We start from the raw sequence: 57671 nt of genomic DNA, 5'->3' as shown, positions 1-57671 counted from the left end.
CACATCCACGCCGTTTTCGTCATACACATCCAGAATAGGCTTCCAGCGGGTAGCCAGCTCTTTGAATGCTGTCTCGACCAATCCGGCAGGGCGCTGAGGCCATGGGTAAAGGAAAGGCCATGCCAATGCACCGGAGAATGTCGCAGAAGCTTTCAAGCCCAATCTGCGGCTGGCTTGCGCCACATATTTCAGATGCTGCGTCGCCCATTCCGCCCGCGCTTTCGGATTCTTCCGAACCTCCGGCACCGCAAAACCATCGTACATTTCATCATAAACCGGGTGCGAAGCCACCAGCTGACCGATAATATGCGAGGCCAATTCGGTGATTTCGAGTCCTTTGTCTGCGAGTTTGCCTTTCAGCTCATCCGCATAAGTCTGCGACTCGGCAGCCTGCTTTACATCGATCACACGCGGGTCCCAGGTAGGGAGCTGCAAACCTTTATAGCCAAGGTCGGCCATGTAATCGGCAATGGTATCTAATGAGTTGAACGGAGCCTCATCGCCCAAAAACTGAGCAAGGAAGATGCCGGGTCCTTTTATGGTTTTCATATTTTAATGATTGAAGGACTGAATGACTGAATGACTGAATGACTGAATGATTGAATGATTGAATGATTGAATAGGCAAATGATTGAATGATGAGTTGATTGTGTTAACGCACGGTTTTTCGAGCTTTGGATAGAATTTTGATAAGTTCTTCCGCTTCGGTCATCAGTGCGTTCAGTTTTCCGGACGGGAGGATACCCGCTTCTGACATGATTTCCATCCAAAAGAGCGATTCATCTGCCTCTTCGACTGTGATGCTGATCTTGGAAAAGAACTCATTCTGACTCCTCGCCCGACACACGGCTCTATAATTGGCTCCAACAGACGATGCAGATCGCAGAAATTGCTTTCCAATAACCCGAGCTTCCTCCGTTGGTGGTAATGCTTTAAAAACTTTGATGCTCCTTAGTACAAACTGCTTGGTGCGAATCTGCAACTGAGAAACGAAGTCATTTTTATCATCAGCCATAATTATAGTGTGTTAACAAAAAGGTACAGACGCCCTATTCAATCATTCAGTCATTCAATCATTCAAAATTAAATTTTAACCCAAGCCTCAGCTTTATTGCTTTCCAGGATTCTCTCGCAAATCAATAGTTCACGATACCCATCGGCAAACGTCGGGAAGGTCGGATTCTCAGGTTGCTTGCCTTCTGCGATGGCGGCGTAAACTTCCTTGAACATTTGTTTCGAAGTATCCGGGAAGCCTTCGTTGTGGCCGCCTGGGAAGGTGATGGTCGAGCGAACGTCTTCGTTCACGAGCGATGGGTCGCGGAGAAGGACTTCGTTCGCCTTGTCGCGGTTACCGATCCACATTTCGTTCGGAGATTCGGAGCACCAGCTGAATGTCTTTTTAGAGCCGGAGATTTCCAACGACATACGGTTTTTACGACCGGCTGAAACCTGCGAAACGGTGATTACCCCTTTGTTTCCATTGTCGAAACGAAGTAACACGTTCGCGTGGTCTTCTGTATTAATAGGTACATCGGCGTAGTCTTCCGGTTGCAGCAGCTTGCCCGAATAAGTCTCGACAGCTTTCAAAGGCTTCTTGCGGGTTTTGTGAACGGTGTTGAAATCCGCCAGAACAGCAACGGTTTTCAGGCCGGTTATGTATTCCAGGATGTCCATCAGGTGGGAACCGATGTCCGCGATTGCGCGTGAGTCGCCGGATTTGTCCGGTTCGAGGCGCCAGTTATAGTCGGTATTGTAGAACAGCCAGTCTTGCAGGTAAGAGCCGATGAACGAATAAATCTCGCCCAGTTCGCCTTTTTCGCGCATCGATTTCATCTGACGCGCCAATGGATAATAACGCAGGTTGAAGTGGACCGCATTTACCAGCCCGGTTTTCGCTGCCAGTTCCACAAGCTCTTCCGCTTCTGCGAGGTCTTTTGCCAATGGTTTTTCACAAATCACGTGTTTACCGGCCAGCAAAGCGGCTTTCGACTGCGAGTAGTGCAAAAAGTTAGGTGTACAAATGTGGACAGCCTGAATGTCATCCTGTTTCAACAGTTCATCGAACGTGTAGGAACGTGCAATGCCAAGCGCGTCAGCTTTTTCCTTGGCCAGTTCTGCGGTCACTTCGCAAAGTGCGGCAACTTCTACATTAGGAAGACGTCTCAGTGCTTCAATGTGTGCGGGGCCAATGAAGCCTGTTCCGACAACGCCAACTTTGATTTTGTTCATAAATGGGTATGGAATGATTGGTGAAAAACAGTCCGCTCTCGCGGGTTAAATTGAGATGTACAGTAAATAAAATTGAGTATTAAGGTCGGAAATCGGTCCATTTCGTCTCCGTCTTGTTCGAAGCGATGACGGTATCGATGAACTTCATGCCCCTCAAACCATCCTGGGCTGTGGGGAAGTCGTACACGGGATCGGCCTGTTTGCCTTCCCAGAACGCTCTCACGTGAATGGCGAAGTTGCGGTAGAGATTGGCGAAGGCTTCGAAATAGCCCTCGGGGTGGCCTGCGGGGATGCGGGTATGCACCTGCGCGGCTTTGGACAGGTTACCCACGCCCGTACGGATCATGCGTGTGCCCTGGTTGGTTTTGTGAATCAATGTGTTAGGCTCCATTTGCTTCCATTGCAGGCCGCCCGTTTCGCCGTATACGCGGATATTGAGGTCGTTTTCTTCCCCGTTGGCGATCTGGCTGTTTTGGAGGATGCCTTTTGCCCCATTGTTGAAGCGGAGCAGAACATGTGCGTCATCATCCAGCAAACGGCCTTCCACAAATATTGTAAGGTCTGCACAAACCTGGGTGATTTTGAGTCCGGTGATGTATTCGGCGAGGTTTTCGGCGTGGGTACCGATGTCGCCCAGGCCTCCTGCTGCTCCCGAGCGCTTCGGATCGGTGCGCCATGCGGCCTGTTTGTTACCGGTTACTTCCACCAAAGTAGCGAGCCAACCCTGCGGATATTCCACAATTACCTTTCTAACCTCTCCAATGGCACCAGAAGCGATCATCTGGCGGGCCTCCTTTACCATAGGGTACCCGGTGTAGTTGTGGGTGAGGCAGAACAAGAGGCCTGTTTTTTCAACCACCGACACGATTTCTTCTGCTTCTTCGGTATTCAGTGTAATCGGTTTATCGCATACCACGTGGAAGCCGTTTTCCAGGGCGAGCTTCGTAGGTGCGGCGTGTACGTGGTTAGGTGTAACGATGGCAACAAAATCCATGCGTTCGCCCTCGGGTAGCTGCTTTTCTTTCAGGATCATCTCCTCAAAGTCGTTATAAACCCTGTTTTCAGGCAGATATAAGGCTTTTCCGGTTTCCTTAGATTTGGCTGGATCGGAGCTGAATACTCCGCAAACCAGCTCAATTTCTCCATCCATGATCGCTGCACGGCGATGGACCCCACCAATAAATGCATCCAGGGAGCCGCCTACCATGCCCATTCTGATCTTTCTTGACATTCCAGTTGGTTTAAGGTTTTTGAAATAGATTATACAAATAAGAAAGAGCCGTGCAAATGACTCTTACTTCTACAAATATAAATTTAAGACATAAAAAACATTGCTTAGGAATAGTGAAAAGCAGTAGAATTCCCCGGAGTTTGTTTTTTTTGTGAAATCTTTGAATAAAAATAGTATCCCGAAATCAATCATCTAATTCAAATAATCAAACCCATTTAATCACATGTCCCAATCAGTTAACAGCGGAAGACTCTTCAATGCAAGTTGTTTTGCGCTCATAACCACTGCATTCTCATTCAGTATCCGTGCAGGGATTCTGCCCCAGCTGGGCACTGAGTTTAATCTCACCGCCGAGCAACTGGGCTTTATCAACTCGATGTGGTTCTTCGGGTTTCCCCTCGCGATGATCATCGGCGGGCTCGTGTATCACACCATCGGGCCGAAAACCATTATGCAGGTTGCGTTCGTATGTCATGCGATTGGTATCATTATGACGATTTATTCGGGTGGTTATACAGGTCTGCTGATCTCCACATTCCTCATCGGGGTGGGTAACGGCTGTACCGAGGCTGCTTGTAACCCAATGATCGCGGATTCTTACGAAGGTCTGCAAATGAGTAAAATGCTTAACCGCTTCCACATGTGGTTTCCCGGTGGTATCGTAGTAGGTTCTTTGGTCTCTAAATTCATGACCGACGCCAGCCTTGGCTGGCAGGCGCAAATCTGGGTAATCCTGATCCCGACTTTGATCTATGCATATCTTTTCTGGGGACAAGCATTCCCTAAGCCGCACGTAGCCGGAGTAACTTCCATTGGTGAGAACGTGAAAGCGATGTTTACGCCGCTGTTCATCTTCATCTTCGTTTGTATGGCATTCACCGCGATCAGCGAGTTCGGTCCGCAGCAATGGACAGGCCTTATCATGAGCAAAAGCGGTGCAAGCCCGATGCTGATCCTTGCATTGGTAACCGGTCTGATGGCTATCACGCGCTTCTTCGCGCACCCGATCGTGGCTGCATTGGGGCAAACCGGTATTCTTTGGGGCTCGTCGATCCTCGCGGCAGCCGGTATCTACCTGTTCAGCACGGTAACTGGTCCTGCGGCTTATGCAGCGGCTGTGATCTTCGCAATGGGTGTGGCGTTGTTCTGGCCTACGATGATTGGTTTCGTTGCTCAGAACGTGCCTTTGAGCGGTGCATTGGGTATGTCGATCGTAGGAGGTGTCGGAATGTTCTCGACGGCTATCTGGCAGCCGGTAATCGGTAAGTGGCTGGATGATGCCAAAGCTGAGAAACTAGCGGCGGGCCTTACCGGCGACGAAATGGAACTGGCGGCCGGGCAAGCGACACTGAGCACGATGGTCATGTTCCCCGCATTGCTGATCGTCGCATTCGCTATTCTCTATTTCTGGATGAAAGGACGTAAAACGGTGCCTGCTTCTACTGCGGCGGTTCACTGATAACCTGATATAACAAAACAGAAAGGGCGCTGATGAGGCGCCCTTTTTGCATTAATGCGTATTTCAAAAGCATTACTTCAACTTCACGATCGTCACGCCTGAACCGCCGCGATCCGCGTGCTCGTCGTACATGCCAGCTACCTGGCTGTACCCGCGCAGGTGGTTGCGTACGAGCGTGCGCAGAATGCCGTCGCCTTTGCCGTGTACAATGCGCAACTCGTCGTAGCCAAGCATAATAGCATTGTCCATAAACTGGTCCACGAGCCCGAGCGCTTCCTCACCGCGTTTGCCGCGCATATCGAGGTTGAAGCTGAAATTGAGCATTCGCTCATTCATGTCCACACCTTTGGAAGTCGTTTTCAACCCTTTTTCACCAGTGGCGGCGCGGTAGGTTTTACGCGACACTTTTTCCAGTCGGTTCAGTTTGATGGTCGATTTGAGATCTCCGATGCGGATTTCAGCGTCTTTACCTTTCACGGAAAGTACTTCGCCAATGGCAGTCTGCCCGCTGATTTTAACATAACTTCCTGCGATAATCTCGCCGCCTTCCGGTTCGTAAACGTCTTCTGCCGGCTGTGTTTCGACAACCTCAGCCAATGCCAGGTTTTTCTTGCCAAAATTTTCGAGGTTAGTCCTTACCGTTTTGGTCTTTTCCTTTTCGGCCTTATTTTCCTTAATCTCCCTGATCGTATTCTCAATGAGCTGATTCGCATCGGCAAGCAGGTTTTTGGCCTTCTGCTTGGCTTCATTGACGATCTTCTTCTCGTTGTTGTCCAGCTTCTCCTTCAATGCGGTATAATCGGCCACCTGCTTGGTCAGCTTGCGCTCCTTAATGCCGATCTCGATATTCTTCTCGGCAAACACCCGCCGTTCGATATCGAGCTCTTTCAGCAGTTTTTCAAAATTCACCTGCTGGGTACCCAATTTTTCCTTCGCACGGTTTACTACGGCTATGGGCAAGCCTATTTTGGAAGCAATTTCAAATGCAAACGAACTGCCCGGACGACCAATTTCCAGCTGATAAAGCGGTTCCAGATGCTCGCCATCGAAGCGCATTGCCCCATTCACCAGTCCTTCTGTCTTATCAGCAAGCACTTTCAAATTGGTATAATGCGTGTTGATCATCCCGAATGCGCCCGATTTCGTCAGGTTTTCGAGAATGGCTTCCGCAATGGCACCGCCGAGGCCCGGCTCGGTGCCGGTCCCGAATTCGTCGATGAGGAACAGCGTCCTTTTGTTCGCCATGGAAAGGAAATGGCGCATATTGGTCAAATGCGAACTGTAAGTACTCAGGTCATTTTCCAATGATTGTTCGTCCCCGATATCGATGAAGATATTCTGGAAAAAGCCCATCGAAGAGCCTTCGAGCATGGGTACGAGCAATCCGCATTGAAACATATACTGAATCAGTCCGACTGTTTTCAATGCTACGGACTTACCACCGGCATTAGGCCCCGAAACGATCAGAATGCGTTGCTTTTCCCGCAATTCGATATTCAGCGGGATTACTTTCTTGCCCTGCTTCTGGAACGATAAATGCAACAACGGGTGCCGCGCCTCACGCCAGTCGATAAACTGCCGGTTTTCAAACGGCGGATTAATAGCGCCCATTTCGCCCGCGAGTCTTGCTTTCGCGCGCAGGAAGTCCATTAAACCGAGGAAGCCGTAAGCTTTCTGTAAATCAGGTACGAATGGCCGGACATATGCAGTCAGTTCGAGCAGAATGCGGTTAATCTCCCGGCGTTCTTCATATTCCAGCTCCCGGATTTCATTGTTGGATTCAAAAACATCTGTCGGTTCGATGAAAACAGTCTGGCCTGTCGCCGATTCGTCGTGGATAAACCCGCGTAGTTTACGCTTATGCTCTGCGGCGACGGGAATTACCATACGGCCATTGCGGACGGTCAACGACACATCGTCGCTGATCCAGCCGTTGCTTCTGGCGGATTTCAGAATGGTATCCAGTTTTTTGCGAATACCTGCCTGTTCGGAAATCAACCGCTTGCGGATGCGCGACAGTTCGGGCGAAGCCGAATCCCGAATTTGCCCGCGATCGTCGATAATGCGGTCAATAGCGTCGGTCACGGCCTTTTCGACTTTGATCGTTTTGGCATATTCCCCCAGAATGGGGAATGCATCGGCCTCCTGGCTTTCGAAAAAGCGCAAACAAAGGCGGATCGTCAGCAGCGACACTTTCAAATCCGAAAATTCGGGCTGTGTCAGCAGCATACCTTCAATGGAAGCCCGCTTCAAATAGGGCGTCGCGTCGATGTAATTCTGGGAAGGGAAATTCTCGCCCAGTTCGAGAATACGCTGCATTTCGGCGGTCTGGCTCACCAGCTTCTCGACCATGCCGAAATTCTCGGAAAACCGTATTTTTTCGACAAAGCCCTGTCCCAAAGAGCTGATGCAAAGCTCCTTCAATCGTTCCCTTAGCTTGTCGAATCCCAGTTTTTGTTCTAATGTATTGGGGTAAAGCATTTTGTTATGTTAGTTGCCGTCAAATGGTTGGTTGCCGGGCTTGAATATTGTTGATGTTAGTTTTTGGTCGTGGACGATGGACCATCGACCATCGTTTGTATCCGGCCAGCACCACCGATCAAAATGGTGTATTGGTCCATGGCCTATCGTCAACCCGCAGGCCTAAAAAACATTCCGTATCTCCTCCTTTAAAACTTTCAACGCATGCGTCGACGGTTGAATTTCCTTTTCGATCACGTGTGAAAAAACTTTCTTCGCCAGGTCCGCTGCCGGGGCTTCGGCGCTTACTTCTGCCGCAGCCTGGTTCACAATCGCCACAGTTTCGTTCATTGCATTCACGATTTGCTCCCACGCGTGCGTACTCACATAGAGCTGTTGCGCAACATTGTGGTTGTATTCTTCCCGGATTTCGTGCAGAATGATCGTCTGAAGTTCCAAAGATGTGATAGCCGAAGGTACCAATCGAAGTAACAGGTTATTAGGGGTAATACGTTCCAGAAACAGACACATGCGCTCGTACGCCTGCAAGCGCAGGGGCAATGTGATTTCAATGTTTTTGCTGCGGATATCCCAGCGCTGTTTCTCAAATATCTTGTTGGCGACGGTCGTAATGGTGAGGTAAATACCGAATGTCACGATGACGCCGAGTATCAGAATTGTCAATATCCAAATATATTCCATGGTGTGAACTTGTAATTTTATGCCAAAATGAGGCACAAAATTAAAGGATTAGCTGCATTTGGCAGATATTTATTTCAAAACACGAATGGAACGACGGCAGATTGCGTTAACTGGTTTATCGCAATCAAGAATAATGAGCAGGATGGATAACCCGATTCAATTGACCGAAGCAGCAAGACTGGAAATCAGGACGACACTGGAAGCCAATAAAATTCCCGATACCTACGGACTACGGGTAGGATTAAGAGGGGGTGCGTGCAGCGGATCTTTTCTGCTGGGGTTCGACACAGCCACAGAGCATGACCAGACATACCTCATCGAAGGAATTAAGGTATTGATAGACAAGCGCCATCTCATGTACGTGATCGGCGTGTCGGTAGACTTTGAAGAGGGTGCGAACGGCAGCGGTTATACGGTTTCCGCCGCTGAAAAACTCAAATAAGTATTTGGATTAATCTTCAACGGTTACATGCTTCCAGTTCTCTCCTGAACGGATCCGGTTGAGCTGGGTATGCGTGATTCCGAATTGCTTCGCGATCATTTTCAAACGGTTATTATCGTTTTTCAAAAGCTTCTTAATAATCCGCACTTTGCTTTCGGTCAGCTTGTAATTTTTGGTACGGCGCGGAATAACCCGGTTGATGAAAGCAGGGTTTTCCCGGTTATGGTCGATCATTTCCGCTTTTGTAACCCATTTCAGGTTTTCGTAATGATTGTTCTGTTTGTCGAAATCCAGGTGGATTACAAAGTTATGATCGGCGTCGGGCCTTTCCGCGAAATGCTCGGCTACCAGTTTATGCACGTAGCGGTTGATGGTTTTACCACCAGCCACACGAATATTCAATGATCTATAACCTTGAATGACAGATCCTTTGATCACAACGCCTTCCTTAGGGTTGTTCTGGAAACTCTTCAATCTGCCATAGTTGGACACTTCGTAATGGGGAGCGTTCTCGATCTCGTCGAATAAAATTTTTGCCCACTTTTCGTTCCAGAAGCTCCGGCTTACATTTGATTCATTCATTTTTATAAAGCTATTATTACAGGTTCTTAACGTTGTACAGTTGTTCGTGCCTCGCCCGCAGGGGAATCGGGAACGATCTTTTGGTGTTTCAAAAGTGTGTGAGGCACCGTAGCAAATACCGCGCGGAGGCCTTTTTGTTTACTAAATTGATTTGGCATGAAACGTACACTCATCATAGGAGCGACCCACAATCCATCCAGATACGCTTATCTGGCCGCACAGAAACTCAGGCACTATGGTCATCCCATTCTACTCATCGGACGCAGGAAAGGTTTTGCATTAGGAGAGGAAATCAACACAGACAAAACTGACTGGAAAGACGTAGATACCGTCACTTTGTATATCAATCCGAGCCACCAACCTGAATACTACGATTACATCGTTTCTCTAAATCCTAAACGCGTTATCTTTAACCCTGGTACAGAGAATCCTGAATTTAAGGATATTTTAATCGATAAAAATATCATACCAATAGAAGGGTGTACTTTGGTGATGCTGTCGACCGGACAATTCTAGCCGGGCAGCTTACCACCTGATCAGCGCCGACGCCCACGTAAACCCGCTTCCGAATGCCGCAAGGCAAACCAGGTCACCCTCTTTCACTTTCCCCGTCTCCCAAGCTTCGTTCAAAGCGATCGGAATGGAAGCGGCTGTTGTGTTTCCAAAACGCTGTAAGTTGTTGATAACCTGCGATTCAGAGAGGCCTAGCTGCTGGCGGACGTAGTCGCTGATCCGGATGTTCGCCTGGTGTGGAACAAGCAGATCAATGTCGCTGGCGGCATAGCCGTTGGCTTCCAATGCCTCCTGGATCACCTCTCCGAAACGCACGATCGCGTGTTTGAAAACGGCATTACCGTTCATATACACGTTATGCCCACCACCGTCAATTACCTCCTGGCTCACCGGGCGTCCTTCGCGGCTGCTGCCGGGATCTTTTACAAAAAGCTCTTCTGCAAACCTGCCGTCGGCATGGAGGTGTGTAGATAATATACAATGTTGTGGATCGTCCGTTGCGGAAACTACCGCAGCGCCCGCCCCATCCCCGAATATCACCGCCGTATTGCGCCCCGCCGTGCTTTTGTCGATCCACGAAGACTGTATTTCCGAGCCGACCACCAATGCCGTTTTGTACATCCCTGATTTGATGAACTGATCGGCGATCGAGAGCGCATACACGAAACCCGAGCATTGTTCGCGGATATCGATCACAGGCTTGCCGTCCATTCCCAGTTCACGCTGCATCAGGAACGCCGAGCCAGGGAAAAAATAATCGGGCGTGATGGTAGCGTATACAATCACATCGATATCGTTCGGCGTAAGCCCGGCCCTTTCCAGCGCCTGTCGCGATGCTGCGGCGGCCATGCTGTAATTGGTATCTTTCCCGTATTCGAAATACCGACGCTCCTGAATACCGGTCCGCTCGCGGATCCATTCATCGGACGTTTCCATCCACTGGGTAAGGTCGTTGTTGGTAATGATATTGTCGGGAACGTAAAAGCCTAAGCCTGTAATGCGGGAGAATGCCATGCTAGTGGGGCCGGTTCGAAGCTGCTGAGGGTTAAAGGCAGAGTAGAACAGGATTTAATGCTAAAATGATAATAATAAGCAACATACTTTGCCCGAAAGATTGCAAAAATGCAAAAAAAAGTCTTGGGTACCAATTCAGGCTTGCTTTTTCATGAGGTTCGCGCCCACGGACAGAAGGACGTACACGATCAGTATGGCGGGGACGGCGAGGAATTTCAAAGTTGCGAGCAACACCACCGTCACGCCGATCAGAATGAAACGTGCTTCATTGCCTTTCCAACCAAAGCTCTTGAATTTGAGTGCGATCAGCGGCAGTTCCATTACCAGTGCATAGGACATGATCACGCTTAATATCAGCAGGTTATTGGTGTTGATAATAATATTCTTCCAAAACTCGCCCTCCGTGTGGACGATCAATGGGAGAGAGGCGATCAGCATCGCGTTCGCGGGGGTGGGTACGCCTATGAAGGAATCGGATTGCCGTGGGTCGTTGTTGAACTTCGCCAGGCGGATCGCCGAGAAAATTGCTACAATGAATGCGGGATAGGCCTTCCAGATACCGAACAAATCCGGAATGCTTTGCATCAGTAATTGATACAGGATGATGGCGGGCAATAGGCCGAAAGTCACCATGTCGGCCAGGGAATCGAGGTCGCGGCCGATGGGGGAGGTAACTTTCAGCAAACGGGCGATAAAGCCGTCCAGAAAATCGAATATCAACGCGATGCCGATGAGCACGCAGGAGAGCAGCAGGTTATTGAGGAATGCCTCCACCACGCCAATGCAGCCACAAAGCAAATTTCCGCAGGTGAGCGCATTGGGAATGTTGCGACGGATCATAGGGCGCTATTTAAAGAAGGGATTGTTTCTTTTCTCAAAACCAATGGTGGTAGGTTCCATGTGGCCGGCGTAAACGGTGTAATCTTCGGGCAATGTAAACATTTGCTCGCGGATGCTTCGCAGCAATGTGCCATGGTCGCCGCCGGGAAGGTCGGTGCGGCCGATGCTCATACGGAACAGCACATCCCCGCCGATCACGAATTTATCCGCATCGTTCACAAACGCTACATGTCCGGGCGCGTGGCCGGGGACGAAGATGATTTTCAGGGAAGTATTACCAAATTCAATCGTTGCGCCTTCTTGAATAAACCCGTCGATCTCCGGTTCTTCAAATGCGGAAAAGCCGTAATTGGAAGCATAGGTTTTGACGGCCTTCAAAAGTGGCTCGTCCAGCTTGTGCAGCACAAACGGAATGCCGTATTTTCTTTTCAGCGCCGCCACGCCGAGCACATGGTCGATATGGGCATGCGTGTTTACGATCCGTACGGGTTTCAAACCGTGTTTTTCAATGAAACCGGCCAGTTCGTTCACCTCCGAGCGGTCATAACAGCCCGGATCGATGATGATCGCCTCGCCCGTCTCGTCGTATAGCAAATAGGTGTTTTCGGAAAATGGATTAAAAACAAATGTCTGGACCTGTACCATTCCGGTAGGGATATCTGGGTTAATGGATGGGCGCGAATTTACAAAACACTTTACAGTTCTTTGAATCGGGCGATAATGCGGTCGAAGTAAAATATGGTCGTATCCTTGTAATCCGAATCGGTTCCGGCATAAAACCATAGCTCGCCATTGTTGTTGGTGGTTACAGTAACGGGCTGTCCGTCATTGGAATACCTTAATAATGTATAATAGCGCGTATCCTGGTTGGTACTGGCAATACTGCCCGAGAGAAGGACTTCTTTGCCGGGCTGGGCCACGGTACCTTTATCGAGATTGAATGTGTAGGTCCCCGAAACCAATGTTGTCAGAGGCTCTTTTGTGGACACGCCTGCTTTAAATGCGACCTTGTCAACCACCGTACTTGCCACATATTTCGTCGCCAGATCGACCTGAAGTGTCATTTCATAAGCCTTGTTAGGCGTGAAGCCCGTTACCCTCTTTTTAAGGTAACTGAACATATTTCCTTTGGAATACCTCGACAGTATCCGGAAGCCGTATTGTGTGGTATCAAGTCCGCGCGGAAGCAGTGCCGTAGTCGCGACGGTATCCAGCTGGGTAGAATCTGCCGTTGCCGCATACCCGGCGAATCCCTCGGCCCAGCCGTTTTTGTTCCCGCTCTGGAAATTGGAATCTACGGTAATGCTCGCATCGAGACTGTCTTCATTACAGCTCCACAACCCGGTCGCGGCCAGAATGGCTATCAGAATATATTTTTTCAAAGTGAATAGCAGTTTGCAAAAAGAACGAAAGACCGACCCATATCTTTCTGCGTTGTAACTGGTAAAATTAAGCAGCGTTCGTGAAAAGTCTATCCGATCAGGAAAATCGTGGGGATTTTGTGCAGATCCGGCCTTTGGGTCTTCCATTTCCTGACCGGCATTGTTTTGATCAGCTCATCGGGCGCGGTCACGTTAGCGGCAATGCATAATGCGAGGTCGGGCGAGCAGGCTTCTATCACCGCTTCGAGCAGCTGGTTGTTGCGGAAAGGTGTTTCCATGAAAATCTGTGTCTGCTGAAATTGCCGTGCGTTCCGTTCGAGGTTTTGCAATGCCTTTTTACGCTGCAACTTATCAATCGGCAGGTAACCGTGGAACGCGAACGACTGCCCGCTCATACCCGAGGCCATCAGCGCCAGCAGGATGGACGACGGCCCTACCAGCGGCACCACGCGCATGCCCAACTCGTGAGCAATGCGTACCGCCACCGCGCCAGGGTCGGCCACGCCAGGGCAACCGGCTTCCGATATAATGCCGGCACTTTTTGACAGGATTCTCAGCGATGCAACTGTTTCCGGTTCGGGGGTATCCTTATTCAGTTCGATGAATGTCAGCTCGTCGATGACCTTGCCGAGTTTCAGGCTACTGATGAAGCGCCTGGCGGTGCGGACGTTTTCCACGAAGAAAACATCCAGGTGCTGCACTGCCTCCCTGATCTGCGGGGAAAGGACGTCGTTTTGGGTGCCTTCCGCCAATATTGTAGGGATTAAGTACAGGGAAATCCCGGAATCGTTCATAGGTGTCTCATTTTTTAATTTCTTTCCAACCAATAGGCCTGATTGTGAATCTTCGGAGTAAATAAAATTATTTAATAAGTATGAAAAGACTATTATACATACCCCTGGTCCTGGTGTGGTTATTGTCTTGTAAAAAGGATAGTATCAGTGACATGTCTCCCAACGCTATGTTTACAACGGTGTCGGGTCCCTGGCATTCCATTGAAGTCGAGCGGTCGTCGCTGGACAATAAAAGTATCTGGGAACCCATCGCGGCTGCCAAAACCGATACGCTCATTTTTCGGGGCGACGGCGTGGTACTCAATGCCGACGGCACGCCCCGCTGCTGCGCACCGGCAACCATGATCATCAACGGTACGCTGCTCGACGTAAAACCGCAAACCGCGTTGCCCAACAACCCGCAATGCGAACTGTTGAACTGCATTACCTGCCCAACATGGGAAGTGTCGATGAGCGACGACCAGTTGATTATCGGCACCTGCAATGCTCCCCGAATGAAATACGTCAGATAGCGGTATTCAGAAATTCCAGCAGGGTGCTGACAAATGCCTTCGGTTGCTCAGCTTGCACCCAGTGCCCTGCTCCCTCGATTGTTTTCAGTTGTGCATTCGGAAACAGGTCGAGAATGCCTTCCAGGTCTTCATCCAATACATAATTTGAATCGGCCCCGCGCATGAACAGTGTCGGGGTTTCAACCGGTGCGTCGGATTTGATCTGCGCGCCCACATTGGCCATATCGGTCGTGAGCAGCGGCAGGTTGAAGCGCCATGCGAACCCGCCCTCTTCTTTTCTATAAAGGTTTTTCAGCAAAAATTGCCGCACGCCGAGCAGCGGCTCGTATTCCTGCAGGGTCTCGTCGGCCTGGTTGCGGTTTTCGATCTGGTCGATCGGGATCGCATTCAGTCCTTTGAGGATTTTGGTGTGATGGATAGGGTAGGCCTTGGGGCCGATGTCGACAACCACGAGCGCTTCGAAGGTGCCCGGGTAGGTCACGGCATATTCCATCACCGTTTTTCCACCCATGGAATGTCCGATCAGGATCGGGGATTCGATATTCTGCTGGTCTAGAAATTCCTTCAAATCAGCGGCGAGTGTCGGGAAATTTAGCGGGGCCTCGTGCGGAGAACGCCCGTGGTTGCGCTGGTCGACCAGGTATACCCGGTAACCTTGCTCCGACAGGGTTTTCCCGATGGTAAGCCAGTTGTCGAGGAAGCCGAAAACACCGTGGAGGATGATCAGGGGCTTGCCTGTTTCGCCTATTTGTTTGAAATTGAGTTGCATGTTTGTTTTGGATTGTAATGTATTGACGGCGGTCAGTACTTTAACATCGCAAAGGTTGTAAGGAATTCCGGGAAGGAAAAAATCCGGCGTTTCTAAAATTTAATAATTTGTTAAATAGCGGTTACGTGCTGGTACAGTAATTGCTGGCTAAACAGATAAAAAATCTTTTTTTCTCCCTCAAATCCTCCCTCCCAAAGCCTCCGGCCCTTCTCGTGATTTGTTAATGATTTGATAAAATGAAAAATATTGAAGTATTGGTGTACGAATCTGCATTATTTCAATAGATCAGCTAGTTACGAAGATTAGTATTGCATTTTAGTAGGATTTAGTCTTTTGTTTGTAAATGTAAAAAGCTATTATTTTGCATCAATTATTCATCCTCCTTGAATGAATCCGCTAGTATTCTTACAAACCAAATCACCAAATTTATGAACGGGAAAAGTTTACTCTTCCGGGCGGTGTGCCTCGCGGTTACCGCATTTTTATTCTCTCTATTTGGACCGGCGGCGCAAGCCCAGGTTACTTCATCAGCGATTACGGGACGTGTTGCGGACGGCAAAGGCGAGGTGCTACCCGGCGCCACGGTCGTAGCGATACACGAACCGTCCGGCACAAAATACGGCTCGGTAACCAACGAGCAAGGCCTTTACACGATCCCCGCCGTGCGCGTGGGTGGTCCTTACAAAGTGACAGTGACTTTCGTAGGATTCAATGAGCAGTCGCAAGGAAACATTTTCGCTAACCTCGGTACTGCTGCAAACGTCAACTTCGAACTGAAAGACGGTTCGACCGAGCTTGCGGAAGTGATCGTCACGGGCGCCGGAAGCGACATTTTCAGCTCGGACCGTACCGGTGCAGCTACTACATTCAACAAAGGGCTTATCACAAGCCTGCCTACGCTCGGGCGTACGCTGAACGACATTACCAAATACAATGCGTACAGCAACGGCCGCTCTTTCGGCGGGCAGGACAGCCGTTACAACAACTTCACCATCGACGGTTCCGTGTTTAACAACGGTTTCGGTCTCGGTAATGAAGCACAGGCGGGTGGTCGTACCGGTTCTACGGCGATTTCCCTGGATGCGATCGAAGAGGTTCAGATCAACATCGCTCCTTACGATGTACGCCAATCGGGCTTCGCGGGTGCGGGTATCAACGCGGTAACGCGCTCGGGTACAAATGAATTCTCGGGTTCGGCGTTCCATTTCTTCAAGAACAAGAGCCTGGCAGGAAAGAAAATCGACGGCAGCGACATTACGGTTGCCGAATTCAATGAAAAAACAACCGGTTTCCGTCTCGGCGGTCCGATCATCAAGAACAAATTGTTCTTCTTTGTAAATGGTGAATTCGTAAAACGTTCAAGCCCGGCGCTCGACTTCGTGCTAAACCGCGGCCAGTCGGGCAGCAACGTGTCGCGTACGACGCTCGCGGACATGCAGGATTTGTCTTCGTTCATGAAGGACAAATTCGGTTATGATGTGGGTGCATTGGATGGCTTTAACAACGAAAACACCAGCAAGAAATTCCTCGGCCGTATCGACTACAACATCAGCGACAAGCACAAGCTTACATTGCGTTACTCGCACCACGATTCGGATTCGGACGTATTGATCAGCCAGTCGAACAGCTCGAACACGGCAGGTTTCGGTAACCGTACCAACTCGCTCTCGGCGATTTCTCCGCAAAATACCGGGTACATTATCCAGGACAACACCCGTTCATTTGTAGCGGAATTGAACTCGAACTTCGGCGGTAAATTCGCAAACAATCTGATCGCCACTTACAACAAGCAGATCGAAGACCGTAAATATAAAGCGCCGATCTTCCCTACGATCGAAATCCAGAAAGACGGTTCTACTTACACGACTATCGGCTCCGATCCATTTACGCCTAACAACCGCCTGGATTACGCGACTTTCAACATTACCGACAACCTGACTTATTTCGCAGGAAAGCATACATTCACTGTGGGTGCGGCATATGAGCACTTTAAGTCGAACAACCTGTTCTTCCCTACTTCCAACGGTGTATGGGTGTTCAAATCGATCCAGGATTTCAAGAATGCGGCCAATGCATACCTGGCTAACAAAGACCTGACGACTGCTCCTGATACCGTAGTACGTTTCAACTATCGCTATTCATTGCTTCCGGGCGGTGCTGCTCCATGGCAGACATTCAAAACGCAGACTTTCAGCCTTTACGCGCAGGACGAGTTCCAGGCTACTCCTAACTTCAAGCTTACTGCCGGTCTTCGTGCTGATCTGATCACGATCCCTAACACTTCGGAGCAATACTATAATGCGGACGTTGCCAAGATAGCATTTAAAGACCCGGAAGGCGGAAATTACACAGTTAATACAGGTAACGTTCCAAAATCACGCGTTTACCTGTCACCACGTATCGGTTTCAACTGGGATGTAAAAGGCGACCGTACTTTGCAGGTGCGTGGTGGAACCGGTTTGTTCCTTTCCCGCATCCCTTACGTGTTGATCTCCAACCAGCTGGGTAACAACGGCGTGAACTCCGCTACTGTCGTACAAAATAACACGACGGCGTTTCCGTTCACATTGGACCCAAGCCGCTACAATCCGCCATCGACAGGCCAACTGAAAGGTTACCAGGTAAATGCATCGGATGAAAACCTGAAATTCCCGCAAATCTGGAAAAGTAACCTTGGTATTGACAAGCAACTGGGCTGGGGCGTAGTAGCTACTGTGGAAGGTATCTTCAACAAAAATTACAACTCACTGCGCTACATCGACGTGAACCTGAAAGCGCCGACAACCAAGTTTACAGGCCCTGATACTCGAGACCGCTTCCCGGCATCGGGCTTGCCAAGCGCGCAGGTTAATGCAGCCCGTCTTGTAAATGATCAGGTTTCCAATGTGTATGTTTTGACCAACACCAACAAAGGTTATTCTTACTCTTTGACTGGTAAACTGGAAAAAGCCGCTACTAATGGCTTCGGTGGAATGGTAGGTTATACTTACGGTATGGCTAAGGATATCGCTTCGGTTTCTTCAACTGTGGAAGGCAACGTTCCGGGCGTGAATGGTCTGAACTACCTTGGCCTCGCTTATTCGGGTAACGACGTTCGTCACCGTTTTGTAGGTTATGTTTCTTACCGCAAAGAGTATGGCGGTAAATTCGGTGGCGCTACGATGATCACATTGGGTGGCGTATCGTCCAGCGGTACTAAAATCTCTTACATCAGCTCGACCGATATGAATGGCGACGGTCAGAACAACGACCTGATCTTTGTTCCGAACAAAGCCACCGACATTACTTTCCAGACGCTGACCACGACTGTTGACAAGAAAACTTACACATTCTCACCGGAACAGCAGACAGAAGCATTCCAGAAATACATCGATAACCACCCGTATCTGAAAGAAAGAAAAGGCAAATATGCAGAGCGTAACGGCGGCGCATATCCATGGCTGACTCGTTTCGACGTAACTGTGGAGCAGGATTTCTACGTAAAAGTGGGTAAGAAGGACAAAAAGAATATCATCCGTCTCCGCGCCGATATTTTCAACATTGGTAATATGATCAACGATAAATGGGGCGTAGCCAACCAGGTAACCGCTTCTTCGAACAGCACCCAATCCAACCCGCTCAACTTCGCAAGCGTAAACGCGCAAGGCGTTCCTACCTACCGCATGGGTACGCAGGTAGTGAATGGCGAGACGGTACTGGTGCGTGACGCATTCGTGAAGTCAAGAACGATCAACGATGTATGGCAGGCGCAGATTGGTATCCGTTATATCTTTAACTAAGAATACCAGTCGGCATAACCAAAACGAGCCCGCACTGCTGCGGGCTCGTTTTATTTTAACCGGGATTTTATTACGGTGCGCTGCACCTGGTCACTATCGAATAAATACGTCTACAAGTATTGCGGCGCTCTGCGCCTTGGCGTTGGGAGGTATTGTAACTCCTCCCTTTCCTCCATTCTCCCTTCCTTCCTCTAATCCTTTTTATAAAAAATACTCCGCACCAGAATCGGATTGTCGGTACAAATAATGTCCGGTCCGCCCGAGTCGCGGATCTTTTGGTATAGTGGCCTTGATTCGGCGACTTGAAGCGTGTCAATGTTTCCGTTGGTGCCGAGTGACGAGGCGACGTTCAAGTCATGAATGCGCTGGTAAAACGACGCTTCCTGCAATTCACGCGGCGTCAATGCCAGTAGCTGTTCAAATGGTAATCCCGATTGCTCGATCGTATCGATATGCTCCGGGCTGTTGAAACCCACCGCCAGCATGAGTTGCGGCGCCAGTTTGTGCGCGAGTTGTGCTTCTTTTAATGAATAGCAGATCAGTACGGATTTATAGAGATTTCCGGTTCCTTGCAGCATCTTGATGGTCCGGGTAATACTGGTTTCGGGCTTTTTGTCGATGATGAGGACGAGGTTTTTGCCGGCGGACCAGTTCAGTACGTCCTGAAATGTAGGTATGGGGTGTTCCGTCATGGAACCGTAGGGATCTTTTAGCCTCAATTTGCTGACTTCCTTCCACTTTTTCCTGCTCAACAAACCTTTGCCATTGGTTTTCAATGCAAGGTCGTCGTCGTGAGAGATTACCAGCAGGCTATCGGCTGTGGCGCGGACGTCAATTTCCAGGAGTACGCAAGGTACTTTTGAATACGTCCGCTCGAATGTGGCCATGCTGTTGCCGGGGTAACCGTCTTCGGTGCCGCCCTGGTGCGCCATGATCAATGGCGTGGTACGCTTGCCGGGTTTCAGGTAGCTTTTCAGCGCGTCGGCGTCTTTGAACTGGCAGTCGCCGGTTTGGGCCTGGACAGTGTGTGAGAAGGCAGCCAGCAGCAATGCCGCAAATATCTGCCGTGTCTGGTTTTTCATTGGTTATGTTACATTGTTGGATTCGGTATGGAGTGGCCCGTGCTTGGAAGAGTCGCGGATAGCCGATCCATTGATAGCCGGGTCGGTAATCGCGGAATCTCCGCCTTTTTCAGCTTTCAAAATCGATTCCACACCGGCTTTGTAGCCGTCGATGATCAGTCTTGAAATATCTTCCGAATTGAAATGCTGCAAATCGAGGAATAAAGGCGCAGATGGTCTTACTACCGTCAGTTTCATCGGCTTGCCCCGCAGGTTCGAGCGGTCGACGTACGACTCTGCCCATTGGATATTGTTATTCACGATCTGGTTCACGGTAATGTCGCGCACGCGCTCGATCAGTGTGATCAGGTTGCGCGTGTTCATGGCTTCCGGCTGGTAGAGCAGGGGAGAATGGCAGCCGATGAGGATAATTTCCGTCGCGCCGTCCTCGATGGCCTCGCGTATAGGCGCGACCTCGCGCAGGCCGCCGTCGAGGTAAAGATGGTCGTTGATTTCAACCGCGGGCATCAACATCGGAATAGAAGAGCTGGCATATACAAAATCGACATAATGCGGGTCCAGCGTGGATACATATTTCATTTCACCGGTTTCGATGTTCACGGCACCGGCCTTTACTTTAATGGGAGTATCGCGGAGGTAATCGTCGTTGAGGTATCTGCGGATGAGCTGGTGCAGGGGTGATGGATCGACGATCCCGTCGAAACGGCTCATGAGCGTGTTCATTCCGAGCATTACGCGGGAGCGCAACGTAGAAATATCCTGTGGCTGAGTGATATTTTTGATCCAGAATTCGAGCAGCTGGCGGCCGGCCAGCGGCCAGTCAATCTTACCGTTTGCGGCCATTTGCTTGCCGGTTTCATTCGCCAGGAAGGTCGCATTGAGCGAGCCTACCGAAATTCCATACACCATTTCGGGCTCAAAGCCGTTTTCCAGGACTGCCTGGATCACACCTACCTGAAATGCTCCTTTCATGGACCCTCCGCCGAGAACGAGTGCTTTCATATCGACTGGTTTACGTGGTTTAGTTTGTAATTAGGCTGTCGGCTGTCGGCTGTTGGCCGTTTTGGACGCCCCGGCCTTTGTTCAATTCTAAACATTTTCGGTTTAAAATTGATGTAAACAGAAGATTTTATTCCAAATTTGAAGATCAGAGTTCAGAGGGTTAAACGAACATGTTGATAAACTCATGCCCCTGTTCGCGTCCTTTTAATATCAGGAGGGACCTTTTAGCCCTCGTACATGAATATGACCCTTTCAATAAAGGATATCCAGGCTCCTATTGCGGATGAAATGAAAGCTTTCGAGCAGAAGTTTCGCCAGTTTATGAAAAGCGAAGTAATGCTTTTGGACCAGATCATGAACTACATCGTGAGGCGGAAAGGCAAGCAGTTGCGCCCGATGTTCGTGTTCCTTTCCGCGGGAGTTTGTGGTGATATTTCCGAATCGACTTACCGGGGTGGCGCCATGATCGAGCTGCTGCACACCGCTACCCTCGTTCACGACGACGTGGTGGACGATTCCAACTACCGTCGCGGCTTTTTCTCCGTAAATGCATTATGGAAAAACAAGATCGCCGTGCTCGTGGGCGATTACCTGCTTTCACGCGGGCTGCTGCTTTCAGTCGATCACGAGGAATTCAAAATCCTGAAAATCGTTTCGACGGCTGTTCGGGAACTCAGCGAAGGCGAACTGTTGCAAATCGAGAAGGCCCGCAGGCTGGACATTAATGAAGAGGTTTACTACGAAATCATCCGGCAGAAAACCGCCTCGCTGATCGCGTCTTGCTGTGCAGCCGGGGCAAGTTCGGTAGGAGCTGTCCAGGAAGTGGTCGACAAAATGCATGCATTTGGTGAGAAGGTAGGTATGGCATTCCAGATCAAGGACGACCTGTTCGATTACGGCGAGGACGAGATCGGAAAGCCGCTCGGCATCGATATCAAGGAAAAGAAAATGACGCTCCCGCTCATATACGCGCTCAACCACGCGCCCTGGCTCGAAAAACGCCGCATTATCAACATTATCCGCAATGAAAGCCACAAACCCAACAAGGTAAGCGAGGTAATCGCATTCGTGAAAGAGTCGGGCGGCCTGCGCTACGCGCAGGAGGTGATGGAAAGGTATGTAAAAGAGGCCCTCGCATTGCTAAACGAATTCGCCGACTCACCGCATCGGAGATCGCTGGAACAACTCGTTCAATATACCATCGAGAGGAGTAAGTAGAATTTTGAATGAGTGAATGGGTGAATGATTGAATGATTGAATGATTGAATGATTGAATGAGTGAATGAGTGAATTTTGAATGACTGAAGCGTGAATGAGTAGCCGTGGAGCGGGAATGCGTGAATCGCGTAGCGATGTAACATTGGTAGGAAATAATGGCCCGACGTTTTTCAAAATCCCGTCAGGGATGCAACAACGATAATTATGTACCGCCGGAGCATTGTTGTTACATGCCCAAAGGGCATTTTTAGAATACCAATTATGGTGGTTTGCTACCAATGTTACATGCCTGACGGCATTTTTGATGCGGTCCATTCGGTCCTTCACCCATTCACTCATCACTCATCACTCATCATTCATTCAACCATTCACTCATTCACCCATTCACCCATTCACTCATTCAATCATTCAATCATTCAATCATTCACTCATTCACTCATTCACTCATTCAAAATTAACTTCTGACAGAAAATATATAAGTAAGTATAATAATATAACTAGCCTTTTAGTTATGTTTGTGTGCTCACTTAATACTGCCTGTCATGAAAATAATCCTAACTATTTTTCTTCTTGCTGCCGGCTTTGGATTGTTGGCGCAGCCTGTGGCGATCAGCCGCAAAGATACCGAGGCGAAAAACCTCTGGCGTAAGCTCGATATGGACTATGAAAGGCCTGACGGCGCACAGCTGGAAACGCCATTCAGCATGCAAAAGGCATTTCAGGATATATATGAGCAAATGCTCGACAAGGAAAAGTTAAGCAACCTTACTTTTTGGAATACCCTTTACCTGAATGCGGAAGGGAAAATAGATTATCTGGTGTTTGATATAGGAACCCAGCGTTTCAGGATGATGAATAGTCAGGACGACGAGCCTGCCAATGCGGACTCGCTATCGGCCATTATTGCAGCCAAAATTACGCCTTACCTTACCAAAATCGTCTCGCGGAGGACCGTGGGCTCGAAAGCCGTGCTGACCGCTTTCGTGAGCTTCCAGCCTCAGGCGCCGCAAGAACGGGAAACGCAGAAAGACAGTACGGTAATAGGCCTGGCGAAAGCGCTGGCGACGAAAGACACGCTGAGAGTAAAGTCGCTGTCGTTGGGCCAAAGCCTGTTGACGGCTATTCCCGACGTGGTATACCGCTTCCCGAACCTGGAAGAACTCTTTCTGGTGGACAATGATATCGAAACCGCGTACCTCGATATGGCTCGGCTGCCCAAACTGCGGCACCTGGATCTTACCCGTAATATGCTGACTTACAACAATCTTCGCATTACAAAAAACAAGTCGCTGAAACTGATTAACCTGCAAAAAAACCTTATTACCGACATTCCGCGGGGTGCACGCAACTGTAAAAAACTGGAAACGCTCTGGCTCGGCAACAACCAGATGACCGGCCTGACCAATGCCAGTTTCAGGAAGCTGAAATCCGTGAAAGACATTAATTTTTACAAAGCACAGCTCACGATGTTGCCCAAAGGCATTGGTAAAATGCGCGGCCTGGAAGTGCTGGATGTTTATTACAACAAAATCGAAACCCTGCCCAAATCGATCACGAAGCTGAAACGCCTTACGCACCTCGCCGTTTCGCACAACCAGCTCACGGCATTGCCAAAGCGCATAGATAGGTTGAAAAGCGTGCATACCCTTTACGCGCATCACAACCATTTGAGCAAACTTCCCGAACGCATTACGCGTATGAAGGAGCTGCGCATTGTCGATCTCGGCTACAACTGGCTGACGACCTTCCCTGCGGAGCTCGTGGCGTTTACCAATTTGCAGGAACTCGATTTATCGTCCAACAATTTCCCGGACTTCCCCGTGCAACTTTTGCAGATCCGCAAGCTCGACAAGCTGCATTTACGCGGCAATCCTTTCCTGGGAAAGGACGCCGAGCGTAAATACAGCGAGCAGCTGAGCCAGCTCAAACAGAGGAATATCGAAGTGTTTTATTAAAGATTCCACCAATAGGTGAATTTCAGCACGATCGCGCGGTTTTTGACCTTGAAATTCTCGGGCAGATAATTGTCTGTATACACGATAAAAAGGTCGGAAGCAGGCTTGTAGCGCCATTGCAGACGCGCATTCAGGTTGATATTATCGGCCTGGTTATTGTACTGCATGAATGTCGTGAAAAACAGGCTGTTCGTGAATGTTACGTCCACGCGCGGGCCTACGAGCCAGAGCTGGGTGCGTTTCCACGGCTCGGGCAGACGGATGTCATTATAGTTACCGGCCATCGTGATGGCGACATACGGCTGTACCCGGTAACCGAGTTCAGCTTTCAGGTTATTGCGCTTGCCATTCTGGTAATAACCGCCGAGAATACCCGATGCGAGGTAGGTAAGCCGGTTTTGCGGTCCGGATACAATGTCGAAACCGACGGCCTTCCAGTTATGCTCTGTGCCTGTCGCCAATATGGCTCCACCCAGGTTGGTAGGATCGAATGGCCGCAGCAGGCGAACGTAATTGCTTGAACCCCACAATGACACGGTAGCGCGATTGATGAAGTTGACATTATAGGATAGAATGAATTCCCGGTCACTCATGTCGAACTGCTTATCCCAGTATACATTGCTTACCAGTTTCGGCCCGTGGCTGATGATTTTCGGGTGTTTGATGAAAAACAGATAGGCTACATTAGGACTGATCTTGTAATAGCCATTCCGCACCGCATTGGGCACGTAACCTACTTCGGCATTATAGTTTTTACCTACATATTCATGCTGCCATTGCCATATGAGGTTGGCCTTGGTGAATTTGATATCGGCGGCGTGTGTAAAATCGTCGGAGGATTTGCCCGGCGTGAACGATTTCAGGAACATGACCTTGCCGGTCCAGAGGTTTTTGGCGCTGGCGAGGTTGAATTCCGCACCGACATTCCGGTTGTAGCGGTTGGTAGCCGAATGTCTTTCCAGGGTATAATTAGTCGCATCCTTATTGACAAATATGAACCGCACATTCGAGCGAGCCAGCACCTGGCGCTGCAATGCGAACACGGCGTAGTTGTTGTGCGGGGTGATCGTATCGTTGGAGCCGGTTTGCACATCCAGCACGCCGATACGCCAGTTCTTATTGATCTTCCCGCTCATCCTCGCGCCAAACTGGATCGGTACGCCCAAACCGATGCGCCGCGAGAAGAACGGCCGAATGGTAGCGTACCCGAAATTGGCGAAAAGATCGGCGTTTTCCAGGAAGAACTGCCGGCGCTCGGGGAAGAAAAGCTCGAAACGGTCGAGGTTGGTTTGCTGCACGTCCACATCCACCTGCGAGAAGTCGGGATTGACGGTCAAATCGAGGTTGAGTGACGGTGTGAGACCTATTTTGACGTCGCCACCGATGGTCGGTTTGTACTTGGTAGGAACATCGTTCTGGTGGTCTTTGGTCATGCGCATGGCCGCGTACGGGATCACGGAAATGTTCGGGCCCGGCGTAGGTGGGGGCGTGTCCCACACGAGCACGCCCGTGTATGCGAGCGAGGCCGACGGAAACTGGCGCGGAACAGGTGCCCACGACGATTTTTCGGAAATGGTAAGGTCCTGGCGGCTGAAATTGATCCCCCAGCGCGTAATACCGGGCTTGTAACGGATACTTTTGAATGGAATAGCCGCTTCCCACACCCATTTGTCGTCCTCGTTTTTCACGGCGCTGACCCATTTGTTGTCCCAGCTGAGGTCGACCGTACCGCCGTCGCCCTGCTGGCCATCCCAGGGCGCGCCCGCCGCATTGGCACCGAATGAGAAACCGTTGGTTTTGTCATCGAAAGTGTCCATAAACAGCAGGAAGTTATCATTCTTGCCGAATGCGAAATCGCGTTTCAGGGATTCCACGATCAGCGAGCCGTTGATGGGCTTGTAGTTGACAACGAGGATGTAGAGGTTGTGTTTGTCATAACACAGTTTCACGTCCGTCAGCGCCCTGGAAAAGCTGGTGTCCATAGGCGTGATCATGAAAAAATCCTTCGCCGTTTCGGCGGCCGACCATGCCGGATCGTCGGCTACACCATCGACTTTGACGGGCGAGGTGGCGGAATGGATGTGGTACTGGTAGTTTTCGTTCGGTTTCTGGGCAATACTTTGGAAAATGATGAAACAGAAAATGAAAGGGGTTAGGATAAAGGTACGTAGCACTTGGTTCAGGGGTGTTTAGGAATATAAAAGGTTCAGTGATAATCAGTTTCTGAACCAGCGGGCATCTGCGTAGAATGTCCCGAATGGTACCAGCGAAGAAGCAAACGATAAGGCCGACTTTTTGAACGACCAGCTTTTTTCTATTGCGACCTGGATGAGCAAAAGCACAAAAAGGACGAACAATACACCGTGTGCCATGCCTACTACACGCACGGCCTGCGGTATTCCGGCAAAATATTTAAGTGGCATTGCGATGCCGAGCAGTACTAAAAAGGAAATGCCTTCGAGAAATGCGATGATGCGCAGGCGGCCTAATGCCGATTTGATCAGTTCGGATACCATGGAGAATCAGAATAGGGAAAAACACATTTTACTGGCAAAGATACACATCAAGCTCCTTGAAATGCAGGAAGTTCGAAAAAGCTTTTGCCCGGAAATATTACATTTTACAAATATGTAACCAGTAGTTTAAGTAAATTCTGCAAAAACCGACATTTGTAAAATTTTATTTGGAAAAATATTTGTTTCAAGATTGAATATTGCATATTTGGCAAATATAGCACCTCATTACAATCTTATGAAACTGATATACCAAACCTGGCTTTTCGTGTTGCTCTCCTGTTATTGTTATGCGCAAGGCCTGAAAGTAACCGGTAGGGTTACCGACGAAAAAGGAGATCCGCTGATCGGCGCTTCCGTGTTGGAAAAAGGTACCGGCAATGGTACCGTGACCGATGAAAACGGCGCTTATGGCCTCACAGTGGGCTACAACAATGCCACGCTCGTGGTAACTTACGTAGGTTATAATAAGCTGGAAAGGGAGTTGAACGGCACTGCGATCCAGGATTTTGCGCTCGCCGATGCCACGGTACTGAACCAGGTGACCGTCGTAGGCTCCCGGAACCTGAACCGCTCGTCGACCGACACGCCCGCGCCCGTGGACGTGATTGATATCCGGGAGGTAACTACCAAGCAAGGCCAGCTCGATGTGAACCAGCTTTTGCAATTTGCCGCGCCTTCGTTTAATTCCAACCGCCAGACCGGCTCCGACGGTGCCGACCATGTTGATCCCGCTTCGCTGCGCGGGCTGGGTCCCGACCAGACGTTGGTACTCATCAATGGCAAGCGGCGCCATCAATCCTCCCTGGTCAACCTGTTCGGGTCGCGCGGGAGGGGCAATACCGGCACCGACCTGAATGCCATTCCGGCGGCGGCCATCGAGCGCATCGAGATTCTGCGCGACGGTGCTGCGGCACAATATGGCTCGGATGCCATTGCGGGGGTGATCAATATTGTGTTGAAGGAAACGACGAATCAGTTGGCGGTGAATGCAAATGCAGGAATGTTCAAGGCAAAGTATCGTTTCGATGACAAATCGTTTGATGGTTTGAATTACAATATCAATGCAAACTACGGCGTGAAAATCGCCAAAACGGGCTTCCTTAATGTAACAGCCGATTACAATTCGCGCGACCATACCAATCGCGCGAACACCGAATCGAGCGAGGCCGACCTCGCGCGGCGGCAGTATGGTGACCCCGAAATCCGCAATGCGGCGGTTTATTACAATGCGAAAATACCGATAGGCACACATTTTCAGGTTTACAGCTTCGGGGGCTTGAACGAGCGCAAGGGCGACGCCTACGCGTGGACGCGCTTCGCGGACGACGACCGGAATATCCCGGCCATCTATCCGAATGGTTTCGACCCGGTCATTACCAGCAAAATCAAGGACAGGTCCGTCGCTGCCGGTATTCGCGGGGTTTGGAAGTCGTGGGATATTGATCTGAGCAATACTTATGGTTTCAATAAGTTTCATTTCGGGGTTGAAAATTCCCTGAACAGGTCGCTGGGCGAGCGCTCGCAGACTTTTTTCGACGCTGGCGGTTTCCAACTTGGGCAGAATGTGGTCAACCTGAATGTCAGCCGGTTTTACAAAACCTTCATGCAAGGCCTGAACGTAGCATTTGGCGCCGAATTCCGTAAAGAACGCTATAAGATCTTCGCCGGGGAAGAGGCCTCCTATCGCAACTATGATCCCGCATTCGCAGGCGGTTCGCAGGGCTTCCCCGGTTACAGCCCCGCGGACGTGACCAACCGGGGCCGTTCCAATGTGGGCGTGTATGTCGATCTGGAAGGTGATGTTACCAAACAATTATTGATAGATATCGCAGGTCGCTTCGAACGTTACAGCGATTTTGGCAGTACGCTGAATGGTAAACTCGGCTTGCGTTTCAAGGTTACCGAGGCATTCGCATTGCGCGGGTCGGTGAGTACCGGCTTTCGTGCGCCTTCGCTCGCCCAGAAGTATTTCAATTCGACATTTACCAATTTCGTGAACGGCCAGCCCGTGGAAGTGCTGCTTGCCAACAACAATAGCGCCGTGACGCAGGCACTGGGCATTCCTCAACTGAAACAGGAAACTTCGCTGAACGGCAGCCTCGGGATTACCTTCACACCGGCGTCGGGATTGTCGGTAACCGTGGATGGTTATTATGTAAAAGTGAAAGACCGCGTCGTATTGACCGGCCAGTTCAGCGACGACGACGAGGATATCGGTGATTTGCTGAAAGCGTTGCGGGTAGGGAAGGCGCAGTTTTTTACGAATGCATTGGAATACACCACAACGAAAGGGTTGGACGTGATCGTGGCGCATTCTGCGTCGCTGGGCGTGGGTCGGTTGAGCACTACCGTGGCTGCGAACTTCAACTGGATGGAATTGGGACCGGTGAATACCGTGCCCAAACTGGCCGGTAAGGAAGACATTTACTTCGACGAACGCGAACGCCGCTTTGTGCTCGCATCGGCACCGCCTTCGAAGATCAATCTTACACTCGATTATTCGGTGAGCAAGTTCAGCGCAATGCTCCGGTTTATCCGTTTCGGCGAAATCAAGCTGGCGAATTGGGACTATATGATCGATACATACAGTCCCAAAGTCCAGACAGACCTTACATTGAATTACAAATTCACCAAAAACGTGTCGCTGTCCATTGGCGGCAGCAACATCCTGAACGTGTATCCCGACAAGTTCCAGCCCGCATTGACCGAATCGGGCGGTGCCTGGGACCCAGTGCAAATGGGTAGTAACGGGGCGTTCTTCTTTGCGCGGCTGGGTTTACGGTTTTAGACGCCCAGCGCTTCCACAGCCGCAGCTTCGCCGGTGGCCACCGCGCCTTCCATGAATCCCTGCCAATCGGCGAGGTGTTCACCGGCGAAAGATGTTTTCAGAAACGTTTTTTGCAGAATGGGCCGCAACGTATGCCATTGGTTAATGCCGTAAATCGCATAGGCACCCTGCGACAGCTTGTCGGTTCCCCAATAATAGTTGGCCTGCGACTCGACCAGCTTCCTGACGCCCCGGAAATGTGGGTTCAGCGTCTGGTGAAGCATATCCTTCCGCCATTCATCGTCCTGGTTCGCGATCAGTTCCGCTTTGTCTCCGATTGTGTAGGAGATAAGCGCACCTTTTTTCGATTTCTGGTTTTTGGTGGCGTGGTAAAAGTACTGCGGCGTCTGGTCCGTAATGAGGTCGAAGCTCTCGTCTTTCCAAAACCTGTCTTTAAATAGGATCGCATTCTTGTTGATGCGGGCGTACAGGAGCTGGTTAATGGCCTGCGCCTGCTCGTCGGGCAATCCCGGTTCCCATTGTATTTTCTGGATAGCAAACGTCGGGATGGCACATATCAGCCGGTCGGCTTCGAAAGTTTTCCCGTTTTCGCAGGTAACCCTTACCGTGTCCTTCTGTTCGATGCGTTGTACGGTGTGACCCGTGAGTATCCGCTCAGTCCCGATTTTTTCGGCCAATTTCTTCGCCAACTGCGTATTGCCGCCCTGCATTTTCAGATCCATTTCATTCTTTTCACTACTCTCCGCATATTCCGACAAGGCCACCATTGCGGACACGTGCCGTATGCTTTCCCCGAAGTCGGTGCTATCGAGGAGTTCGCGGATGATCAGGTCCTTGCCCTCGCACCCGTTGTTGACGAGGTAACGCCACCAGCTGATGCCGTCGAGCTGCTCTTTTCCGGCTTCGTCGAGTTTTTTGTAGCCGTCGAGCAGCGCCTGAAATTTGGGCCTCCAGTTGTCGGAATAGTCCCAGGACTTGGCTTTGGTATACTGGTTTTGGTAAATCAAATGGGTATCGAACTGGTTATCCAGCAAAGGGATATCGAACTCGCCGCACAGCGCACGCACACGTTCGTGTGAGTTGCCCACCCATTCGGCGCCGAGTTCTACCACGAGGTTTTCTTTTGGATCAATGGTATGGGAGAAAACCCTTCCGCCAATGCGGTTCCGTGATTCGAGCACGGTGACGTCGACATTCTTTTGTTTGAGCGCATAAGCAGCGGCCAACCCGGCGAAACCGCCACCGATCACGATGACGCGGGTTTGTTTGCCAATGTGAATGCTGCCGAAAGCGTGGGTGGAAATGAATGATGCACCTGCGAACAGGGCGGATTGGCGCAAAAATTCGCGCCGGGAGGTTTGTAAAGGCTTATCCATGATGTAATGAGGTCGATTGAGTCTTGCAAAATACTCACCTCTATACGCAACTCAAACAAAACCCTTCGGGAGAGGCTGGTTTACTTATTTTCTGGTATTTAAAAGAAAAGCGGTCCGGCTATGGAGGGCCGGACCGCTTATAATGTATTTCAAATGAATTGCTTACGCTGTTTGCACTTTGGGCTTCACTTTGGCCTTAGGCTCGGTCGCAGCGCTTTCCTTGTTGCGCATTTTGACAAAATCCCTGAAACGGCGGATGGTAGCCATCACAAAACCGATTACCAGCACGAACGTACCAAGCCAGAGGATATTGATCAGCGGTTTTTCGGTCGCTTTCATGACGATGAAGTCACGTTGCGTGGTATTTACACCGAATGTAAACTGGCCCGTTTGCGGGTTGATTTCGTTGAATTGAATGCGCATACCCAACTCGTTGCTTACTTCCGGCTTGCGTGCCACCAAACGGTCGCGGATTACGAAAGAAGGTGTTACGACAAATTCCTTGTCCTTATCGAGCACGCGGATGATCGCTTTCACGGCCGCATCGCCCGGGCCGAGTTTAATGCCTTCTACCTCTTCGGTACGCACTACATTGTCGAGAATGGCCACGTAGTCGTTCACGAAGAATGTATCGCGGAGGTTAATCGTAAAGTTCTCACTCTGGGTCCATACCGGCTCGGCGGTAGGGTTGGTCACCATCGACACGTAGGTGTACAAGTCCTTGTCGACCTTGCGCTGGATATCCGGCGACGACACGATTCCACCCATACGCGGGTTAATCTGTACACGCGGGAACAAAGTGAATATCTTACCCGAAGGCTCGCGGTATTCGATCTCGTAATAGAAGTTTTCAGGGAAAATTTCGAGGGTATCGCCCTTTTTGTTGTATTTCTTCCCGTCGAGCTCAATGTCACGTAATGCTACGGCGTGGAAATCGCCTTCTACGATGTCGACCCAGCCCTTCGGAATGTAACCCGGAATGTGGCGTGGCTCCACGCGCACGTCGCGCCAGGTAAGCATGTAATCGCCCATTTTTTCAGGCTTGTTGAGCCAGAGCGTAATGTTTTCCTTGTTCTCCTTGTTGTCGTTAGCCGTGAATTCTTCGCTGCGGGAAATCATCAGGCCGGAATTGTTGATCGAAACGACCTTGGTGTAAGCCGACGAGAACAAAATACCGATCAGCATCAGCGCCACGCCAATGTGCGTGATCGCGCCGCCCGAGAGGTTGTAGTTCCCACGGATAATGTTTAGCAGGATATTACCATTCGCCACGATCGCGAAGATAGCAGTCGTGAGCAGGACGATATATTGAATATCACGAACCTGTTTGAAAGTAATGACCGCTGCGCTGATCAGCAAAGCTACCAATAGCGGGTTGTACAATGCCTGCAACTTGCCTTTGCCGGTTTTTTTCCACCAGAAATACTGGCCTATGCCCGTGAGGACGATGATTAATGCAAAGAACCAGAGCTGGAACTTGTTATAGTGCGCCACCTGGTCGGCAGGCAGTGCCATATTTAATACCGCACCGAATGCCTCGGCGATTTTGTTATAAACCGGAATGGAAGTGGTAGCGATGATCTGGAAGCCGGAGAGGCAAAGCAGCGTCGCGCCGATGAAAATCCAGAATTCCTGTGAGTAGGTCGATACTTCTTCTTCGTCGCTCGGCAACGATTTCCAGCGATAAACCAGCAAGCCCACCGCCACGATAATGAATGTAAACAGGTAGATCAGCAACTGACCGGAAAGGCCAAGGTCGGTAAACGAGTGCACCGAAGCATTTCCTAATACCCCGCTGCGGGTCATGAACGTCGAGTAAAGAACAAGGACAAATGTCGCGATCGTGAGAATGAACGAGGTTTTCAATGCGGTTGCATTCCTTCTCGCGATGATCATCACGTGCACCGCCGCCACCAATACGATCCAGGGAACAATGGAGGAGTTTTCAACAGGGTCCCAGTTCCAGTAGCTACCGAAGTTGAGCGTTTCATAGGCCCAGTAAGCGCCCATTAATATACCTACACCCAAAACCAATGCGGAGAACAACGACCACGGCAATGCCGGACGGATCCATTCGTGAATGCGCTTGGTCCAAAGGCCTGCGATCGCGAACGAGAACGGAATGAGCGTGCTCGCGAAGCCGAGGAACAGGGTAGGAGGGTGGATCACCATCCAATAGTTCTGCAACAACGGGTTGAGGCCGTTACCGTCTTTCGGGATAAAATTCGGGTCCATTTTATAAACCGGCAGGTCGGGCATTACCTCTTTCAGCAAAAGGAATGGTGTAGAGCCGATTTTAAGATCGAGACCGGGAATTACCACACCAAGGATCATCGACGTAAGGAATGCCTGTACCAATGCAAAAACGGTCATTACCGGCGCTTCCCACGAACGGTTGGTAAAGATCAGTGTCGCGCCAAGGACTACGTTCCAGAATATCCAGAGGAGGAAGCTGCCTTCCTGATCCTGCCAGAAGCTGGAAATGGTATAGCCCGTCGGCAGGGAAAGCGAGGAATTTTTCCAGGCGTAATGGTATTCGAAGTAGTGGTTACCAATGATCCAGTAGAGCGAGAACACTACACCGATCACGGCTGCCAGGTGAACCCAGAAAACGGCGCGCGCAAACTTTTTCCAACTCTGCGTTTCTTCGACGGTACCGCCCGCGATACCCGCTTTGAAATAAGCGAACGTCGCCAGAATGGCCGTTACAAACGCTACTATAACCAGCAGGTGCCCTGCACTTCCGATCGTATTGTGAATCATGATTCTTTCGCGGTATGTTCCGTGGTTTCCATTTTACCGTTCTCGTATTTCGACGGGCATTTCATGAGGATTTTTTCAGCCGAAAATGAGCCGTCCCGCATTTTACCTACTACTACTACTTGTTCTGATTTGTCGAAATCCTGCGGTTTGGTGTTTTTGTAAATGACCTTCTGTTCCACATTATTGTTGTCGATCAATGTGAAAACGAACAGGTTAGGGTCGACTTCCGGGCGGTACTCCATTTCGAGGATCTGGCCCGCGGCGTCTTTTTTAAGTTTACCCACCACGTGAATGCTCTCATTGTCGCCATCTGCCGCCATTTCTTTGGCTTTGGTAAAATCGACATAAGTGCTTGCATCGCCGGCAGTTGAAACAATAATACCAATTGCCACCGCGATGATCACCAATCCGAATATCTGTATCTTTTTCATAGGGCTTTACTTGATATTGAGGTCTTTTTCAATCTTTTTCAACTTGGAATCGATGCGGAAAAGGTTGACGGCCAATCCTGCAAAAACAACGGCTACCACCGCCACCACGACCCAGATTTTACCGTCGGCGCGGAGCTTGTCGGCCATTTCAACGGAGTTATCGCCCGCCTGTGCGAAGAGGTTGCCGGAAATAACCAGCAATGTCAGGAGGATGAGGGAAATTCTTTTCATTGTATATATGATGGACTAAACCTTAACGAAAATTTACTTTGAAACGTTTGTAAATGGGCCAAATCAGGCCAAAATGCTCACAATTTGCCCGATTGGATCAATGCTTCCTCGCGTACGCGGTTGATCTGCTTAATGCGTATCCGAAGCTCCGCAATCCACAGACCGAGCAGGATATAACCGATTACAGCCGGGTAAAAAACGCGGCGGATATTGTTGTCGAAGTCATAGGACCCGAATGTGCTGTTGCCGCCGCTGCCGGGGTGTAATGAGTCGGTAAGACGGGGCAAAATGTAAATGATCGGGATAAAAACGGCGAATGCGAAAATGTTGTAAACCGAAGAAATCCTCGCGCGGCGCTGCTCGTCTTCGAATGAGCTTCTGAGCAGCAGGTAAGCAAGGTAGATGAGGATACCGACCGCCGCGCCATTCAGTTTCGGATCGTTCGGCCAGGGATCTCCCCAGGTATAATTGGCCCATACAGAGCCGGTTAAACAACCCAATATCCCAAAGAAAATAGCGGCTTTGGCTACTTCGCTGGCAATGTCGTCGTCTTTGATATTGCCCTTCATCAGATAACGGATGGAGAATACCATCGACAGCAGAAGCAATGTGGTCATAGCGAGCCACAATGCGACGTGGAAGTACGTATTTCGGATACTTTCATTGATAATGGCCAGGCGTGGAACGGGGCCCATAAATCCCATGACGATCACGTAGAAGATGATCACGACACAGAGGATTTTCCACCAGATCTTTCTCATTTTAAACTAGTACTTTAAAAGTTGTGCCTGTAACCTGCTGTTTTTCAGCTTCTCCATAAATAAGGAAAAAGCAGGTAGCTGAGCGTAATTACTATCAGATCGATCGATAATAGTGTGGTGATTTCATCCGTGCTGACCGACCAGTCGAGACCGTCCATGGCATTTTTTGCCAACCGGATAGTCATCAGGAGCATCGGCAGGATAATCGGGAAACTGAGCACGGCCATGAGCGTGGCGCTGTTGTCGGCCTTGGACGCAATGCCCGCGATGAGTGTGAGTACAGAAGCAAAACCGGTGGAAGCCAGCAGGATACAGATCGAAAACAGGCCGTTGTCCTGGATGGGGTTGCCCATTACGAATGCGTAGAATACAAATCCAAGTACCGACAACACCGCCATTACCAGCGAGTTATAAATGATTTTGGAAATGATAATGGCCTGGGGGCTGCACAGGTTGTAATAGTAGAGCAACCGTCCGTGACGTTCCTGAGAAAAGCTTTTGGCAATGGCATTCACCGCCGTGAAGAGCAAAATAATCCAGAACAAGGTATTCCAGACGATCGGTGTGAGTTGGTTCCGGCGGAGATTGAAACTGAGGTAGCAGACAAATACGGTGCTGACCACGTAAAGCAGCATTCCACTGATGGCATATTTCTGGCGCCATTCGAGCGTTACTTCTTTCCAGATCAGGGTCTTAATCTCGTTCAAGGTGATATGGTGTCGGCTTCGGGCAAGAGGCCCTCGGCTTACGATTTACTTGTTGATTGTAACCAGCGTCGCTTTTTTCCGGCTTCGGTACCTGGTTTCGTGCTGCAAAAGTACGACACAAAGCCGGAGGGAAATAATAAAACGATCAGGATTTTGAATGATTTGGCGAACGGCAGGCACATTAGGGGAAGTAAAGTTTGATTTACCGTCTGATAGTGCTTTATTTGTACTTTAAATAAAATGAATCTAAATAAGGAACGTATGTCGGCTCGTACCGTTTCCCACCTTAAAAAGGGTGAAAAAGGCATAATCAAATCATTTACAGACCGTGCAATGTCCCTTAAACTGCTCGAAATGGGCTGTTTGCCGGGTTGCGAAGTACGGCTGGATGCGATTGCGCCTTTCGGTGACCCGATCTGCATCAACGTGGGCGGCAATTACAGCCTGTCTTTGCGTTTGAACGAAGCCGCAGTGATTGAATTAGAGTAAAGATTGCGTTCCGCATACAGCCTCTCCATTGAAACAGGGAAATATTAAAGTTGCGCTGGTAGGTAACCCGAATGCCGGCAAGTCTACGCTATTTAACGCACTCACCGGAATGCGCCAGAAAACGGGCAATTTCCCGGGGGTGACGGTCGAGAAGAAATCAGGGACATTCCGCATTGCCGGTGCCAACGGGCACGACGAGGCACAGGTGACGCTGGTCGATTTGCCGGGTACATATAGTATTTATCCTAAATCGAAGGATGAAACCGTGGTCATGGACATCCTCGCCAACCCTAAACACCCTGATTTTCCGGACGTGGTGGTGATCGTCGCCGATGCTTCCAACCTGCAAAGAAACCTGCTCCTTTTTACCGAAATCAACGACCTTGGCATCCCGAGCGTGCTGGCATTGAATATGCTCGACGTAGCCGAAAGCATGAACCTGACCGTGAATGCCGTGCAACTGGCCATGCAACTCAATGTGCCCGTCGTACGCATCAATGCGCGTACAGGCGAGGGGACAAAGGGGTTGAAGGAAGCTGTGAAACAGGTTGTCGAACGGACAGAGAAACCTGTTTTGCAATATTTTTATACACCGAAAGAGAATGAAATAGGGCTGATCAACGAGGTGAAGGAAATCCACCAGCTCGACAATGATTATGTTGCATTGCAATACGTTTGTCAGCACGATAATTTCTCCTTTCTCGAACAGCCTGTACGCGCCAAACTCGACGCTTTGATCGAGAAATATGGCTTCGACGAAAACAACTTCCTCGCAAACGAGACGATCGCCCGGTACGAGAAGATCAAGCCGATTGTTTCCAAAGCCGTCAAATCCGAGGGCGTTACCGAGCAACCTTACTGGACGCGTAAACTGGACAGCATTCTCCTGCACCGGGTTTGGGGGTACGTCACATTTGCATTGGTACTGCTGGTCGTATTTCAGGCCATTTTCGCGTGGGCCTCGTACCCGATGGACATGATCGACGCCGGTACGGCCGCCGCGATCGAATGGGTGAAAGGCGCATTGCCCCCGGGTGTGCTTAACGACCTTCTTACGGACGGTGTCATGGCCGGTATCGGCGGCATCATTATATTTATTCCGCAAATCGCGATCCTTTTTGCATTGGTCGCCATTCTGGAAGAATCGGGTTACATGGCCCGTGTGATGGTGATTATGGACAAGCTCATGCGCCGTTTCGGACTCAATGGTCGTAGTGTGGTACCGCTTATTTCAGGCGTAGCCTGCGCCGTTCCGGCGATCATGACCACCCGCAGCATCAGCAGCCGTTACGAGCGCCTGCTCACCATTCTGGTAACCCCGTTAATGAGTTGCTCCGCGCGCCTGCCCATCTACGCGATCCTCATTGCCGTTGTGGTCCCCGAAACGAAAGTGTTGGGCATATTCAATGTGCAGGGATTGGTACTCTTTGGCCTTTACCTGCTTGGCTTACTGGGCGCATTGGGCTCAGCCTGGCTCCTGTCATTGTTTATTCCAAGAAAAGAGCCGAGCTATTTTATGCTCGAAATGCCTTCCTACAAGCTGCCGCGCTGGGGGCACGTAGGGTATACGATGTATGAAAGTGTGAAATCCTTCGTGCTCGAAGCAGGTAAGGTTATCATGGCGATTTCCATTATCCTTTGGGTATTGGCTTCCTACGGCCCCGGCGATAGTATGGATGTTGCCGAACAGCAGGTGGTTACCTCCATGAATGCGGCGGCGCAAGAAGAAATTGATGCAGCAGTAGCATCCGCAAGACTGGAAAGCTCCTATGCTGGTCAGTTTGGCCGTTTCATCGAGCCGGTTATCAAACCGATTGGCTATGACTGGAAGATCGGTATTGCATTGCTTGCATCGTTCGCTGCCCGCGAGGTATTCGTTGGGACAATGGCGACGATTTACAGCATCAGCGGCGATACGGAAGATGTGCTCACAGTAAAACAAAGACTCATTCAGGAAAAGAACCCTGAAACCGGCGGGCAGATGTTCACGCCTGCCGTCTGCTATTCATTATTGATATTCTATGTATTCGCGATGATGTGTATGAGTACCATCGCCGTGGTCTACCGCGAAACACACGGCTGGAAATGGCCCATGATCCAGCTCGCCTACCTCACCGCACTGGCTTATGTTTCGGCGTTTGTAGTTTATCAGGTATTGAGTTAATCAAGCGAGTTACCAACCCAAATGCTCCACCACATCTGACGCGATCAGTGCCGTTTGTCCGCGTGCTTCTGCGGCGCGGTCGCCGGCGAGGCCGTGTTGATAAACGCCTAATATTGCGGCATCGGCCGGGTCGTATTTTTGGGCGAGCAGACTGGTGATAATGCCGGTAAGTACATCGCCGGTGCCGCCTGTTGCCATTCCCGGATTGCCGGTCGAGTTGAAATGGACTTCGCCATTGGGCAGAACGACGGCCGTATTAGCCCCTTTCAGACAAATAATGGCCTTGTATTTGGCAGCAAATGCCCGGGCTTTTTCCAGCCGTTCGTATTCATCAGTACTTTCACCTGTCAGCCTTTGAAATTCCTTGGGATGCGGGGTGAGGATCGTGTTCTCCGGTAGTTTGTAAAGCAAATGCCGGTTGGTTGACAGGATATTCAATGCATCCGCATCGATAATGATGGGTACTTTGGCTTGTTCCAGTATTTTTTCCAACACTTTCACTGTGGCCGCATCCTGCCCGATGCCTGGCCCGATCCCGATGGCCGTAGCCGACGCGAGATCCGGAACCTTGCTAATGTATTTCTCCGAGTCATCCACAGTCGCCATCGCCTCCGGAACGGATACCTGGCTGATCTCGTACCCGCATGCAGGCACGTGCATCGTGAGCAGCCCCACGCCCGAGCGCAGACAGGCCTTGCCTGAAAGAACCGCAGCGCCCATCTTGCCAAAGCTTCCGGCGATGATGATCGCGTGACCATAGGTGCCTTTGTGCGAGAATTTCTGCCGGGATTTAATGCGTTTTTCGGCTTCGGACTTGTCGGTGAAATAGTAGGGCGTGCTGGTGCCGGCAATGTATTCAGGGCTGAGCGCAATATCCACAACATTCCAATCACCTACATATTCGGCATTCTGAGGAAGCAGAAATGCGAGTTTCGGCAATTGAAATGTGATGGTATACCTGGGTTTGATGATAATGTCGGAAGAGTTATTGGGCTGGTCGGTATAAAGCCCGCTTGCAATGTCGACTGAGACGAGCTTGCAGGACAGCGTATTTAAATGGGTTATAACCAGGCCCAGCAAACCATCCACCGGGCGGGAAAGGCCGGAGCCGAGTAATGCATCAATGCAGACGACCTGGTTGGATAATTGCGGAAGATCGTTTTCGGACTGAATGCGGTGTGGCGTAAGGTGATTGCCGAGCCGCGAAAGGTTCTGGCGGAAATCGTCTGCCTCATTCGAAGTATATTCGACGATAAAAACCTGCACATCGTAGCTGCGACTGCTCAGAATGCGGGCGATCGCCAGGCCGTCGCCGCCGTTGTTGCCCTTGCCGCAAAAGACGGCGATCGGGCGGGTATTTACATATTGATTACAAAACCAGCGTACAAATGCTTGTGAAGCGCGCTCCATGAGGTCGATGGAAGCAATAGGTTCGTGAGCGATCGTGTAGGCGTCCATCGCCCGGATCTGTTCTACATTGAAAATCTTCATGATAGTCGCGAGAAAAGCTTTTACATGCAAAAAAATAGTGCTAGATTTGCACTCGTTTTCTCAAAAGCTGTTTTGAATGAAGGGGCGTCACCCCATCCGCTGGGAGCAAGCTATCATTTTAAATCCATAAAATCACTCGTCATGAGCGAACTTATTAAACTCGTAGAAGCTACGATTGAAAATCGTAAATCCGAGTATCCTGATTTCAAATCAGGCGACACGATCAACGTTCACGTGAAAATCCGTGAAGGTAACAAAGAGCGTATCCAGCAGTTCCAGGGTACTGTTATGCAGCGTCGTAACATCAGCGGAGCTGGCGAAACTTTTACAGTACGTAAAATTTCAAATGGTATCGGTGTTGAGCGTGTTTTCCCAATCCTTTCACCAAGCATCGCGAAAATCGAATTGATTCGTCGCGGTAAGGTACGTCGTTCACGTCTGTTCTTCTTGCGTGGCCGTCAGGGTAAAGCCGCTCGTATTAAAGAGCTTAAAACCACGAAGTAGTCCAAAAGACCTTCGGGCACGAAATTTTAAAACCCTGCAAGCGAATTTTTCTTGCAGGGTTTTGTTTTTGAGAAAAATCAATATTGATTTTTCTCAAAAACAAAACCCCGACGTCAGTTGAAACTGACGGGAATTGATTGAATCGAATCTATTACCATCAGTTTCAACTGACGGTTAACGACCAACATTTATGAATAGCGCTTTTTATAAATACCAGGGCACCGGCAACGATTTCGTCATGATCGACGATCGCGATCTGCAATTCCCGGTTTCCAAAGAACTGATCGCTTCGATCTGCCACCGCCGGTTCGGCGTCGGCTCGGATGGCCTCATTCTGCTTCAAAATGCGGAAGGCTACGATTTTCGTATGGTGTATTTCAATGCGGATGGTGGTGAGGGTAGCATGTGCGGTAATGGCGGACGCTGTGTGGTACGTTTTGCCAATGATTTGGGGCTTTTCAGGGACAGTACTAAATTCATAGCTGTCGACGGCGAACACGAAGCAACGGTTTCAGGCGATACGATCCGACTAAAAATGTCGAACGTGAGTGGCGTGGAGCAATACGAGGAGTATGACTTTATGAATACCGGCTCACCGCATTACGTGACTTACGTAGACGACATCCATGAGGCCGATGTGGTGAATGTGGGTAGCGAGATCCGCTATGGTTCGGTGTACGGCCCCAAAGGTGGTACAAACGTCAATTTCGTGGAAGTGATCGAAGACAACCACCTGAGCGTGCGCACGTACGAGCGCGGCGTGGAGGACGAAACTTTCTCCTGCGGCACAGGCGTGACCGCCTGCGCATTATCCGCGCATATACGCGAGGGCTGGGAAGGGCCGGTGCAGGTGGAGACAATCGGCGGAACACTCGCAGTAGAATACCAGGATGCCGGTGAAGGCCAGTTTAAAGATATTTACCTCATAGGCCCCGCAGTACGCGTTTTTGAGGGCACTTTGAAAGTTTAGTGATATTTTAAAATAAAAGTAAAGCCTTGCAAATCATCGACTTGCAAGGCTTTACTTTTATATAAACTTTCTATTACTCAGACTCGATAATCCCGCCTTTCACATGGTAAATCTGCTTGTCGGCCCATTCAGGCACGCGGCAGTAATCCATCGCGGCCACTTTGCTTCGGACGCCGTTCGTGCAGATGACCACGATCGTTTGATATGGCGCCACCATTGGTCGTTTTTCCCGGATCTCCGCCAGCGGGATATTGATCCCTCCCTCATTGAATTCCTCAAATTCCCAGCTTTCGCGTACATCCACGAGTATCGCATCCGTGCCTTGGGTCAATCTGAGGGCTTGCGGAAGGTCGATGTCCGAATAAGTTTTCTTTGACATACTTCCAATTACCTGCCCAGCGCGTACGGATGGTCGTTCACCACCGGGATATTTTTAGCGATCAGCTTGTGAATGTCTTTGAGATAGGTTTTTTCTTCCTTGTCGCAGAACGACAGTGCAATACCTTTTGCGCCCGCGCGGCCGGTACGACCAATGCGGTGAACGTACGTCTCGGGGATATTCGGGATTTCGTAGTTGATCACATGCGTCAGGTCATCCACGTCGATACCGCGGGCAGCGATGTCGGTCGCTACGAGGACGCGCGTAGTCTGGCTTTTGAAATTCTTCAATGCATTTTGCCGTGCAGTCTGCGACTTATTACCGTGAATGGCCTCCGAAGTGACACCTGCCTTGCGCAGTACTTTCACCACTTTATCGGCCCCGTGTTTGGTACGGGTAAATACCAGTGCAGTTGCAATGGATTCGTCTTGCAGGATATGCAGCAACAGCGAATTCTTGTCTGATTTATCTACAAAAAACACCGATTGGCGAATGGTATCGGCCGTCGAAGACACCGGGGTAACTTCTACTTTCGACGGGTTTCTCAAAATGGTACCCGCCAAAGTCACAATAGCCGGAGGCATCGTGGCCGAGAAAAACAACGACTGACGCTTGGCCGGCAATAGTTTAATTACCTTTTTCACGTCGTGCACAAAACCCATGTCGAGCATGCGGTCGGCTTCGTCGAGTACGAAAAATTCCAGCTGGTTCAGTTTAATGAAGCCCTGGTTGATCAGGTCGAGCAGGCGGCCCGGCGTGGCGATGAGCACATCTACACCTTTCTGCAATGCGTCGGTCTGCGGTTTTTGACCTACACCACCGAAAACAACGGTGTGCCGCACACGCGTGTGGCGCCCGTAGGCAGCGAAGCTCTCGCCGATCTGGATCGCCAGCTCGCGGGTAGGGGTCAAAATCAATGCACGGATACGGCTTTTTTCAAACTTCCCTACCGGGTTATCATGCAGCAGTTGCAGCATCGGAATCGCAAAAGCGGCGGTTTTACCGGTACCTGTCTGTGCACAGCCCAGCAAGTCTCTATTTTCTAAAATAACCGGAATTGCTTTGGCCTGGATGGGAGTGGGAGTGGTGTATCCTTCTTCTTGGAGAGCCTTTTTGATCGGCTCTATGAGTTTTAAATCCTGAAATGTCATTTGGTCTTTTTAATGGCTGCGTGATGATCATCCATTTTAAACGCAGCCTGCATAATATGAATCGGCCGGTCTGGCCAGGTGTATAACAGAAGTATGTTTTTAAACGTTCAGTGAGTATACTTGGCAAAAATAGTCAGTATTCCTCTAAATTTGATCATTAGCCATCAACACAACTACGCTATGGGAAGGATTCTTACTCTCACGTTCTTATTATCGCTCCTTTTTGTCACCGCTCGCGCACAGGATGTTCTCGTCCGCAAAAATGGCTCCACTATCGAAGGGAAGGTGACCGAAGTTGGTATCGACAAGGTTTTGTACAAGATTAGCCAGGAGGCTAATGCCGCTAATTTCGTAATCAGGAAGAACGAATTGTTGCGGATCGAATTCGGAAACGGACAGACGATCTGGTTCGACAAACGGCGGGAACGTAGTAACGAACGCATCGGCGAGCGCGGGCACGAACGTAATGCACCGATGGTTCAGGATGAGGAATTGGGCAAAAACAAGTTCGATATCTCGCCATTTAAGGCATTGGACAGCGGTCCCGGTTTTGGTATCAGCTATGAAAGAATTCTGGATAAAAACGGCAATTTCGGGCTGCTTTTACCACTTACAGTAACGGTCGCCGACAGCTATTACTTCCCGATTGGCTCGGAAAGCACCGATAATGACGAGATGTATTATTTTTCCCCGACTTTAAAGATTTACCCGTTCGGGCAGAAACGTGTTACCTACGCGGTTGGTCCTACGCTTTACGCGGGTGTGGGCAAGCATTGGTATCAATATACCGACTATAACCCTACAACGCAGGTTTATACCTCCCGCGACGAGGAAAGGGAACGCTTCCGGATGGGAATGATCGTCAACAATTTTGTCAACTTTCAGATCACGAAACATTTTCAGATCGGCCTGAATGCCGGCGTGGGCCCGCGGTACATCGACCGCGATAAATTCGACTCGAAGGTTTACCGCACCAGAGGGATGGAAATCACCGGTGAATTCAATTTCAATCTCGGTTTCCGGTTCTGATCATTTCACGACGCGGAAAACGGGATAGCGCATATATTCCTTTTCCGCGTACCCCGAATTTTGGTAAATAAAATCCAGCTGGGCGTTGCCGTTTTTGGCAAACGCCGGATCGGCTTTGCGTTTCTCGTCGAGCCTGGCTTTGAGTTCGGGTGATTTTTTTAGCAAATCAGCCGCCAGATCCTCAAAAACATAACCCGAGTAATGTTCCTTGGCCTGCAAAACGGTGTCAAAGAAATTCCATTTGAAGAAAGAATCCACCGCTTTCGGTTCGAGGGTTTCGATGATGTAGCGGTTCGTTGACTGGTTTACAGGAACAACCCAGTCGCCTTTTTTGAACGGCAGCTTTTGTTTCTCGACTCGCAGCTTCACCGAAGTATGCCAGTAATGCCCCTCAAATGGCTGTTTCGGCGTTTCCATGTCTTCGATGTAATAGGTTTCCACATCCATTTCCGAGTCCTTTTCGAGCTCTTTCACTTGCACACCGTTCAACCGAAGGAGTGCAATGATGTTGTGCCAACCCTGGGGAATAATGTATGCCTCGGGCCGCGTCACTTCGTCCAGCGGCACATAGGTATCGTAGAAGGGAATCTCTTTCGTGAAGGGCTTCGAGCGATCGTAATGCAGCCTGGGTAACCCGCTTACTTCGCTCGGAATGTACTCGGGTTCATAGCCTTTGAACGCAATGGTGGATTGTTTCGACTTGTCGACCTGCCAGGTAATGGCGAATTTTTCCTGCTTTTTAACGGCTTCTTTTGTCTCATTCCGCAGTTTTAGCAATGCTTTTCGATGCGCGGCCAGGAACCTGATATTGCCATGCAAATAGGCATAAGTCGATTTCACGCGCTGATCGTACGGTTTCAGCATATGGGTTTCCGTCATCACGCCGATGGTATGAAACAAAGCCGCATAGCCCGTGGAATACCGTGGCCAGTCGGGAAACTGGACAAAACCCTTATCGGGCGTCTGGCCGTAAGCATTCACGTAAGGTGTCGCTTCGAAGCCTGCCTCCTTCAAATGCTTGTACATGTAAGGCAGGAAAACCGCGTTGTTGAAATCGCCGAGCGGGCCGCCGAGTTTGTCTTTCTGGGCGTAGTCGAGCGTCATCACATATTGGTAATCGGCCCCGTTGCTCACGTGCGTATCTGCGAAAAGGTCGGGATCGAGCTCGTGGAAAATGGCGGCGAAGCTCCGCGCATTGCGGGTGTCGGCTTTGATGAAATCCCGATTGAGATCATAATTTCGGGCATTTCCCCGGAAGCCATATTCCTCCGGCCCGGCCTGGTTGGTACGGGTGGTACTGTTGCGGTTTAATGCACCGCCGATATTGTAGAAAGGAATAATAGCGAGCACTACGCTGTCCAGTTCGGGAAATTTCGCGGGATTAACCAGTATGTCGCGCAAGAGCATCATCGACGCGTCCACGCCGTCGGGTTCGCCGGGGTGAATGGCATTATTGATGAACAAAACAGCTTTGCCCTGCGCTTTCAGTTTTTTAATATCAAACACCCGGTTTTTGGAATACAATACCAAATGCAACGGCTTGCCGCTATCGGTAAGGCCTTTTTCCTGCATATTTACCTGGGGGAAGTTTTGAGCGAGTTGCCGGTAAAAAGCAATGCCTTCCTCGTAAGTGGGAGTCTGCCTGCCACCGCTTTTTTCAAAACGGGTCTGGTACTGGGCGGTCGCGGCGTAGGCAATGCACAGCAGGAATAGTGTCAGTTGGGAGCGCATGAATGGAGTGAAATGTCAGTAATTGTATTGTTCGATCAAATGCAGGTAGGGTTGCAGGCCGTGATGGATGAAAACGTTCTTGTCTGAATCCTCAAATTGCTTGTAGTACCCGTCGGTAGCCAGCAGCACCACGGTTGGCCCTGTACGGACATAGTTGCTACTTTTGTAAAAGGCCGGAGACTGGTATTCGGGCAGGTTTTTCGAGACAATTTTGCCCGCATACTGGCCGAGGTACTTCTCGTAATTGCGCTGCGCCTTTTCACTGGGCTTTCTCAAACCCTTGTACGCATGCCGCATACCAATGCGTGCGATGAGCTTCTGCTTCCTGATAATGCCGTCGATGTTCTTGAAAGGGTTGGTATTGTTGAAATCCGCGAGGGTTTGTACCGAAAACGGTACTTCGGGTACCCAGTCGGCCGAATTGATCACATTGTAACCCCAGCCTCCGTCGACCAAATGCTCATATTCGTAGGCAAAATAAGTGTTACCCACCTTCGGCGCCGCACTGGCGTAGGTTTTGAAACGAATATCCTTTGGTAATGCACCCTGCTTTTGAAGCGAATATAAATGCGCCGTCAACAGGTAGCCAAGCGCGCCACCCTGGCTGTGGCCCATGATCAGGAAGTCCTTCACGCCGGTTTTGTACAATGAATCGATTTTGGGCAAAATATCCCTGGCCAGGTACGCCGTGCCAAGGAGCCAGCCGATATGCACCGCCGCTTTTGGGTTATCGGCCAAATGGTATTTGAATGTATAATCTTTGGTGATTTGGAGCTCGCCCCGGGCTGGCACCATGGCGGCATAGAAGTTTTCGAGCCAGCCCACGGCATTCATCGTCGTGCCGCGGAGGTTGATCACACCTATCGAGGACTTGTTTTTCCAGAGGCCCCACCGGTTGTCGAGGCCCATCACAGGTGAGCTGTAAACCGAATCGAACTTCGTGGGCCGGGGTATCCGGAAAGTACCACGGCGCGTCATAGAGGTATCGTACAGCGAGGAATGTATGTACATGAGCTCTTTGTATTCGTCTTTATCGAAGCCGGGTTTCAGTTTCACGGCCTGTGAAAACACGGACTGGGCAGCGAGCACGCCGAGCATAAACACGACAACCGGATAGTAATGCCTGATCAGGCACGGTCTGAAACTTGCCAGGGGCTTTTGCATAATGGATAGGAAGCGTTGAATAACAAGGCAAACTTGGAATTACTAATGTAGGAAAACAATCGATGCAACCCGATTTTCGCGCTTTCAAATCAATTTTCGGGCACGTTTTCAGACAGTTCTTTCAAATTAGAATACTATTAGAGTTTGCCCCGACAGCCCGCCCCACCTTGAATGCCAGCCCGGAATTTTGTATTTTTGGTTAGTCTAAAAAATATTTTCATGGAGCTGTATTATTCTTTTTCTGCATTAATCGTCCTCTCTGCGATATTTTCCTACCTCAATTCCCGGTTTTTGAAATTGCCTCCGTCCATCGGCGTCATGGTGATCGCATTGATGGTTTCGTTGGGGCTTATCGCTACCGACAGCATATTTCCGCGCACGTTCATCCGCATTTCCACGCTCATCGCGAGCGTCGATCTTACGGAAATACTCATGGGCGCAATGCTCAATTTCCTGCTTTTCGCGGGTGCGATCCATTTGCATTTGGAAGATCTCCGCGAGCAGCGGATGCCGGTCATTATCTTCTCGACCGTCAGCGTGGTGATTTCGACCTTCGTGATCGGTTTTTTGATGTATTATATCCTGCCGCTGCTTGGCATTACCATTCCTTTAATCCAATGCCTCGTTTTCGGCGCATTGATTTCGCCTACCGATCCTATTGCGGTACTCGGCATTCTGAAACAGGCTGGTGTCCCGAAATCCCTTGAAACGAAGATCGCGGGAGAATCGCTTTTCAATGATGGTATGGCGGTTGTGGTGTTCATTCTCATGCTCGCGCTGGCGCGGGGCGAGGAGGTGAACACTTCGTTTACCGGTATTGCGGGATTGTTTGTGAAGGAGGCGATCGGCGGTATTCTGCTCGGCTTGCTGCTCGGTTTTTTGGGTTCCAAAATGATGTACCGGGTGGACGGCTACAATGTACACGTGCTCATTACGCTCGCGATCGTGATGGGCGGGCACCTGGCGGCGCAGGCATTGCATATGTCGGGCCCGCTGGCGATGGTGGCGGCCGGCCTCGTAGTGGGTAATTATGGTAAAAACCCCGGCGCGGTTTCGGATACCGAGCGCGACTATATCGATAAATTCTGGGAGCTGATCGATGAGATACTTAATGCGATCCTGTTCCTGATCATCGGTTTTGAATTGCTATTGATCCCGGACATGAAGCAGTATGGCTGGGCAGGGCTGGTAGCGATCGTGGTGGTGCTTTCGGCACGGTTCATTTCGATCTACATTCCCGTCAAACTCATTCCTTTCAAGGCGCGGTTTGGAAAGAAATCGATTACGATACTGGTGTGGGGAGGCTTGCGCGGGGGCGTGTCCATTGCATTGGCATTGTCCATCGACCATGATCTCAACAAAGACCTGCTGCTTGCAATTACCTATTTCGTGGTACTGTTCTCGATTATCGTGCAGGGGCTCACGGTAGGTAAGCTCACCGACCGCCTGCCCGACGACGCGGAAGCGGCCGCCTAAGAGGCAGGTCCGGCAACGAGCTGGTTGATCAGCGCATTGATTTTGTTCAGCCAGACCGTTTGTCCCTCGCAAGTCCAGTGCGAATCGCCCTTCATGTACGAAGAGCGGCCCATACGCCTGAAATCGGGCAGGACGTCGATATACGGAACGTTAAGTTTCGGATGGTTGTACACCCGCTCGATCAGGTTGTTGTATACGCCATAGTCCGGGCTGAGTACCGACGTTTTATTGGGGATAATGGTGAATAGCACATTGTCGAAACCCAACGATTCGGCAAAATCCCGGCTTGCATTCAAATGGGTGATCATCGAATCAAGCTCCGTTTCGCGTACGGGCGTGAAAGATGATGTAACCTCCGGGGTGTCGGTATCCATGTAATACACGATGTCACGATCATAGTTCACGAGCGTAACACCCGAACCGGCGCGGTTGAAAAACTTTTGATTAAAATCAGATTTCCATTCTTTAATGCGCAATGCAAAGTCGTTCTGGAACAGGAAGCCATCGAGCCTGTCGGCGGTATGCGAGCCTTTAAACGCCTCGTCGAGGCGGTGCATGAATTTAGTGGAAGCACCTTTCTGTTCGAATGTCGCCGTGTCGGGAACGAGTACAGTAATAGCCGAAGAGGCGAATTTCTGACGGAAATGCCGTTCCACGCTTTCCATCAGCAGGATATTGTGCTCGGTCGTGTCCAGTTTGATATGCAGGAATTCAGACCATTTCACCCAGGTGTAGTCGTCTACCGGGAAATCCTTCTTCTCAACCCTGCCGTGCTCCGTAAAACTATCGCCGATAATATATAAATGCACTTTCTTCGCCGAATGCGGCCGTGCCGGCGGTACATAGCCGGCGCATTGATGGCGCGGGTCACGAAATTCCGAAAGCGTGGAGAGCTTGTATAAATCGCCATACTGGTAGCCATCTTCCACAACCTGCACTTTCCATAGCCATGGTAAAATGGTCGGGCTAAGCCCTACAATCCAAATGAGGCAGCCAATAGCGAGTGCGATATATCTTAGAATTTTCATAGCATTATCTCAACTTGATCGACCAGACCTGTATTTTCTTTTCCGACCGGCTGAATATCAATAATTTATAATAACCCGGCTGATAAGTGAGCTGCACCGGCATTTCCGATGGGATCGCTTTGTCGCCCAGGCGCTTTCCATTCATATCAAACACCGTGGAATAGCTGCCCGATTTGATCGTGATAAACCGGTTATCGACCCCAAAGAAATGGTACTGTATCGCGGCATTTGGTAAAATATCCTTGATTTCGAACAACTCTCGACCGTCTTTCGTAATGATAGCGGTTTTCGAGTTAACCGACCGCACCAATATCCAATCCAGCGAATTGCGGTCGAACAGTATCCGGAAACGCGAACCCGGTTCGGGGCGCAGGAGCTGGCGGCGCGATGTGACTTTGCCATCCAGGCTAATGCGGATCAGTTCGCCCGACACGCTTACGCCCGCGAGCTCGGGCTGGCCGGTCTGCGGGTTTTGCGCCCAGGTGAACGGGCTTTCCGTGCGGGTCAGGATATCGACCGGGAAGCCGGGACGCACCGTGCCGTTTTCTTTCAGCAAGTAAATCTTTCCATTCTGCTGCGTCACAATAAAACCCCTGTTTCCGATCTGGTTCAGCGCTACTACCGGCCCCACGATCTTCTCGAATCGTACAGAGTGGTTCAATCTCTTGATCGGGCGGGTTACGCTTTCCCAAACAAACAATTCTTCCGCAGCGCTCTTGACGATAAACCGGTTACTGCCGTCTTCGCCGCCATCGATAAGGTATAATGCCGAAATAGGGTCGGAACCGGGTAAATGCGCCTGGAATGTCGAAACATTCGTAGAGTCGTCTTCATCCAATGCATACACCGTGCGGCCGGTGGCGAAAATGCGTTGCTGACGCCCAATGTTCAGGAAATCGACTTTGTAGGCGGAAGTGCTGATCGGCCCGTTCAGTTTGGCGATGGTTTCGGTTTTTCCTTCGCGCAGGTTGTTCGTTCTGAGTAGATTATGCTCTTTGTCGGTCAGCAGTATTTCCGAGCTTCCGTCGATCGGGTTTTGCAATGCGGCCAGGTCGGAGTCGTAAATATCCGGCCACTCGATGTCGATGTTCAGGAAAGTACGGTTCAGTACCTTACTGGCGGTTTGCCGTTTTTTGGGATGAAATGTGAGCTCAGGAAATGCTTCGCTGCCTTCGAACCGGCATTGCAGCGTAATGGACTCCATTTTGGCTGTGAGGTCGCTGTATTTTTTGCTTACCTGCGTCTCCTCGCCCGATTGCGCCTTCCGCAGGTTCACAATCATCGAAAGCTGTGCCTCGTTGTTCACGTTCGTGAACACGCTGTCGTATTCCGGGGATTGCTGCCAGGTAATCTGGTTTTCGTAATCGACAATGTAATTCTGCAAAACCTGCGAGTTGTTACTGATCACGAGGTAAGGCGCAATGTAAGTAATGTAGCTGCGCGGAAAGCCGGTGAACATCGGCCCGTACAGCCCGGCCGGCAACTCGGGCACAGGTACCGAGTAAATATCGTAGCCCTGGTACTGATCGGCCGAAACGTTGCTCTCCTGGTTGGCGAGGCGTGCGAGCTTTTGCAGTACCGGACGCGCTTTGTCATAGTTGGAAAACTCCGTGAGCAGTATTTTGCCGTCGGTAATGCTGTTATTTTCTTCTAATTGGCATAACACAAACTCCGAACCAATGTTGTCGATCAGCACGTTACTTTCGCCGGCGATGTAATAATTAAGCTTGTCCCAGGCTGGTGATTTGTATTTCTTATGCCATTTCAAAAATGTTTCCTTGAAAGCCGCTTTGTCGGATGCTGCGGCGCGGTACAGAAATGAAGTCTGCTGCGAAACGTGTTTATGCCCGAGAAACGGCATGCCCGGATTATCTTTCAGGAGTTCGGCCAGGTAGTAATCCGGCGCGTCGGCTCCATTCGACTGAACGGTCAGGTTACCTTTGTTTTCCGCTTTTTCAATGTGAAAATCCTGGTAAGCCGGGAAGCTTTTGCCAAACTCGGCCAGCGTGGCCACATTCTCCATCGACATGACCGATTTCCAGGCATCCGTGCGCAGATAAATGCTCGTGCCGTAATCGGAGTCGTTGATATTCGAAAAGCGCGAGCGCAGCCTGAATGAGGCGATATTGAGCGACGATGCGCGTACGGCGTCTTCGATCAGGTCGCCGTAATAGCTTACGATCAGGAAATGGTCTTTGACCAGGTAGGAAAACAGCGGCCTCGAATTGGCATCGATGGCGTCGGTAATGCGGTGATCCTGGAAGTTGTGGTGCAAAAGCCGGATGTTGGCGTGCTGCGGGCTGGCGAGCCATTTGGTTTCTTCCTCGGTGACGGGAATGTACATGATCACCCCCCATTCGGTGCTCGTGCGCGGGTGGTACGAGTAGGAAAGGGTCTTGCCTTTCAGGAATGTTTTAAGCTTTTTGGGATCTTTCGTCAGCAGGTTGAGCAATGTCAGGTTATCGCTGGCGATGTCGAGAAGAGGAAGCCGTTTGAGGTCAAGGGCGGCTTCTGTGGCCGTGTAAGCCGAATCTTGCAAATGCTCGCTGGTGATCACCACCACGGCATTGGACGGGATGAATTGCCAGGCTGCCGACGAACCCCTCGACCATTTGAACAGGAAATATCCTGCCGATCCGATAAGCACGATCAGCAGGATAGCAATCAGTTTTTTTTTCGACACAAGCCTGTTTTTTAAGCGCGGATCGCTTTCACTTTATCATTCAGTTCGAGGCGAAACCGCAAGAGTTCTTTAAAGCTTCGTATACAAACTTTCCACAGGTTCCATTTCACAATCGAAACGGTGCCGGTTTCCCGGTCTTTATGGGTGATAGGGATGTCGAACAGCTGCTGTCCCGATTTTTTAGCCATCACAGCCAGGAAGATGTTCGGAGCGAACGGTTCCGGGTTCGGCAGCTGGTTCATCAGTTTTTGCAGGAATGTTCCTTTGATCAGACGGAACGGAATATTGCTGTCCATAATGAATGTACCATAAACAGCCGAAATCGTGCCGCGGAGGAATTTCGTGATAAAAAGGCGTACGCCGGCGTCGTGACGGACCTGGCGGTAGCCGAGTATGAATTGCGATTGGGAGCGTTTGTCCCAGAGTTTGTCAAAATCTTCGGAAACGAACTGGTCGTCGCTGTCGGTCTGGAACACATATTCCGAACCTACTTCCAGCGCCTTGCGGTAGCCGTTGACGACCGCATTACCATGCCCGCCATTTTTCTGGTGAACAACCGTCAGATTGTCTACCTTTTGGTCCAACTCATCCAGTAATACCTTCGTATTGTCTTTCGATCCGTCATTGATGACGATCAGGGTAGTGTTATCGTTGGGGAATTTGGTTTTGAGGAAGGAGGTCCAATTATAAACTACTTTTTCGATACAATCCTGCTCATTGTATGCGGGCATTACTATACTCAGAAGATATGACATGCAAAAGCGTATTTGGTATGTTGCGCGAAATTAATAAATAAAGCCTGTAACAGGGCTATGGGGTGTTATTATTTAGTAAGCGTACTTGTCTTTCAGGGCATTAATCGGTTTCTCGAAGAAGTGCCAGGAAACCGATGCCACTAAGACAGTGAGCGCTACTACGACCGTTGCTTCGAATGCGATATTGCCTTCGAGGCCGGGGATATATTGATAGATTTTCCGGAAAAGCCTGACCGTCGGGTGCATGGGACCGCTGTGAAAGTGGTTGTATACAAAATTGTGGTACAGGTACAGGCCATAGCTGATTTTGCCAAGATAGATACACACCGGATTTTCGAGGAACGCGGCCATCCAACCCTTAAAACCCATCACAGCGCGTCCTATCAGCATAAACCCGAAAATGGACGACATGGTTCTGTCGAGCACGACGTACGGGAAGTTGAAAGGCTGAGCCAGCGATTTGGCCCACCATTGCACCAACACCCAACCCAGCAATCCGAGCAGCACGGGCCATGATTTGTGGAAGAATTTAACAAACAAATCATTTTTGTAAAGCTGCATCCAGGCCATGAGCCCACCCAATGCAAAGGAATCGAAGCACGCGGGCGTAGATACATACGCGACCGTCCATTCGCCCATTGTCACGAAGTTGGTACCGGGTATCCTGCCCGAGTAGAAAATGTAAGCGCGCAGGAGAATGCTGAAAATACCCATCAGGCCCAGCACGGGCACCAGTTTATTTTTTGGAATGAAGAATATCAGGAAAGGGAAAAAGAGGTACACCTGCTCTTCCACTGCCAGCGACCACAAATGGTCTACCGAACCCATCCAGGTTTTGTGAAGCGCTATGTAAATGTTCGTTCCGTACAATGCGAGCCAGGCCAGTTTATCACGAACCGGCGGTACGTTCAAAAGGAACAATATCGCAATGATCAGGTAGTATACCGGGAAAATGCGGATCGTTCTGCGAATAAGGAACTTGCGCAGATATTTTTTGAAGCCTCCCGGTGTTTCGTAGGTTTTCTCTTTGCTTTTGAGCAGAATGCGGGAGATCAGGAAACCGCTGAGCACGAAGAAGATCGTCACGCCCAAAGCACCGAACGGGATGATGTTGATCTCCACGATCAGGTGATCGAGCAGAACAAGCCCCACTGCAATAAAGCGCACGCCGTCAAGTTGAATAATGTGTCCTTCCGAATTGGTGCGCATGGTTACCAGTTAACTTTCACTTCTTTTTTACGCGATTCTTTGACGGTTACCCGCTGATCTTTGAACAGAATGCCGGTGTCGTTACCCTGCTGATGGATCAGCGCCACTCTGTAATTGCCCTTGTCCATTTCCGAAAACGGGATGTCGGCATAGAAGCCGGGGGCAAAGTAGTATTGTTTCAAAAACAGCTGCTTGCGGCTCGTGTTACGTGTGCGCAAGGCTGGGAAGATATAGTAGCATTCGTCGGAACTCAGCAGAATGTAAACCCCGCTATCCTGTAACCTTTGGCTGGTGAATGTGGTGTTGGTTACTTTAATGGACGCAGTATCCGTCGTGAATGTGGTTTTGTCATACAAATCCACCATCCCGCGCGAGCTGCCCGCATAGTTCTGGCGATCGGCGATGGCGATAAGCGGGATCCATTTGTCGTAAATGACGGGTGTTTTCTCTACGATATTGGCAATGAAGGACGTGTCCGTGGGATATTTCAATGATTTATCCGTAAATGTCCAGTTGAATTGCGACGTTACCATTTGCTTTCTCAGATTATAAGCATCCACCAGGTGGTAATGGTAGCTGAACACATTGAAAGTTACCGCCAATGCGATGATCGCGGTAATGTAAGGCGAAAGAAAACTGCCGCGGATCGGGACTACGACGTAGATGTAGGCGATGATCAGCAGGAGAACGGAGTATATTTTGATTTTACTCGCAATGAGCACGTCGAACCCGAAACCCGCGCGGCTGTGGACGACAATGGCCGCTGTGCCGAGGATGAACAGGATCGCGCCCAGGCAGAAGAGATCCGTAGTTCGTTCGAATTTGTGGGAATATTTGTTTCTGATGATCCTGAAAAGCGTTGTGGAAGCAATGGAAACCGCTACCAGAAACAGCACCACACCCAAGAAAATGCAAACCTTGACGTGATCCAGCACAGGGATAGATTCCGCAAACGAACCCAGGAAAGCCATATAGCCTTTCGCAAGCTGGACGATACCGGCTTTCGATTCCGGATTGTAATCAGGTTTTTTATACCAATAGAAATAACAGAAAATCTCGGCAATGCCGATGATCGTCCACAATGCGAAACGCTTCCGGTTGCCTGCCAGGAAAAGCAGTAATGCGCCCAGCGGAAGTACCATGAGACCATTACCACTTGTAAGCACAGTAACCACGCTGAGCAAAATAGCAATGGAAAAGGGCAATACTTTGGGATTAATAACCAGATACAGCGTCCATAACACGAGCGTTACCACCCCGAAATTCTGCACAGCCGACATGCCCCAGTACATATTCTCCCAGAATGCCAGCGTCATCCAGAGGAATGGAATGGGTACCAATGCAAAAAGCGGCTTTTTGTTCTTTTTGAGCAGGTCATACCAAAGCGGAATCACCGCCAGGAGCAACAAGTTGCCCGCGGTCATCAGGTGCCGGTAATTAAGGTGCCCGAAAATGGCATAATCGATCCACGCGAAGAGCCGGGTGAGCGCAATGCGGTGTTCGTTATGCTGTTTGAAAAGCGCCTGGATCTTTCCTTTCCAGTCACCGGCCTGCGCGTATTCGGCGATGAAGTTTTTCAGCGCATGGTCGTCCCATTTGGGAATATTGATGGCATAGTAATCCCATACCGTGAAATAAATGGCAACGGGTAACAGCAGGATTAGGCTCAGAATAATGGTAAAAGCCTTTTTCGTCATGCCGGAATCATTAGTTGGCTGATGCTCGACAATATTGAATCCGTGTCAAGTCCGGAAAGTTTCTGGTGATAGCTTTGGCTGCCGTAAAGGCCGTTAGGGTAGCCTTCCGCTTTGAGACTTTTGAATACCGAAGGGAAAATACCCTTTTCCAGCAACTGAACGGAGAGCTGCTGTGCGAGACCTCCCGTGCTGATATGCTCTTCCGCCACGAGGATTGCCGGCGCTTTTTTGACGAGCGCGATCAGTTCCTCCGTCAATTCAAGAGGGAAATGCAGCGCAGTAACCACATTCACTTTTTCCGCGAATTCCGGGGCTAGTGCCAATGCCGACAATACATTGTTGGCGACCGGTCCTAATGCGAAAACGGTCATCTCGGCATGGGCTGGCTGGTGTATTACTTTGAACGATCCAGAAAGGTAGCTGTCTGCCGGAGCCGTTTTTCCCGCTCCCAGGCGCAGGTACGCAGGGCGCGCATCGGCGGCGATTTGCTGTACAACCGGCCCGACCTCGTCCGCGAATGCAGGTACCCATACCTGGGCATTCTGCTGGCCGCTCAGGCACGCCAGGTCTTCGATCGTATGATGGCTGCTGCCCATGATCCCGTATCCGTACCCACCGCCATTACCTACCAAAAATACAGGCAAGTTGTTGAAACACACGTCGTTTCGGAACTGTTCGAGGCAGCGGTACACGATAAATGGCGCAATGCTGTAACAAAATACTTTATAACCTTTGTGCGCAAAGCCGGCAGCTACACCCACCATATTCTGCTCCGCAACACCGGCATTGATGAACCGCTTGCCCATTTTGGCCTGCAAGTTTTCCAATGCATTATATCCAAGATCGCCTGTGATGAAGATCACGGAATCGTCTTCCGTCGCAAGTTCTTCTATGGCTGTTGAAAATTCTTTTCTCATCGTTAAGTGGGCGCTATGCCGATTGAATGCTTAACTTAAATCGGTTAGTTTTTCTAACCGGTTGATATCATGCAATTTAGCTACTTTCTCAATTGTTTCACCAAAGCGCGGATCTCGTCGGCCGTTTTATAGGCTTTCGGACCGCGGCGTATCCTGGTGCGGATATATTTAGGCCGCTTTTTAGTCTCCTCGAATATCTTGGTAATGTATTCTCCCAAAAACGAAATGCCCAGTATGGTAAGCCCGCCGAAGAAGACTATCAGGATTATTACGGTGCTGAGGCCCCTTGGCGTATCCGGGAAGAAAAAGAATTTGGCGAGTATCTGCCAAAAAATCCCCAAAATAGACAGAGCAGTAAGACCAAATCCGGCGTAACTCATCAATTCCAAGGGTGCAAAACTGAACGAGAAGATCGCCTTTTTGGCCCACCAGATGTTTTTCGTCCAGTTATTGGTCGATACGCCGAACATCCTTTCCGGACGCACGTAAGGTACCCCGGTTTGTTTGAAGCCGACCCACGCACGCAAGCCGCGCAAGAATTGCTCTGTTTCGGGCAAATCCACTAACTCTTTCACCACTTTGCGGTCGATCATCGAGAAATCGCCGGCGTCGCGGGGAATGGGAATGTAGCTGAGTCCCTGGAATATTTTGTAAAACGATTTATAGAAGAAATGGATATGCGGTTTCATCTCGCGCTGCACGCGTACGCCGTACACAACGTCGTAGCCATCCATCCATTTTTCGTAAAATGCCGGGATAATTTCAGGTGGGTCCTGCAAATCACCGTCCATGAGCACTACGCAGTCGCCCGTCGCGATCTCCATTCCGCTCAGGAATGCCGACTGTGAACCAAAATTCCGTGAGTGGCTGATTCCGACCACATTAGGGTCTTTGTCGCAGATCGCATTGATCACTTCTTCCTGGTTATCAGGCGAATTGTCGTTCACGAAAATGATTTCGTAGCGGACTTTTAGCTCGTTGAAAGTCTTCACAAGACGCTCGTACATGAACGGGATCGCCTGCGCATCCTTGTAACACGCGATAATGGCCGTGATGACCGGGTTCAGTTTCGGATTTTCGAATGCGGGGATCAGCCTTGCCTCATATTGCACGGCATCCTGCCATTGGCTGTACCGCGTCAGACCTTCTTCCAGCGAGGTGCGGGCTTTCCAGCCGAAATCGTTTTCAAATGCGGTAGGATCGCCGAACCATTCGGCCAGGTCCCACTTGCGGTTCGACATGCTGCCCCATTCCGGTTCTTTCGCGATGGAAAAGGCCTTGCGCGTAACGTCCACG

General features: G+C 50.1%; 49 protein-coding genes (2 of these 49 only partly in view). 14 read left to right on the top strand and 35 right to left on the bottom strand.

The window, feature by feature from the left end:
• The 4 genes from BMW93_RS02110 to BMW93_RS02095 form a co-directional block, all read right to left on the bottom strand.
• A protein-coding gene (locus BMW93_RS02110; protein ID WP_090373529.1) for a sugar phosphate isomerase/epimerase crosses the window boundary here: on the bottom strand, positions 1 to 549 show its 5' portion. The gene continues 504 nt to the left of window position 1, outside the view; only the first 549 of its 1053 coding nucleotides appear in the window; the start codon lies at positions 547 to 549; the stop codon falls past the left edge of the window.
• Positions 550 to 652: 103 nt separating this feature from the next.
• On the bottom strand, positions 653 to 1015 hold the full coding sequence (locus BMW93_RS02105) for a four helix bundle protein (protein ID WP_090373528.1): 363 nt from the start codon (positions 1013 to 1015) through the stop codon (positions 653 to 655).
• Between the two features lie 68 nt (positions 1016 to 1083).
• Positions 1084 to 2229, bottom strand: a complete 1146-nt coding sequence (locus tag BMW93_RS02100; protein ID WP_090373527.1) for a Gfo/Idh/MocA family protein — start codon at positions 2227 to 2229, stop codon at positions 1084 to 1086.
• Between the two features lie 79 nt (positions 2230 to 2308).
• Positions 2309 to 3442 (bottom strand): Gfo/Idh/MocA family protein, encoded by a 1134-nt coding sequence (locus tag BMW93_RS02095; RefSeq protein WP_090373526.1) that lies wholly within the window; start codon positions 3440 to 3442, stop codon positions 2309 to 2311.
• 241 nt (positions 3443 to 3683) lie between these two features.
• Between BMW93_RS02095 and BMW93_RS02090 the strand changes: the two genes are divergently transcribed.
• Positions 3684 to 4919 (top strand): sugar MFS transporter, encoded by a 1236-nt coding sequence (locus tag BMW93_RS02090; RefSeq protein WP_090373525.1) that lies wholly within the window; start codon positions 3684 to 3686, stop codon positions 4917 to 4919.
• Positions 4920 to 4991: 72 nt separating this feature from the next.
• Here BMW93_RS02090 and BMW93_RS02085 read toward each other — a convergent pair whose 3' ends face one another.
• On the bottom strand, positions 4992 to 7400 hold the full coding sequence (locus tag BMW93_RS02085) for an endonuclease MutS2 (RefSeq protein WP_090373524.1): 2409 nt from the start codon (positions 7398 to 7400) through the stop codon (positions 4992 to 4994).
• Between the two features lie 162 nt (positions 7401 to 7562).
• The gene (locus BMW93_RS02080) at positions 7563 to 8081 is read right to left on the bottom strand and encodes a hypothetical protein (RefSeq protein WP_090373523.1); all 519 of its coding nucleotides are present in this window, start codon (positions 8079 to 8081) and stop codon (positions 7563 to 7565) included.
• A 142-nt stretch (positions 8082 to 8223) separates the two neighbouring features.
• Between BMW93_RS02080 and BMW93_RS02075 the strand changes: the two genes are divergently transcribed.
• The gene (locus BMW93_RS02075; RefSeq protein ID WP_090373522.1) at positions 8224 to 8523 is read left to right on the top strand and encodes an iron-sulfur cluster assembly accessory protein; all 300 of its coding nucleotides are present in this window, start codon (positions 8224 to 8226) and stop codon (positions 8521 to 8523) included.
• 9 nt (positions 8524 to 8532) lie between these two features.
• On the opposite strand, the gene BMW93_RS02070 is transcribed toward BMW93_RS02075, so the two are convergent.
• Entirely contained in the window at positions 8533 to 9105 is a 573-nt protein-coding gene (locus tag BMW93_RS02070) for an NUMOD4 domain-containing protein (RefSeq protein WP_090373521.1), read from the bottom strand.
• 156 nt (positions 9106 to 9261) lie between these two features.
• Here BMW93_RS02070 and BMW93_RS02065 point away from each other — a divergent pair, with 156 nt between their 5' ends.
• Positions 9262 to 9621, top strand: coding sequence for a CoA-binding protein (locus BMW93_RS02065; RefSeq protein ID WP_090373520.1), 360 nt, complete (start codon positions 9262 to 9264; stop codon positions 9619 to 9621).
• Positions 9622 to 9630: 9 nt separating this feature from the next.
• Here the strand turns inward: BMW93_RS02065 and BMW93_RS02060 are convergent, their stop codons facing one another.
• The 5 genes from BMW93_RS02060 to BMW93_RS02040 form a co-directional block, all read right to left on the bottom strand.
• The gene (locus BMW93_RS02060; RefSeq protein ID WP_090373519.1) at positions 9631 to 10632 is read right to left on the bottom strand and encodes a 3-oxoacyl-ACP synthase III family protein; all 1002 of its coding nucleotides are present in this window, start codon (positions 10630 to 10632) and stop codon (positions 9631 to 9633) included.
• Positions 10633 to 10767: 135 nt separating this feature from the next.
• Positions 10768 to 11472, bottom strand: a complete 705-nt coding sequence (pssA, locus tag BMW93_RS02055; RefSeq protein WP_090373518.1) for a CDP-diacylglycerol--serine O-phosphatidyltransferase — start codon at positions 11470 to 11472, stop codon at positions 10768 to 10770.
• 6 nt (positions 11473 to 11478) lie between these two features.
• Positions 11479 to 12117: an MBL fold metallo-hydrolase gene (locus tag BMW93_RS02050; RefSeq protein WP_090373517.1), complete on the bottom strand. Its 639-nt coding sequence runs from the start codon at positions 12115 to 12117 to the stop codon at positions 11479 to 11481.
• Between the two features lie 50 nt (positions 12118 to 12167).
• Positions 12168 to 12854 carry a hypothetical protein gene (locus tag BMW93_RS02045; protein ID WP_090373516.1) on the bottom strand — a complete coding sequence of 229 codons (687 nt, stop codon included), beginning with the start codon at positions 12852 to 12854 and terminating at the stop codon, positions 12168 to 12170.
• 89 nt (positions 12855 to 12943) lie between these two features.
• Positions 12944 to 13648, bottom strand: coding sequence for an SAM-dependent methyltransferase (locus BMW93_RS02040; protein WP_090373515.1), 705 nt, complete (start codon positions 13646 to 13648; stop codon positions 12944 to 12946).
• A gap of 80 nt (positions 13649 to 13728) precedes the next feature.
• On the opposite strand from BMW93_RS02040, the gene BMW93_RS02035 reads away from it, so the two are divergent.
• Positions 13729 to 14160: a hypothetical protein gene (locus BMW93_RS02035; RefSeq protein WP_229240142.1), complete on the top strand. Its 432-nt coding sequence runs from the start codon at positions 13729 to 13731 to the stop codon at positions 14158 to 14160.
• Here the strand turns inward: BMW93_RS02035 and BMW93_RS02030 are convergent.
• On the bottom strand, positions 14153 to 14929 hold the full coding sequence (locus BMW93_RS02030) for an alpha/beta fold hydrolase (RefSeq protein WP_090373513.1): 777 nt from the start codon (positions 14927 to 14929) through the stop codon (positions 14153 to 14155). The two genes, BMW93_RS02035 and BMW93_RS02030, sit on opposite strands and share 8 nt — an antisense overlap.
• Before the next feature lie 428 nt (positions 14930 to 15357).
• On the opposite strand from BMW93_RS02030, the gene BMW93_RS02025 reads away from it, so the two are divergent.
• Positions 15358 to 18708, top strand: coding sequence for a carboxypeptidase regulatory-like domain-containing protein (locus tag BMW93_RS02025; protein ID WP_177193985.1), 3351 nt, complete (start codon positions 15358 to 15360; stop codon positions 18706 to 18708).
• 191 nt (positions 18709 to 18899) lie between these two features.
• Here the strand turns inward: BMW93_RS02025 and BMW93_RS02020 are convergent, their stop codons facing one another.
• Both BMW93_RS02020 and BMW93_RS02015 read right to left on the bottom strand, forming a co-directional pair.
• Positions 18900 to 19790 (bottom strand): glycerophosphodiester phosphodiesterase family protein, encoded by an 891-nt coding sequence (locus BMW93_RS02020; protein WP_090373512.1) that lies wholly within the window; start codon positions 19788 to 19790, stop codon positions 18900 to 18902.
• 3 nt (positions 19791 to 19793) lie between these two features.
• Complete coding sequence (locus tag BMW93_RS02015; RefSeq protein WP_090373511.1) at positions 19794 to 20792, bottom strand: patatin-like phospholipase family protein; 999 nt, start codon at positions 20790 to 20792, stop codon at positions 19794 to 19796.
• A gap of 243 nt (positions 20793 to 21035) precedes the next feature.
• Between BMW93_RS02015 and BMW93_RS02010 the strand changes: the two genes are divergently transcribed.
• The gene (locus BMW93_RS02010; RefSeq protein WP_090373862.1) at positions 21036 to 22010 is read left to right on the top strand and encodes a polyprenyl synthetase family protein; all 975 of its coding nucleotides are present in this window, start codon (positions 21036 to 21038) and stop codon (positions 22008 to 22010) included.
• 542 nt (positions 22011 to 22552) lie between these two features.
• Positions 22553 to 23965, top strand: coding sequence for a leucine-rich repeat domain-containing protein (locus BMW93_RS02005; RefSeq protein WP_229240139.1), 1413 nt, complete (start codon positions 22553 to 22555; stop codon positions 23963 to 23965).
• Here the strand turns inward: BMW93_RS02005 and BMW93_RS02000 are convergent.
• Both BMW93_RS02000 and BMW93_RS01995 read right to left on the bottom strand, forming a co-directional pair.
• Positions 23962 to 26139: a DUF5916 domain-containing protein gene (locus tag BMW93_RS02000; RefSeq protein WP_090373510.1), complete on the bottom strand. Its 2178-nt coding sequence runs from the start codon at positions 26137 to 26139 to the stop codon at positions 23962 to 23964. The genes BMW93_RS02005 and BMW93_RS02000 overlap by 4 nt on opposite strands.
• Positions 26140 to 26181: 42 nt before the next feature.
• Positions 26182 to 26481: a DUF3817 domain-containing protein gene (locus tag BMW93_RS01995; protein ID WP_090373509.1), complete on the bottom strand. Its 300-nt coding sequence runs from the start codon at positions 26479 to 26481 to the stop codon at positions 26182 to 26184.
• Positions 26482 to 26716: 235 nt separating this feature from the next.
• Between BMW93_RS01995 and BMW93_RS01990 the strand changes: the two genes are divergently transcribed.
• A complete protein-coding gene (locus tag BMW93_RS01990) occupies positions 26717 to 29269 on the top strand; it encodes a TonB-dependent receptor (protein ID WP_090373508.1) in 2553 nt (850 codons plus the stop codon).
• On the opposite strand, the gene BMW93_RS01985 is transcribed toward BMW93_RS01990, so the two are convergent.
• The 6 genes from BMW93_RS01985 to BMW93_RS01960 form a co-directional block, all read right to left on the bottom strand.
• Positions 29266 to 30645, bottom strand: a complete 1380-nt coding sequence (locus BMW93_RS01985; RefSeq protein ID WP_090373507.1) for an NAD(P)/FAD-dependent oxidoreductase — start codon at positions 30643 to 30645, stop codon at positions 29266 to 29268. The genes BMW93_RS01990 and BMW93_RS01985 overlap by 4 nt on opposite strands.
• A gap of 162 nt (positions 30646 to 30807) precedes the next feature.
• On the bottom strand, positions 30808 to 33408 hold the full coding sequence (ccsA, locus tag BMW93_RS01980; RefSeq protein WP_090373506.1) for a cytochrome c biogenesis protein CcsA: 2601 nt from the start codon (positions 33406 to 33408) through the stop codon (positions 30808 to 30810).
• Positions 33405 to 33839, bottom strand: a complete 435-nt coding sequence (locus BMW93_RS01975) for a cytochrome c maturation protein CcmE (RefSeq protein WP_090373505.1) — start codon at positions 33837 to 33839, stop codon at positions 33405 to 33407. Before BMW93_RS01975 ends, ccsA (BMW93_RS01980) begins: the two co-directional genes overlap by 4 nt.
• Before the next feature lie 6 nt (positions 33840 to 33845).
• Positions 33846 to 34070 (bottom strand): CcmD family protein, encoded by a 225-nt coding sequence (locus tag BMW93_RS01970; RefSeq protein ID WP_090373504.1) that lies wholly within the window; start codon positions 34068 to 34070, stop codon positions 33846 to 33848.
• Positions 34071 to 34147: 77 nt separating this feature from the next.
• Positions 34148 to 34831 (bottom strand): cytochrome c biogenesis protein CcsA, encoded by a 684-nt coding sequence (gene ccsA, locus BMW93_RS01965; protein ID WP_090373503.1) that lies wholly within the window; start codon positions 34829 to 34831, stop codon positions 34148 to 34150.
• A gap of 44 nt (positions 34832 to 34875) precedes the next feature.
• On the bottom strand, positions 34876 to 35538 hold the full coding sequence (locus BMW93_RS01960) for a heme exporter protein CcmB (RefSeq protein ID WP_177193984.1): 663 nt from the start codon (positions 35536 to 35538) through the stop codon (positions 34876 to 34878).
• Between the two features lie 261 nt (positions 35539 to 35799).
• Here BMW93_RS01960 and BMW93_RS01950 point away from each other — a divergent pair, with 261 nt between their 5' ends.
• Positions 35800 to 36027 carry a FeoA family protein gene (locus BMW93_RS01950; protein WP_041735487.1) on the top strand — a complete coding sequence of 76 codons (228 nt, stop codon included), beginning with the start codon at positions 35800 to 35802 and terminating at the stop codon, positions 36025 to 36027.
• A 28-nt stretch (positions 36028 to 36055) separates the two neighbouring features.
• Positions 36056 to 38191 (top strand): ferrous iron transport protein B, encoded by a 2136-nt coding sequence (feoB, locus tag BMW93_RS01945; RefSeq protein ID WP_090373501.1) that lies wholly within the window; start codon positions 36056 to 36058, stop codon positions 38189 to 38191.
• A 9-nt stretch (positions 38192 to 38200) separates the two neighbouring features.
• On the opposite strand, the gene BMW93_RS01940 is transcribed toward feoB, so the two are convergent.
• Positions 38201 to 39682 (bottom strand): NAD(P)H-hydrate dehydratase, encoded by a 1482-nt coding sequence (locus tag BMW93_RS01940; RefSeq protein WP_090373859.1) that lies wholly within the window; start codon positions 39680 to 39682, stop codon positions 38201 to 38203.
• Positions 39683 to 39823: 141 nt separating this feature from the next.
• On the opposite strand from BMW93_RS01940, the gene rplS reads away from it, so the two are divergent.
• Together rplS and dapF are read left to right on the top strand one after the other, a co-directional pair.
• Positions 39824 to 40186, top strand: a complete 363-nt coding sequence (gene rplS / locus BMW93_RS01935; protein ID WP_090373858.1) for a 50S ribosomal protein L19 — start codon at positions 39824 to 39826, stop codon at positions 40184 to 40186.
• 190 nt (positions 40187 to 40376) lie between these two features.
• Positions 40377 to 41156, top strand: a complete 780-nt coding sequence (gene dapF, locus BMW93_RS01930) for a diaminopimelate epimerase (protein ID WP_090373500.1) — start codon at positions 40377 to 40379, stop codon at positions 41154 to 41156.
• 73 nt (positions 41157 to 41229) lie between these two features.
• Here the strand turns inward: dapF and BMW93_RS01925 are convergent, their stop codons facing one another.
• Together BMW93_RS01925 and BMW93_RS01920 are read right to left on the bottom strand one after the other, a co-directional pair.
• The gene (locus tag BMW93_RS01925) at positions 41230 to 41535 is read right to left on the bottom strand and encodes a rhodanese-like domain-containing protein (protein ID WP_090373499.1); all 306 of its coding nucleotides are present in this window, start codon (positions 41533 to 41535) and stop codon (positions 41230 to 41232) included.
• 8 nt (positions 41536 to 41543) lie between these two features.
• The gene (locus BMW93_RS01920) at positions 41544 to 42686 is read right to left on the bottom strand and encodes a DEAD/DEAH box helicase (RefSeq protein ID WP_090373498.1); all 1143 of its coding nucleotides are present in this window, start codon (positions 42684 to 42686) and stop codon (positions 41544 to 41546) included.
• Between the two features lie 180 nt (positions 42687 to 42866).
• Here BMW93_RS01920 and BMW93_RS01915 point away from each other — a divergent pair, with 180 nt between their 5' ends.
• The gene (locus BMW93_RS01915; protein ID WP_090373497.1) at positions 42867 to 43715 is read left to right on the top strand and encodes a hypothetical protein; all 849 of its coding nucleotides are present in this window, start codon (positions 42867 to 42869) and stop codon (positions 43713 to 43715) included.
• Here BMW93_RS01915 and BMW93_RS01910 read toward each other — a convergent pair whose 3' ends face one another.
• The gene (locus BMW93_RS01910) at positions 43716 to 45446 is read right to left on the bottom strand and encodes a M14 family metallopeptidase (protein WP_090373496.1); all 1731 of its coding nucleotides are present in this window, start codon (positions 45444 to 45446) and stop codon (positions 43716 to 43718) included. It abuts the gene before it with no gap.
• 15 nt (positions 45447 to 45461) lie between these two features.
• On the bottom strand, positions 45462 to 46610 hold the full coding sequence (locus tag BMW93_RS01905; RefSeq protein ID WP_090373495.1) for a lipase family protein: 1149 nt from the start codon (positions 46608 to 46610) through the stop codon (positions 45462 to 45464).
• 219 nt (positions 46611 to 46829) lie between these two features.
• Between BMW93_RS01905 and BMW93_RS01900 the strand changes: the two genes are divergently transcribed.
• Positions 46830 to 48086: a sodium:proton antiporter gene (locus BMW93_RS01900; protein ID WP_090373494.1), complete on the top strand. Its 1257-nt coding sequence runs from the start codon at positions 46830 to 46832 to the stop codon at positions 48084 to 48086.
• On the opposite strand, the gene BMW93_RS01895 is transcribed toward BMW93_RS01900, so the two are convergent.
• The 7 genes from BMW93_RS01895 to BMW93_RS01865 form a co-directional block, all read right to left on the bottom strand.
• Complete coding sequence (locus tag BMW93_RS01895) at positions 48083 to 49114, bottom strand: hypothetical protein (protein WP_090373493.1); 1032 nt, start codon at positions 49112 to 49114, stop codon at positions 48083 to 48085. The genes BMW93_RS01900 and BMW93_RS01895 overlap by 4 nt on opposite strands.
• Positions 49115 to 49118: 4 nt before the next feature.
• Positions 49119 to 51797: a DUF3352 domain-containing protein gene (locus BMW93_RS01890; protein WP_090373492.1), complete on the bottom strand. Its 2679-nt coding sequence runs from the start codon at positions 51795 to 51797 to the stop codon at positions 49119 to 49121.
• A gap of 11 nt (positions 51798 to 51808) precedes the next feature.
• Positions 51809 to 52552: a glycosyltransferase family 2 protein gene (locus BMW93_RS01885; protein ID WP_090373491.1), complete on the bottom strand. Its 744-nt coding sequence runs from the start codon at positions 52550 to 52552 to the stop codon at positions 51809 to 51811.
• A gap of 72 nt (positions 52553 to 52624) precedes the next feature.
• Complete coding sequence (locus BMW93_RS01880; protein ID WP_090373490.1) at positions 52625 to 53761, bottom strand: acyltransferase; 1137 nt, start codon at positions 53759 to 53761, stop codon at positions 52625 to 52627.
• 2 nt (positions 53762 to 53763) lie between these two features.
• Positions 53764 to 55458 carry a hypothetical protein gene (locus BMW93_RS01875; protein WP_090373489.1) on the bottom strand — a complete coding sequence of 565 codons (1695 nt, stop codon included), beginning with the start codon at positions 55456 to 55458 and terminating at the stop codon, positions 53764 to 53766.
• Positions 55455 to 56375 carry a transketolase family protein gene (locus BMW93_RS01870; protein ID WP_090373488.1) on the bottom strand — a complete coding sequence of 307 codons (921 nt, stop codon included), beginning with the start codon at positions 56373 to 56375 and terminating at the stop codon, positions 55455 to 55457. The genes BMW93_RS01875 and BMW93_RS01870 overlap by 4 nt, the downstream gene beginning before the upstream one ends.
• A gap of 80 nt (positions 56376 to 56455) precedes the next feature.
• Positions 56456 to 57671 carry the 3' portion of an NAD-dependent epimerase/dehydratase family protein gene (locus BMW93_RS01865; protein WP_090373487.1) on the bottom strand. Its footprint extends 779 nt past the window's final position, so the window shows 1216 of its 1995 coding nt (coding positions 780-1995); the start codon falls outside the window, past its right edge; it ends in the stop codon at positions 56456 to 56458.

It is taken from the genome of Dyadobacter sp. SG02 (assembly GCF_900109045.1).
GTDB lineage: Bacteria > Bacteroidota > Bacteroidia > Cytophagales > Spirosomataceae > Dyadobacter.
Note: the sequence above shows the minus strand (reverse complement) of the source record. Positions and strands in the feature narration are given on the sequence as shown.

Coding starts and splice junctions, on each gene's coding strand:
- BMW93_RS02105 (WP_090373528.1), bottom strand. CDS start 1,015: ATGGCTGATGATAAAAATGACTTCGTTTCTCAGTTGCAGATTCGCACC.
- BMW93_RS02100 (WP_090373527.1), bottom strand. CDS start 2,229: ATGAACAAAATCAAAGTTGGCGTTGTCGGAACAGGCTTCATTGGCCCC.
- BMW93_RS02095 (WP_090373526.1), bottom strand. CDS start 3,442: ATGGGCATGGTAGGCGGCTCCCTGGATGCATTTATTGGTGGGGTCCAT.
- BMW93_RS02090 (WP_090373525.1), top strand. CDS start 3,684: ATGTCCCAATCAGTTAACAGCGGAAGACTCTTCAATGCAAGTTGTTTT.
- BMW93_RS02085 (WP_090373524.1), bottom strand. CDS start 7,400: ATGCTTTACCCCAATACATTAGAACAAAAACTGGGATTCGACAAGCTA.
- BMW93_RS02080 (WP_090373523.1), bottom strand. CDS start 8,081: ATGGAATATATTTGGATATTGACAATTCTGATACTCGGCGTCATCGTG.
- BMW93_RS02075 (WP_090373522.1), top strand. CDS start 8,224: ATGGATAACCCGATTCAATTGACCGAAGCAGCAAGACTGGAAATCAGG.
- BMW93_RS02070 (WP_090373521.1), bottom strand. CDS start 9,105: ATGAATGAATCAAATGTAAGCCGGAGCTTCTGGAACGAAAAGTGGGCA.
- BMW93_RS02065 (WP_090373520.1), top strand. CDS start 9,262: ATGAAACGTACACTCATCATAGGAGCGACCCACAATCCATCCAGATAC.
- BMW93_RS02060 (WP_090373519.1), bottom strand. CDS start 10,632: ATGGCATTCTCCCGCATTACAGGCTTAGGCTTTTACGTTCCCGACAAT.
- pssA (WP_090373518.1), bottom strand. CDS start 11,472: ATGATCCGTCGCAACATTCCCAATGCGCTCACCTGCGGAAATTTGCTT.
- BMW93_RS02050 (WP_090373517.1), bottom strand. CDS start 12,117: ATGGTACAGGTCCAGACATTTGTTTTTAATCCATTTTCCGAAAACACC.
- BMW93_RS02040 (WP_090373515.1), bottom strand. CDS start 13,648: ATGAACGATTCCGGGATTTCCCTGTACTTAATCCCTACAATATTGGCG.
- BMW93_RS02035 (WP_229240142.1), top strand. CDS start 13,729: ATGAAAAGACTATTATACATACCCCTGGTCCTGGTGTGGTTATTGTCT.
- BMW93_RS02030 (WP_090373513.1), bottom strand. CDS start 14,929: ATGCAACTCAATTTCAAACAAATAGGCGAAACAGGCAAGCCCCTGATC.
- BMW93_RS02025 (WP_177193985.1), top strand. CDS start 15,358: ATGAACGGGAAAAGTTTACTCTTCCGGGCGGTGTGCCTCGCGGTTACC.
- BMW93_RS02020 (WP_090373512.1), bottom strand. CDS start 19,790: ATGAAAAACCAGACACGGCAGATATTTGCGGCATTGCTGCTGGCTGCC.
- BMW93_RS02015 (WP_090373511.1), bottom strand. CDS start 20,792: ATGAAAGCACTCGTTCTCGGCGGAGGGTCCATGAAAGGAGCATTTCAG.
- BMW93_RS02010 (WP_090373862.1), top strand. CDS start 21,036: ATGACCCTTTCAATAAAGGATATCCAGGCTCCTATTGCGGATGAAATG.
- BMW93_RS02005 (WP_229240139.1), top strand. CDS start 22,553: ATGAAAATAATCCTAACTATTTTTCTTCTTGCTGCCGGCTTTGGATTG.
- BMW93_RS01995 (WP_090373509.1), bottom strand. CDS start 26,481: ATGGTATCCGAACTGATCAAATCGGCATTAGGCCGCCTGCGCATCATC.
- BMW93_RS01990 (WP_090373508.1), top strand. CDS start 26,717: ATGAAACTGATATACCAAACCTGGCTTTTCGTGTTGCTCTCCTGTTAT.
- BMW93_RS01985 (WP_090373507.1), bottom strand. CDS start 30,645: ATGGATAAGCCTTTACAAACCTCCCGGCGCGAATTTTTGCGCCAATCC.
- ccsA (WP_090373506.1), bottom strand. CDS start 33,408: ATGATTCACAATACGATCGGAAGTGCAGGGCACCTGCTGGTTATAGTA.
- BMW93_RS01975 (WP_090373505.1), bottom strand. CDS start 33,839: ATGAAAAAGATACAGATATTCGGATTGGTGATCATCGCGGTGGCAATT.
- BMW93_RS01970 (WP_090373504.1), bottom strand. CDS start 34,070: ATGAAAAGAATTTCCCTCATCCTCCTGACATTGCTGGTTATTTCCGGC.
- ccsA (WP_090373503.1), bottom strand. CDS start 34,831: ATGAGAAAGATCTGGTGGAAAATCCTCTGTGTCGTGATCATCTTCTAC.
- BMW93_RS01950 (WP_041735487.1), top strand. CDS start 35,800: ATGTCGGCTCGTACCGTTTCCCACCTTAAAAAGGGTGAAAAAGGCATA.
- BMW93_RS01940 (WP_090373859.1), bottom strand. CDS start 39,682: ATGAAGATTTTCAATGTAGAACAGATCCGGGCGATGGACGCCTACACG.
- rplS (WP_090373858.1), top strand. CDS start 39,824: ATGAGCGAACTTATTAAACTCGTAGAAGCTACGATTGAAAATCGTAAA.
- dapF (WP_090373500.1), top strand. CDS start 40,377: ATGAATAGCGCTTTTTATAAATACCAGGGCACCGGCAACGATTTCGTC.
- BMW93_RS01925 (WP_090373499.1), bottom strand. CDS start 41,535: ATGTCAAAGAAAACTTATTCGGACATCGACCTTCCGCAAGCCCTCAGA.
- BMW93_RS01920 (WP_090373498.1), bottom strand. CDS start 42,686: ATGACATTTCAGGATTTAAAACTCATAGAGCCGATCAAAAAGGCTCTC.
- BMW93_RS01915 (WP_090373497.1), top strand. CDS start 42,867: ATGGGAAGGATTCTTACTCTCACGTTCTTATTATCGCTCCTTTTTGTC.
- BMW93_RS01910 (WP_090373496.1), bottom strand. CDS start 45,446: ATGCGCTCCCAACTGACACTATTCCTGCTGTGCATTGCCTACGCCGCG.
- BMW93_RS01905 (WP_090373495.1), bottom strand. CDS start 46,610: ATGCAAAAGCCCCTGGCAAGTTTCAGACCGTGCCTGATCAGGCATTAC.
- BMW93_RS01900 (WP_090373494.1), top strand. CDS start 46,830: ATGGAGCTGTATTATTCTTTTTCTGCATTAATCGTCCTCTCTGCGATA.
- BMW93_RS01895 (WP_090373493.1), bottom strand. CDS start 49,114: ATGAAAATTCTAAGATATATCGCACTCGCTATTGGCTGCCTCATTTGG.
- BMW93_RS01885 (WP_090373491.1), bottom strand. CDS start 52,552: ATGTCATATCTTCTGAGTATAGTAATGCCCGCATACAATGAGCAGGAT.
- BMW93_RS01880 (WP_090373490.1), bottom strand. CDS start 53,761: ATGCGCACCAATTCGGAAGGACACATTATTCAACTTGACGGCGTGCGC.
- BMW93_RS01875 (WP_090373489.1), bottom strand. CDS start 55,458: ATGACGAAAAAGGCTTTTACCATTATTCTGAGCCTAATCCTGCTGTTA.
- BMW93_RS01870 (WP_090373488.1), bottom strand. CDS start 56,375: ATGAGAAAAGAATTTTCAACAGCCATAGAAGAACTTGCGACGGAAGAC.